Here is a 43,845-nt window from a genome sequence, read left to right on the forward strand (position 1 = left end):
TCCGCACGCCGCAGAACATCACCGAGGCGGCGCGCATCGCCGCCGGCTCCGACAAGCCGTCGCTGCAGAAGCTGATGCCGGAAGCCTTCCAGGCTTTCGTCGACATTTCCGACAGCCTGGAAAAGCACTACCGCGACATGCAGGATCTCGAATTCACCATCGAGCGCGGCAAGCTTTGGATGCTGCAGACCAGGTCCGGCAAGCGCACCGCCAAGGCGGCGCTGAAGATCGCCGTCGAGATGGCGAGGGACGGGCTGATCACCAGGGAGGAAGCGGTCGCCCGCATCGATCCCGCCTCGCTCGTCCAGCTCTTGCACCCGACCATCGACCCCAAGGCCGCCCGCGACGTCATCGGCGTCGGCCTGCCTGCCTCGCCGGGCGCCGCCACCGGCGAGATCGTCTTTTCCTCGGGCGATGCCGAGGACGCCAAGGCGCAAGGCCGCAAGGTGATCCTGGTGCGCATCGAGACCAGCCCCGAGGACATCCACGGCATGCACGCCGCCGAAGGCATCCTCACCACGCGCGGCGGCATGACCAGCCATGCCGCGGTGGTGGCGCGCGGCATGGGCAAGCCCTGCGTGTCCGGCGCCGGCTCGCTGCGCGTCGACTACAAGGCCGGGACGCTGATCTCGATGGGGCAGACCTTCCGCAAGGGCGACGTCATCACCATCGACGGCGCCAACGGCCAGGTGCTGAAGGGCGCGGTGGCCATGCTGCAGCCGGAATTGTCGGGCGATTTCGCCGCCATCATGGAATGGGCCGACGCCGCTCGCCGCATGAAGGTGCGCACCAATGCCGAAACGCCGCTCGATGCGCGCATGGCGCGCTCCTTCGGCGCCGAGGGCATCGGGCTTTGCCGCACTGAGCACATGTTCTTCGATGGCGACCGCATCGTCGCCATGCGCGAGATGATCCTGGCCGATACCGAAAAGGACCGGCGCGCCGCGCTTGCCAAGCTCCTGCCGATGCAGCGTTCGGATTTTCTCGAACTGTTCGAGATCATGGCCGGCCTGCCAGTGACGATCCGGCTGCTCGATCCGCCGCTGCACGAATTCCTGCCCAAGACCGAGGCGGAGATCGCCGAGGTCGCCGCCGCCATGAATGTGTCGCCCGACAAGCTCCGGCAGCGCACCGAGGCCCTGCACGAATTCAATCCGATGCTCGGCCATCGCGGCTGCCGTCTTGCGGTTTCCTATCCCGAGATCGCCGAGATGCAGGCGCGCGCCATTTTCGAGGCGGCCGTCGAGGCCGGCCACAAGGCCGGCGCGCTGGTGGTGCCGGAGATCATGGTGCCGCTGGTCGGCATCGTGAAGGAGCTCGACTACGTCAAGGCGCGCATCGACGCGGTCGCCGCCAGCGTCATGCAGGAAACCGGCACGAAGATCGACTACCTGACGGGTACGATGATCGAGCTCCCCCGCGCGGCCATCCGCGCCCATGTCATCGCCGAGGCGGCCGAGTTCTTCTCCTTCGGCACCAACGATCTTACCCAGACCACTTTCGGCATTTCGCGCGACGATGCGGCCTCCTTTCTGGAGACCTACCGGCAGAAGGGCATCATCGAGCAGGATCCGTTCGTGTCGCTCGACATAGAGGGCGTCGGCGAATTGGTGCGCATCGCGGCCGAAAAGGGCAGGGCGACGCGGCCCGGGATCAAGCTCGGCATTTGCGGTGAGCATGGCGGCGATCCGTCGTCGATCCGCTTCTGCGAGGAGGTCGGCCTCGACTATGTGTCGTGCTCGCCCTACCGCGTGCCGATCGCCAGACTGGCCGCGGCGCAGGCCGCGGTGAAGGTGGCAAAGACATCAGCAAAACGCGACTGATCTTTTCGGTCGCGGTGTCGCACGGATTTCCGACCGGAATCCGCGACAAAACCACAATCCCGGGCGGAGCATTCCCTGGCTTGCCAGGGAATGCTCCGGCTAGCCGATCGGCATGCCGGTGGGCTCGCCGCCTTACGGTTTTGTAAGCAAAGTCACGCGAACGTGCGCGTGGCGGCCCCCATTCTCGACATCGTTTCCGCCCAGTCTCCAGGGTCTCCGATCCCCCCGGCGCCCGAGACAGATGTTGCAGATTTCCCCCGCTCCCTTCCGCTCGATCCTCATTTTACAGACGAAGTTCATCGGCGATCTCGTTCTCGCCTCGGCGCTGGCCAGGAACCTCCAGCTCGGCTATCCCGGCGTCGGGATCGTGTTCCTTTGCGAGGCACGTTTCGCCAGCTTCCTCACCGCCCACGGCATCGCTTCCGATGTCGTCACGTTCCGCCGCGCCATGATGCGCGGATCGCCGCTGCAGCGAGGGCGCGAGCTGTATTCGATGGTGCGCAGGCTGCGCCGGCACCGCTTCGACATGACGATCGACCTGACCGATTCGAAGACCTCACGCATCATCAGCAGCCTCGTCAACGCCCCGGCCAGGGTCGGCTACCATCCGTCCGAAAGGCCCTTGCGCTGGCACGAGCGTCAGCCGGCCAACGTCCGGGCCAGGCCGTTCGGCTTCGGTGAGCGGCACTATCTCTACCGATACCTTTCGCCGCTCGAGGCGCTTGGCGTCGACCTGCGCGCGAGAGCGCCGTCGATCCGCCCATTGGCTGTGGAAATGGCGCGGGCGCTCGCCTTGCTGGACAAATACCATCTCAGGCGAAGCGGTTTTGTCGCGGTGCATGCCGGGGCGAGTTTTCTCGGTCGGCGCTGGCAGCCGGAGCGCTTCGCCGCCGTCATCGACGAGATTGCGCGCGAGACCGGGCTGGATTTCGTGCTCGTCGGTGGCCCGGACGAGCACAAAGCGGCCGACGAGATTGCCGCGAGGACAGCCTCGCCGGTCGTCAACTTTGTCGGTGCGCTTTCGCTCGAAACGCTGTTGGCGCTGCTGAAGGAGGCGCGGCTTTTCCTCGGCAATGAGAGCGGTCCGATGCATATGGCGGCGGCAGCGGGCACCCCTGTCGTCGGCCTCTACGGGCTGACCAATCCGATCCGCTGGGGGCCGGTCGGCGTGGCGAGCATCGCGCTGCAGCCCTCCATGCCTTGCGAATGCGTGGCAAGCGACTTCTGCAAGCCGACCGACCCGAGCAAGGCGTGCTGCGTCTGGCGCCTGGAAGTCGGACCTGTAACCGACGCCGTGCGCGAGATCCTTGCGCGCACCGAAAAGCAAACGGCAAACGCGCTCTCGCGCTACGCCTGAAGCAAATTCTCGTGACTGCGTTCTTCGCACGGGCGCCGTCCCGATTTTCGCCTTGATGCGGGTCTTTTGGCTGGATATTGCAACCATCCTGCTTCGACCACCGGCCCGGAAATCGATCATGCGTCTCTTGCGGAAACATCTTTGCGCGATTGCGCTGTCGGTTTGCGCCGTGTCCACGGCCGGCGCCGCGCCGCTTGTCGAGCCGACGCTGCATCTGAAACCGCAGGCAGGCGGCAGCGGCCGCGTCGCGCTGACGCTCGACGCCTGCGGCGGCCAGACCGACACCCGCATCCTCTCGGCGCTCGTCGACAACCGCATCCCGGCCACCATTTTCGTCACCGGCATCTGGCTGAAGCGCAACGCCGCCGCCGTCGAGATCATGCGCGCCCATCCGGATCTATTCGAGCTGGAGAATCATGGCGGCCGCCATATCCCGGCGGTCGACACGCCGCGCAAGATCTATGGCATCCGCAGTGCCGGCAGCCCGGAAGCGGTGCTGACCGAGGTCGAATCGGGTGCCGCGGCACTCACAGGCACCGGCGAGCCGGCGCCGAGATGGTTTCGTGGCGCCACCGCCGAATACAGCCCGTCGGCCATCGCCACGATCCGCAAGCTCGGCTTCAAGGTCGCGGGCTTCTCGATCAACGGCGATGGCGGCTCGCTTCTGGGGGCCAGGGAAACCGCCCGCCGCATCGCCGCCGCCAAGGATGGCGACGTCATCATCGCCCACATCAACCAGCCGACCCATGCCGCCGGCGAAGGCGTGGTCCAGGGCCTGCTGGCGCTGAAGGCAAAAGGTCTGACCTTGGTGCGGCTCGACGATGCCGACGGCGTTGGCAACGACGGCACCACCGACTGATCGGTCAGGCCACGCTTTGGCCTCGTCCCGTCCGGCAAGGCAGCATGTCAGTCCGGCGTGGCCTCGATCGTCACCTTGCTCGGATAGAAGGCGCCGTGATTGCGGATCTCCGTCATCTCGTCGAAGGGCCGCTCATAGGCCCACATCGCATCCTTGCCGGTCTCGCCGGCCGGCAGCGCGCTCCAATAGCTGGCATCGCCCTTATAAGGGCAGTGCGTCGAGTGACCGGTCTTGGCCAACTGGCTGAAATCGATGTCGTCGAAAGGAATGTAGAAGACCGCAGGATAGGGCGGCTCCGACAGGAGCTTTGCCCTTGTCGAGGAAGCGATGACCGTTTCGCCGGCGCGCACGGTGACGGTGCCGCTAAAGGACTCGACAGTGATGACTTTGCCGGGATTGCGCTGGAAGCCGGGGGCGGGGTTGGCGATCTGGTCCATTGGCGGGCTGTCCTTGTCCGATTGAGAGGTCGCCCGCAATAGGTGTGTCGTGCAGGCAGCCGGCGCAAGCCCAAACGAAATCACGCCGGGGCGGCGTTCAGGGCGAGCCGTCGAGAAAATCGTCAGGCAGCCGTCTGGAACACGTCCATCAGCCCGGCATAGGCGGCGGCGATGCCGGCCACCGGATTGGTGCTCCTCGATGCGGTCTCGACCTTCAGCGCGCCGCCGACGGCCGGCAGGGTGAGCAGCAGGAATTGTCGATTGCCGCCGTCTCCGACACAGGCAGCCGCAACGTGCTGGTCTTCGCCGTCGTTCTGGACGCACATCTTGAACAGCAGCGTGCCGCCGACCGCCTCCAGGGCGCCGCCCACAACCTCGACGAATTCATCTTCGGAGACCGTCCTGGTGTCCGGCGCCAGATTGGCCAGACTTTCGGCAAGCGAGTTTTCGAGTTCCAGGTCTTCCGGCGCCTTGTCGTCGAGCTGCGTGTCCATGCGAACCTCTTTCATTCGCCAATCGCGCACCCAGCCCATTAACGAAACTTAACGCGGACGATGGCCGGATTGTGGCGGTTTGCGCAGGGTCTTCAAGGAATGCAACGCTTTCAGCGCTTACGGCTGGACAATCCGCCGGTTCGTCCCACAATGCCGCAAAAAGGATCGCCAAAGCGCAGGGGAGGAACAAATGCTTGGACTGATGCAGGAATGGCCGCTGCTTTGCCACAAGCTGATCGACAATGCCGAGCGGCAGCATGGCGGACGCGAGATCGTATCGCGCTCGATCGAGGGACCGATCGTGCGCACCACCTATGCCGAGGTCCATCATCGGGCGTTGAAGGTCGCGCAGCGGCTGGAGCGCGACGGCTTCAGGCTCGGCGACCGCATCGCCACGCTTGCCTGGAACACGGCGCGCCACATCGAGGCCTGGTACGGCATCATGGGCATCGGCGCGGTCTATCACACGCTCAATCCGCGCCTCTTTCCCGAACAGATCGCCTGGATCATGAGCAACGCCGAGGACAAGGCGATCTTCGTCGACCTGACCTTCGTGCCGGTCCTGGAAAAGATCGCCGGCGCGGTCAAATCGCTGAACAAGATCATCGTGCTGACCGACCAGGCGCATATGCCTCAGACGGCGCTGCCGAACGCGGTTGCCTACGAGGAGTGGCTCGCCGAAGCCGATGGCGCCTTCGCCTGGAAGACGTTCGACGAGAACACTGCCGCCGGCATGTGCTACACCTCGGGCACGACGGGCGATCCCAAGGGCGTGCTCTACAGCCACCGTTCCAACGTGCTGCACGCCATGATCGCGGCCATGCCCGACGCCATGGGCATTTCGGCCCGCGACGTCATCCTTCCGGTCGTGCCGATGTTCCATGCCAATGCCTGGGGCCTTGGCCAGAGCGCGCCGATGATCGGCGCCAAGCTGGTGATGCCGGGCTGCAAGATGGACGGCGCCTCGATCTATGAGCTGCTCGATACCGAGAAGGTCACCTTCAGCGCCGCCGTGCCGACGGTGTGGATGATGCTGCTGCAATATCTGGAGGAGACCGGCAGCAAACTTCCCCATCTGCAGAAGGTGGTCATCGGCGGCTCGTCCTGTCCGCGCGCCATAACCCAGAAATTCCAGGACAACTACGACGTCCATGTCATCCATGCCTGGGGCATGACCGAAATGTCGCCGCTCGGCACGCTTTGCACCATGAAGCCGGAATATGCCGTGCTGGAGGGCGAGGCGCGGCTCGATATCCAGGGCAAGCAGGGCTATCCGCCCTTCGGCGTCGAGATGAAGGTGACCGACGACGAGAACAATGCGATGCCCTGGGACGGCAAGACCTTCGGGCGGCTGAAGGTGCGCGGCCCGGCCATCGCGCGCGCCTATTATGGCGGTGTTGGTTCCGAACAGTTCGACGCCGAGGGCTGGTTCGACACCGGCGACGTCGCCCATATCGATCCCGGTGGCTACATGCAGATCACCGACCGCGCCAAGGACGTCATCAAGTCGGGCGGCGAATGGATCTCGACCATCGACCTTGAGAACCTCGCCGTCGGGCACCCCGATGTCGCCGAGGCGGCGGCAATAGGCGTTCCGCATTCGAAATGGGGCGAGCGGCCGCTGCTGGTCGTCGTGCGCAAGCCGGGCAAGGAGCCGAGCAAGGCCGACATCCTGACCTTCATGAGCGGCAAGGTGGCCAAATGGTGGATGCCCGACGACGTCGCCTTCGTCGGCGAAATTCCCCACACCGCCACCGGCAAGATCCAGAAAATCACCTTGCGTGAGCAGTTCAGGGATTATCGCTTGCCAACGGATTGACGGGATGGGCGTTTTTGAGGCTTCTGGCAGCCGTCAGAGGCTCTGAAGATCGTTCGGGTTGGTGCGGCGGATATGGTTGTTGTTGCTGAACGGCAGACGTCGAGCGCCGCCGGCTGGTCGCGGCGGACAGCGGCCTTTTCGCTGGTCCTGCTCTTGACAGTGCTTGTCGGCCATCAGCTCGACCTCGTCGAAACGCCTGTATTCCTCTGGGTGCTGGCGATCGTCGCGCTGCTTGCCGCCTTCGCCCTGCTGTTTGCCGGCTTCGCCCTGTCGAGGCTGTGGAATTTCGGCGATCGCGGTGGACGCGACCTGTCGGTCGGCGCGCTGCTGGCGCTTCTGGTGCTTGCCCCCTTCGGCGTCGCCGCCTACTGGGCGACGACCTCGCCGCCGCTGAGGGACATTTCGACCGATCTCGACGATCCGCCGGTGCTCGACACATCGGACCGGACGGCGGACATGAACGTGCTGTCGCCACCCACGCCCGGCGAGCAGCGGCTGCAGGGCGATGCCTATCCGCTGGTCACCGGCCGCAGCTACAACCTGCCGTTCGAGACCGTCGTCGACGCGGTCGAAACCGTGCTCGACCGCCGCGACTGGCAGCTTCAGGGGCCGTATCCCGAAACCGACGGGCAAAGCGAGGTGACGATCAACGCGCTGGCCAGGAGTTTCGTGCTCGGCTTGCCCGCCGATGTCGCGATCCGCATCGCCGATGACGGCGATACGGTCGTGGTCGACATGCGCTCGGCCTCTCGCTATGGCCGCTACGACCTCGGCGACAATGCCGGCCGCATCGTCGATTTCCTTGGCGAACTCGACCAGGAGGTCGCCGGCCAGGTCGGGCCCGCGCCGGCCGAATGATGGTCATGCCGCCGGCGTGAAAATGCCGTCGATGGCCGCGTCGCCGTCGGTGGCGACGAGGCCGCGCGCTACCAGGTCCTCCAGATGCGCAAGCACCGACAGGCCGGCGGCGCCGTGCAGGCGCGGGTCGGTGTCGCGATAGATCGTCGCCACCATCTCTTTGATTGTCCGGTCGCCGCCGCGGATGCGTTCCAGGATCGCCCGTTCGCGCATCTTGCGATGCGTCTTCAGCCCGCGCATGAAGCTGCGCGGCTTGGTCACCGGCCCGCCATGGCCGGGCAACAGCAGCCGGTCGTCGCGCTCGATCAGCCTGTCGAGCGAACTCATGTAGTCGGCCATGGCGCCGTCCGGCGGCGCGACGATCGAGGTCGCCCAGGCCATGACATGGTCGGCGGAAAAAAGGATGCCCGTCCCTTCGAGCGCGAACGCGGCGTGGTTGGCGGCATGGCCGGGCGTCAGCACCGTCCTGATCGTCCATCCGTCGCCATGGACCAGCGCGCCGTCGGCGAGCGCGACGTCCGGGATGAAAGCCATGTCCGCGCTGGCGTCGAGCGGATTGACCTCGCCGATTCGCAGCGGCCGGGCCGGGCGGTGCGGGCCTTCGGCAAGCACGGTCGCGCCGGTGCGCTCCTTCAGCCGCGCCGCCAGCGGGGAATGGTCGCGATGGGTATGGCTGACGAGGATATGGCTGACCGGCCTGCCGCCGATAGTTTCGATCAGGGCCTGCAGATGCGCGTCATCGTCCGGACCCGGATCGATCACCGCCAGCGTTTCGCGGCCTATCACGTAGCTGTTGGTCCCGTGGAAGGTGAAAGGACCGGGATTCCCGGCGGTGACGCGTTGCACGTCCGGGGCGACCGTCACCGCCTGGCCGTAGGCGGGATCGAAGCGTGTGTCGAATTTGAGGGCCATGAGGCGACGCGAAGCTCCGTTCAGTGAGACGGCAAAAGCGATTGCCGCATAACACGGAAGCCAATATAGGAAAAAGCGAAGCCGCATTTCGGCGGCCGTCCGGAATGAGGAATACCATGGCACTTGCAGCAACGATGCGTCCGCTTGTTTCTCTGGCACTGCCCGAAAAGGGCGCGGCGCGGCTGGCGACGCAGCTTTTTCTGGCGATCGTCGGGACGCTGCTGCTCATCTTGTCGGCCAAGACCAAGGTTGTGCTCGGCCCGGTCGACATCTCGCTGCAGACGCTGGCCGTGCTGCTGATCGCGTCGGCGTTCGGCCTGCGCCTCGGCGTCGCCACGCTGCTTCTCTACATGGCCGAGGGCGCCATGGGCTTTCCGGTCTTCCAGGGCACGCCGGAAAAGGGCATCGGCGTCGCCTATATGCTCGGCTCCACCGGCGGCTATCTGGCCGGCTTCGTCGTCATGGCTGCGATCGTCGGCTGGGCCGCCGACCGTGGTTGGGAGCGTCATCCGGTCAAGCTCTTCAATGCCATGCTGGTCGGCGAAGTCGTCATGATGGCCATGGGCTTTGCCTGGCTGGCAATGCTGATCGGCGCCGAAAAATCCTGGCAGTTCGGTGTCGTGCCCTTCATCGTCGGCGACCTGATAAAGGTGGCATTGGCCGCGGCCCTGGTGCCGGCCGTCTGGTCGCTGCTGCCGAAGCGACCCTGACATATCCAGCCTCGACCCTACCGACATGATAGCTAGCCGGCGGAGATCCCGCCGGCTTTTTTCCACCGAAATTTATGTGATTTAAAGAGTGTTAAACCGGGGTGCGGCTGTTTACGGAGACTATGGCTATCATATTGAAAATAAAAGGACAATATGACTTATGCGCGCTTTTTTGAAGTGACCACCGACAAGTTTTTAGTCTGGTGTCGGACTAGGGCCAAAAGCGATTGCTGTGAGCTGAAAAACGTCTCTCGATCGACAGCGTCGGCTCGCCTATGCAAGATCAAGATCATCACTGAATCAGACTATATGGCGAGAGAGATATCGCGCCAAAGTTTTCCGACTTCGACATCGACGCGCCCTTGCGACTAGACTCTGCTGCCAAGCTTGCTTTTCCGGATGACGGTCAAAGGGCTCCGCAAAGAGCGCGGCCGTGGTCGCCTTACCACAGAAATAATCGCCAACAAGGAATATACGACCGTGGCGGCGATCGAGGAAATGCGACGCCTATGTCGCGCCCTAGCAAAGGAGCTCGCCTTGTCTGGCGGGACGAATACCGGAAAAAAAGACGGGTCGCTCATGCAGCGGGCCGCTGGTACATCGAAGATGGCGGAAGGCGATATAGCACTGGCTGCGCTCGATCTGACTTTGCAGAGGCTGAAAAGCAACTCGCGGCCCATATTGCTGCGAAGCACGCGCCAACGCGCCAGCGCCACCGTGACCCGGATCAAGTGATGGCTGTGCTTCCGGGAAGCAGAAATGTCCGGCCCAAGGTGTCGGCGTTCGATCGCGAAATCCTACGAGCCACCTTCCACAAATCGGTCATTGAAGACGGAATGCCCTGAAGTTCGATGGCGGAAATTGCGGCGCAAATGGTCAGCGACTTCACCGGCGCACAGACGATCGGTCCAGACTTGCTGGATTGGATCGTGCGGAAGTAGGCGCACTCAGCGCCACGAGAACAGCGTGTCAGCTCGGTTCCTGTGCGACAGCGCGGATACGCGGACCATCGCCATCGGCAATTTGAGGATGACTGAGCTGAAGACGCGTCGGCGACCATTGTAAAAGCCAGCGCCGAAACCAAGCGTTGGCCCAAACTTCGAAGCCGTAGTGGACGACTAGTCCGCAGGAGGCAGCGAACGAGACCATGAGCACAAGCCCGAGATGCGGCTCGATGATTTCGTCCCAACGCCAGTACCAGATCGGCCATTTTAACAAGCTCCCCTGGAGGACGAGATGCACAAGGTAGATCGCATAGCTCGCGGTACCTAGCATTTGAAACGCGCGGCCACGCATGAAGACCCGACCTTCGACCTCTGCGGCGGCAAGCCCAAACACGAGGCAGAAGGCCCCGGCTCCCCACATGGAAAAAATGACGTTTCGCGACTCACCGACGAAGGCTGTAGTCGAAAGGAATAGTATCGCCAGGGCGACAACGAGATAGGGCAGCCATAGCCGCGTCACGGCGCGGTTCTGGATGGTCGATGCGATGATTAAGCCGCCACAGAACTCCAAGATAACCGGAGCTCCGGAAAAGCCGAAGACCGCCGCATCGGTCGATAAGTTCACGTAAACCATCAGCGCGAAGACAGAGATCAGAATGGCCGCGCCCCTTGCCCTGGTACCAACTATGCCGGAAACCACCGCGACCGCGAATGCCATGTAAAAGAACATTTCGTATTCAAGAGTCCAGCCGACCCCCAGCGCAGGAAGCTCGCCTGTGACAGGCCTCTCGACGAACAGCAGTGAGCGGCCTAATTGCGGCCATGTCCACAATTGTGAAGCCCAACAAACATAGGCGAGGGTCATCACCCAGTAGAGGGGAGCAATGCGTGCCAACCGCTTAGCCATGAAGTCATATATGCCCGCAGCTCCCGTTTCAAACCGCTGCAAACCAATGACCAATCCAGAGATCACAAAGAAAATCGGCACGCCAACGGCGCCGAAAACCGCCAAGTTTCCATATGAGAGAAGCCACGGCAGATCGCCGCCGGCCAGTTTGTGGATCGAACCATAGGTGGCGTAGTAGTGATGCACGACGACGAGCAGCGCAGCAATTCCGCGCAGCCCCTGTATCGACAAAAATACTTTCGGCACAACTCCCCCCGAGAAGCTTCTTTTCGTCTTTTGAGAAGTTTTTCGCATCCTTTGTGGGCAACAGCAATCGAGAGCCAACTCCTATGCACTGTTTCGTGCAAGCGCGCCCGCCAGGACGCGCGGCGCGTTTCTCCGCTCTGAGAGACAGCGGTCAACTGAAATGCGCGTTGGCGGGCTGCATGCTTCTCTTGACAATACATTTCTTCGAATGTGTGCTGGCCTTCACGGCCGGCTGTGGCATCAAGTCCTTCGCCAATCGATGCCGGCGTCATGGTGTCGGGCCGTTCCCGATCCGGGCGAGAAAAGGCCCGATATTTTTGCCGATCCGCGCTTGGCCGAGCGGGTCCTGCCGCCGCCGACGCCGGAGGGCACTGAGAAGTTTGAGGGCCGACGACTGGACCCGGCGCAACAATCCTTGCGGTGTCATCCTCTCCAACGCGAGGCCGCCAAGGATGCACAGGCCGAGGATCCAGCAATAGTGGTATCCATCGCCAGCCCGAACTTCCAGAACACGAGGACATCGCGCCTGAACCGAGCAGTCACTGGCGAACCAGTCTCCGTTTGATATTCCAGACAACAGGCAAAAAAGCGGGAATTCCCGCGAGGTGCCTGATGCGTGGAACGAGGCAGCGATATTATCGTGCAATTTTAGATAATTTAGGGGAAATTTCCCTGCTTCAGATCAGGGAAATTCGACCAAGTATCCGGCAAAGTCAGAGGTCGGCGGCGATCTAACAGGGAAATCCGTTGTGCATTGCGCGGGATCCGATTGTCGTTTCGCGGGATCGAATTGTCCAGGAATGCGCTGCCGTTTGATGGGAATCCGATGCCCTATTGCGGTTGCGCAGTGAAGAAAGGTAGGAGCGGTTTGCTCCTTCCCGAAACGGAATGTGATGAGCCAGGATGTGATTGTCGGATGCGGAGGCTGCGACAGAAACAGCAAGGCGTGGAGGCGCCATAAGGGGCCGTTTTGCCTGTTTCCGAACGCGCTGTTCCTGAGACTTGCGATCGCGACGGGGACCGCTATGAGCGCGCGTTGCACTTCAGGTGAGAGAGTGATAGCGCCTTGGCATGGCCGCTGTGAGTCTTTAGACCGTTATTCCGGCCAAGTTCATTGCGCCCTATCAGTTGATCGGCCAGAATGACATCCGGAAGCATACGACAAAGGATTGAGGGATTTGGTCGATCTCAACACTCACATTGCGAATGCTGCGCGTGATAGGAATTCCCCGCGAGTCGTCGCGGTCCTTACAACACGGAACGAAGAACGGTTCATCGCCGAATGTCTTGAGAACCTCTTTCGTCAAGGCGTGCAGGTCTACGTCTGCGACAATCAGTCGACGGACCGAACGCTTGAGATTGCCCAGCGCTACTGCGGGGCTGGATTGATAGGATTCGAAAGTATCCCGCATAACGGCTGGTATTGCTGGGAGCACCTTCTTCGTCGCAAAGAGGAACTATTTCAGTCGCTCGAAGCAGACTGGTTCATGCATGTTGACGCTGACGAGATCCACCTTCCGCCGACTTCGTACTCATCGTTGGTCTCCGCCATTGCGGCAGCCGACGCACTCGGCTGCAACGCGATCGAGTCTTCCGAGTTCACGTTCATTCCTACCAGGGAAGCCCCCAATCACGACAATCCCAATTATCAATACACGCTGCGGACCTACTACCCGTTCCGGCCGACCTCCCCACACTGCGTCCGTGCGTACAAGAAACAGGACGGCCCCATGGAGATTGCGTGGTCAGGCGGCCATCGCGTACGCTTCGGGGGGCCGGTGACGCTCTACCCCGAGCGTTTTCGCATGAAGCATTATCTGTTCCTGAGTGCAGAGCACGCCGCGCGCAAGTATGCTGGCCGCCGGTACCTGAGCGAGGAGGTCAATGGTCTTGGTTGGCACGGATGGCGACCTCGCTTGCGATCAGAGGATATCCGGCTGCCGGACGCCAGCCAGATGCGCGCCACTGCGACGGACGACGATCTGAACGAGGCCAATCCATGGTCGGCGCACTGGCTTGAGCGGTACGCCCCGTGAGCGATGTACACCTCCCCCGCATCCTGGCGATCGCGGACCGACCCGGCTGGGCGATCGATCGCAAGACCCAAAATCTCCGGCGCGTGCTGGAAAGAAGGTTCGAGATCGTCGAACGATTTCAGCATGATGTGACTGAGTCCGACGTGAACGCGGCGGACATCGTGCTCATCTTCTATTGGCTCCAAATCTCGAAACTGCCCCTGCCGGAATCGGCCCTCGCCCGGCGGTCTGACAGGCTGCTCATCGGGATCTGCAGCCACAGAGAGCTCGAGGGCGAATTCCGCGAGCCGGGGCTCGCCACCCTGCACCGGCTGGCGCGCGCTGTGTTTGTCAATAATCGGCAGCTCGAGCACGAATACGGTCCTCTACTGCGTGTTCCGGTCCACTACACGCCCAATGGGGTCGACACGACATTCTTTTGTCCCCCACAAGAGCAACCCCGGGCTGGCGAGCTCCGCGTTGGATGGGCGGGAAGTCTGAGCAACCATGGTCCGGCGCATCGGGGCTTCCACGACGTCATCGAGCCCGCGGTCGCTGCCGTGCCGGGCGTGCGACTACTGACTGCGGTTCGGGAGCAACGCTGGCGCAGCCATGACGAAATGCTCGACTTCTATCGGGGTCTCGACGTTTATGTCTGCGCCAGTCGCAGCGAAGGCACTCCCAATCCTTGCTTGGAGGCGGCGGCGTGCGGTGTCCCCTTGGTAACGACCCGTGTGGGAAACATGCCCGAGCTGATTCGGGATGGCGACAACGGGCTGTTCTTCGATGGAACTGCGGAGGGGCTCGCGAACAAGCTCGCCCTGTTGCGGGACACGCCGTCGCTGGGGTCGCAGATGGCCGCCCGCATGATCGAGACGATCCGAGAGTGGGATTGGGGAGAGCTGGCCGAAAACTATGCGCACATGTTTGCCTCGTTGCTTGCTGCAAGCGAGCGGTCGGGCCGGTGAGATGTTGCTTCAGATGTGCTCTGCCAAACCTGACCTTTGTAGCGCCATTCGAGATTTCCCGGATCTTCCATACCTCGCTCAGCAGAGATGACGCTGTGCAAGGCAATCGAGGCCTGGTATGGGCGCCCTTCGCTATTCGATGGCGGCGACTATCATTGTTCCCGCGCAGACGCTCGTCCTTCAGAGGTGTTGCCGGGCGGCGGGTTTGGAGGCACGGTTTTCGCCCCCCAGCTCAATAGACATCGTTCGCAGCGAATGGCCGCTTTGGGGCGGCGGGTTCAACCGATCGCTGCAACACACTCAGCGAACTTCTCCGCTGGGGTCTAATAGAGCAAGGTCTTTCTGGGGCGTCCGTTGAGCTGCCGCGCGATGGCGCTGAGCTTTGCCTGGCTGTGCAGGGATAGGTCGGTGCCACGTGGCAGATATTGGCGCAGCAGTCGGTCGGTGTTTTCATTCGAGCCGCGCTGCCAAGGCGATCGAGGATCGCAGAAGTAGACCTCGACGTCCGTGGCCATTGTCAGCCGCTGGTGGTCGGCAAGCTCTTTGCCTCGGTCCCATGTCAGCGATTGATAGAGCTCTCCGGCAATTTCTGCGACTGCTTGATTAGGACTGAGACGACGCTTTCGGTATCTTTATTGGCGACCTTGATCAGCGTCACACAGCGCGAGTGACGCTCGACCAGCGTCGCCACGTTGCTGTTCTTGGACCCGGAGATGAGGTCGTCCTCCCAGTGGCCGGGAACTGCTCGATCTTCGACGGTGGCGGGCCGTTCGCTGATGGAGATTGCATCCTTGATCTGGCCCAGCCGACTCCGCTTCATGCTGGCGTGCGGGGAACGGCGGATCGTGCGCCTGGCTCTAAGATGCTCCAGCGGTTCCTTTTTCAGCACTCCACGTGCCCGAATGGACAGGCTGCGATAGATCGTTTCGTGCGACACCTGATTATGCGGCTCCCCTGGGTAGGTGCGCTTGAGCCAGCCGGCAATCTGCTCTGGCGACCATTTCCGCTGCAGCTTGACCGATACTGTCCACTAACCGATCAGGACAAACGGGGATGATCCTGGACGCTGCCCGAGCGGGAAGATTGACAAGCCATTGCTTGAAACCTAAGCACGGGCAACTTGTTGTCAGGGCGGGGGCCTCGGTTTTCAAGGGAGAGCTTGTTGAAAGGAATTATCCTTGCAGGAGGCAGCGGCACTCGTCTCTATCCGCTAACATTAGCCGTCTCTAAGCAAATACTCCCGATTTACGACAAGCCGATGATCTATTACCCGCTGAGCGTGCTGATGCTTTCGGGAATTCGCCAGATTCTGATCATTTCAACTCCGCGCGACTTGCCGGTGTTCCGGGAGTTGCTGGGCGACGGCTCGGAATTCGGGCTGGAGCTGTCCTACGCCGAACAGCCCCACCCCAATGGTCTTGCCGAGGCGTTCATCATCGGCCGCGAGTTCATCGGCAAGGACAGCGTGTCGATGATCCTCGGCGACAACATCTATTTCGGCGAAGGCTTGTCGCAGCTTTGCCGCACGGCGGCGGCGCGCGAAAGCGGTGCGTCCGTGTTCGCCTATCATGTCGACGATCCTGAGCGCTACGGCGTGGTATCCTTTGACAGGGTCAGCGGCACTGCCTTGACGATCGAAGAGAAGCCGCAGAAGCCGAAGTCCAACTGGGCCGTCACCGGCCTTTATTTCTATGATAACGAGGTCATCGACATCGCCTCGACGATCAGGCCCTCCGCGCGCGGCGAGCTCGAGATCACGGCGGTCAACAATGTCTATCTTGGGCGCGGGCAACTGCAGGTCCATCAGCTCGGCCGCGGCTATGCCTGGCTCGATACCGGCACGCATGACAGCCTGCATGAAGCCGCATCCTTCGTGCGTACCATCGAACACCGCCAGGGCATAAAGGTCGCCTGCCCGGAAGAGATCGCCTTCGAGCAGGGCTGGCTTGCCGCCGACAAGGTTCTGGAGCGCGCCATGCGCCTCGGAAAGAACGAATATGCCGCCTATCTTCGCAAGCGGGTCATGGATCTGACGGAGGACCAGGGTGCTTGAAATCAGGCCGCTCGGCCTCGACGACGTTGTGGAGATCGTGCCGAAGCGGCACGGCGACGCACGCGGCTTCTTCATCGAAACCTACAATGCCGAGCGCTTTGCGGAGGCCGGCATCGACCTGCGCTTCGTGCAGGATAATCACTCCTATTCCGCCGCAGCGGGCGTGGTGAGGGGGCTGCACTACCAGCTACCGCCGCGTGCCCAGGACAAGCTGCTGCGCGTGGTCCGCGGCAGCATCCTCGACGTTGCGGTCGATATCCGTCGCGGCTCCAAGAGCTTCGGGCAATGGGTCGCCCTCGAAATATCGGCCGAGAAGGGCAACCAGATCCTGGTGCCGAAAGGCTTCGCGCACGGCTTCGTCACGCTCGAGCCCGACACCGAGGTTCTGTACAAGGTCACCGACACCTATTCGCCCGAGCACGACCGGTCGATCCGTTACGACGACCCGGCCATCGGCATCGAATGGCCTGCGATATCAGGCGGGTTCCAGCTTTCGGAAAAGGATCTCAGCGCGCCGGTCCTTGGCATGGCGGAGGTGTTCGCATGAGAGGGTTTCGTGAGGAGGGCCGCGTGAATTTCCTGGTGACTGGCGGTGCCGGCTTCATCGGCTCGGCCGTATGCCGGCATTTGTGCGCCAATCCGGCCTATCGCGTGACCAATCTCGACAAGCTGACCTATGCCGGCAACCTCGCCTCGCTGCGGCCGATCGAGAATGCACACAACTACAGGTTCGAGCAGGCTGACATTTGCGACGAGAAGGCGGTGCTCGACATATTGCGTCGCGACGACATCGACATCGTCATGAACCTGGCAGCCGAGAGCCATGTCGACCGCTCGATCGACGGGCCGGGCACCTTCATCGAGACCAACATCGTCGGCACCTACCGAATGCTGAATACGACCTTGGAATACTGGCGCGGCCTGCCGGAGGACCGCAAGACCCGCTTCCGCTTCCATCATGTCTCGACCGACGAGGTGTTCGGTGATCTTCCCTTCGACGGTGGCATGTTCATTGAGGAGACGCCCTATGCGCCGTCCTCGCCATACTCCGCCTCCAAGGCGGCCTCGGACCATCTGGTGCGCGCCTGGCACGAGACCTATGGCCTGCCGGTCGTGCTTTCCAACTGCTCGAACAATTACGGGCCCTATCACTTTCCCGAAAAGCTCATTCCGCTGGTCATCCTGAACGCGCTCGACGAAAAGCCGCTGCCGGTCTACGGCGCCGGCGCCAATGTGCGCGACTGGCTGTTCGTCGAGGATCACGCACGCGCGCTCGAGCTTGTCGCGACAAAGGGGCAACCGGGCCAGAGCTACAATGTTGGTGGCAATTCCGAGCGCACCAATCTGAGCGTCGTCGAGACCATTTGCGATCTTCTCGACCTGCGAAGGCCGCGCGCTGGCGGCAAGCGCTACCGCGACCTGATCTCCTTCGTCACCGACCGCCCCGGCCACGACCGCCGCTATGCCATCGACGCCTCCAAGATCGGCCGCGATCTTGGCTGGTCGCCAAAGGAGAATTTCGACAGCGGCCTGGCAAGGACTGTCGACTGGTTCCTCGACAACAAATGGTGGTGGGGGCCGATTCGCGAGCAGCGCTATGCCGGTGAGCGGCTGGGCCAGGCCGCGGTGGAAGACAGGAAGGGCGCGTCGTGAGGATCGCTGTCACCGGACGCGAGGGCCAGATCGCCGCGAGCCTGCTGGAGGCGGCGCAAGGACGGAGCGACATGGAAGTCGTTGCCGTTGGCCGGCCGCAACTCGACCTTGCGCGGCCCGACACGGTGTTCAAGGCGCTCGAAGCATCGCGGCCCGATATCATCGTTTCTGCAGCTGCCTACACCGCCGTCGACCAGGCCGAGGACGAGCCCGACCTGGCTTTTGCTGTGAATGCCGAAGGCGCCGGCACGGTCGCAGAGGCGGCAGCGCGGCTTGGCGTTCCGGTTATCCACCTTTCGACCGACTATGTCTTCGACGGCACCAAGGACGGCGCCTATGTGGAGACCGATGCGCCAGCGCCGCTCGGCGTCTACGGCGCCTCCAAGCTCGCCGGAGAAGTAGCGGTGGCGGCAGCCAATCCACGCCACCTGATCCTGCGCACGGCCTGGGTCTACAGCCCCTTCGGCAGGAACTTCGTCAAGACGATGCTGAGGCTGGCTGGCGACCGCGACGAGATCGCGGTGGTGGCCGACCAGTGGGGAACCCCGACGTCTGCGCTCGATATCGCTGATGCGATCTTGCATGTGGCGGCAGTTCTGCACGGCGACAAGGACTTTGTTTCGTTCGGCATCTACCATCTGGCGGGAACCGGCGAGACCACCTGGAGCGGCTTCGCCCGTCATATCCTGGAAATAAGCAAGGCGTTGGGTGGCCCGCATGCTGGGGTGCGCGAAATCGCGACCAGAGACTATCCGACAAAGGCGCGCCGCCCAGCCAATTCGCGGCTATCGACGGCAAAATTCGCGGTCGCGTTCGGGTGGACGGCGCCGAAGTGGAGGGCGTCGGCGGAGATAGTGGTTGCCCACCTCGTAGGGAATAGTCGGAACTTAGGGCGTCGATCGAGAGACAGTGCTACGGATCGCTTGTCGGGGCTACCTCGAAGCGGTTCGGCGCCAATCAAGGACAGCCTTCAACGATGAACGAACCAACGACCCCAGCGAAGAACAGCGTTCCGAAAGCGGAAGCTACCAATACCCGTACACGGTCGCTTCGCCGGCTCTATGATACCCATGACGGCAAGGTGTCGGACAAATGGTCGATCTACCTGAGTGAATATGACCGTTTTTTTTCGAAATATCGAAGCAAGCCGGTTCGGATCCTCGAAATCGGTATCCAGAATGGCGGCTCACTTGAGATATGGGGAAAGTATTTTCCAAAGGCGGAAATTATTCTCGGCTGCGATATCAACCAGAATTGCGGTCTGCTGCGTTTCGACGACAAGAGGATAGACGTTGTCGTCGGGGATGCTAACTCGGAAGAGATCCAGAGTAGTATTGTTGCACGATCCGAGACATTCGACGTGATCATAGACGATGGGTCGCATATATCTTCCGACGTCATACGGACATTCGCGCGTTATTTTCCTCACCTCTTAGACGGTGGGATATTCGTTATCGAGGATTTGCATACCAGCTACTGGCAGGATTTCGAAGGTGGCCTCTACGATCCGCTTTCCTCGATATCGTTTTTCAAGCGATTGCTGGACTTGGTAAATCACGAGCATTGGGGACTGGATCACCGTCGAACGGATGCACTTGCAGCATTCGCCAATCGGTACGGGATCGCATTCGATGAGCCTTCGCTTGCGTCCATCCATTCCATAGAGTTCCTGAACTCTCTTTGCATCATAACTAAACGGCCGTCCCAGGAGAACGTCCTGGGGCGGCGCCATGTAGCCGGGGAGGTCGCGGCCGTCGAGCAAAGCATCCTTCGACTTGATGGTACGGTGCTGAACGCTGCCAGCCAAGCTGGAAATCCGTGGTCGTTACAGTCGATGACGATGGAAGAGGAGATCGCGGGCCACAGGGAACAGGGCGAGCATCGCGAAATGCAGACGCAGGCGCTCCTCGAAGAAGTCGCCAAGTCGCGCAGAGAGGTCGAGAGCCGCTCCGGCGAAATCGCACGCGCAAGAGCCCAACTCGCTGCGAGGGCAGAAGAGATACACGCTTTGCAAGCGGAACTGTCGACGGTGCATGTGGACGCCAGCACGCTCCTTGCCGATCGCGACAATGCGCGCTCCGAGGAAATCCGGTTGCATGGTATTCTTGATGCCGTCTACGCCAGCACGTCATGGCGACTGACCAGGCCTTTGCGCGCAATTGGGAGCCGTGTTCGCGCGATCGGCAATTCACCCATCAAGTTTTGCCGTTTCGCGGCTCGCGCCGCTTACGCCTGTTGGCACAATCTGCCGCTGCCGATCAACGCCAAGCGGAAGCTGAAGAGAGCGGCGTTTTCAACCTTCCCTTCGCTGTTTGGCGTTACGAATGCCTACCGTGCCTGGAGAAGCTTGGAGGCGCCCAACGCACCCTTGGGCGACAACGGAGCGGCATCGTATAGGTCGGCCACCTCTGGCCCGGGCTTTGCTCCTGAACCTGTCTATGTGCCGCGTCTCGAAGCGCCGCCGCTGCTTCAGAAGCCGGTGCGCGTCGTCGCGTTCTACCTGCCGCAGTTCCACCCGATCCCCGAAAACGATGAATGGTGGGGGCATGGCTTCACAGAATGGACCAATGTCAGGTCCGCCCAGCCGCAATTTGTCGGCCACCACCAGCCGCATGTACCGGATGCGCTTGGCTACTATGATCTGCGCGACACCGCCGTGCAGCGCCGCCAAATCGAGCTGGCAAAACTCTATGGAGTGGAGGCCTTCTGCTTCTATTTTTATTGGTTCGGCGGCAAGAGGCTATTGGAAAAGCCGCTCGAAAACTGGCTCGAGGACAAGAGCCTCGACATGCCGTTCTGCCTCTGCTGGGCCAACGAGAACTGGTCGCGTCGCTGGGATGGGATGGACCAGGAGATACTCATTGCCCAGGACCACTCACCCCGGGACGACCTAGCCTTCATAGCCGAGGTTGCGCCTTATCTTCGCGACCCTCGCTACATCCGAATCGACGGCAAGCCGCTGCTGCTTGTCTACCGCCCAAGCCTGCTTCCGGCGGCAGCCAAGACAGCGCGCCGTTGGCGGACATGGTGCCGGGCGAACGGTATTGGCGAGATTTTTCTCGCCTACACCCAATCCTTCGAATCGGTGCCACCCAAACGTTACGGGTTCGATGCCGCCGTGGAATTTCCGCCAAACAATTCCGCGCCGCCAAACGTCACGCACACTGTGGCGCCGCTGCGCCAGGATTTTGCCACGACTGTCTATGATTGGTCGGTTTTTCTGCAGCGCAGCGAGAACTATCCGCCCCGCAAGTACAAGCTCTTCCGCTCGGTTTGCCCCGGCTGGGACAACTCGGCACGCCGTAAGGGCGGCGGCACTGTGTTCATCAACAACACCCCCGCGCTCTACCGCAGATGGCTGGATAACGCCATTGAGGACGCGCTGACCCATGTCGACGAACCATCCGAGCGGCTGGTCTTCGTCAATGCCTGGAACGAGTGGGCGGAAGGCGCTCATCTGGAGCCCGATAGCGCAAACGGCCATGCTTACCTGCAAGCGACCCGCGACTCCTTGGAGGCGGCGAACGGAAAGCCCAAGCCCCGGATAGCAATCGTGTCCCACGATGCCCATCCCCATGGTGCACAATTGCTCGCTCTGGCGATGGCCCGGGAATTTGGGGAGCTGCAATATGATGTAGATATGATCGTCCTCGGCGATGGCCCTATGCTTTCGCGCTTTGCCGAGGTTGCGTCGCTGCACCGCGTGGCTCTCGACAGCGAGCCAGTGGAATTGGTGCGCCGAAAATTGGAGGCGATACGGAATGCTGGTGCCGAGGTCGCTATTGTAAACACCACGGTATCTGGCTTGATGGTTCCGGTCTTAAAGGAAGCTGGCTTCCGCACGGTTTCTCTAGTTCACGAACTGCCTGGAGTCTTGGAGTCCTACAGTCTGAACAGGCACGCCCTCGCCATCGCCGAACACGCCGACAAAATCGTTTTTGCAGCGTCTATCGTTCAATCCGGATTCGAGAGCTTCCTCGGCGAACCGCTCAGGCAAGCATTGATCCGTCCTCAGGGCCTCGTGCGGAGAAACCCGTTCAAAGGCCAGTCCGAGGAAGCACGTCGTCTTATTTGTGATCAGCATGGCTTTGCGCCGGGCACCCGCTATGTTCTTGCCGTAGCCTTCGTGGATCACCGAAAGGGGCCGGACCTTTTCATCGAAGTGGCAGAAAAAGTTCTTAGCTCGCATCCCGGTACAGCGTTCATTTGGATTGGTCATTTCGACCAGGGGATGAAGGAAACGATTGAAACGCTTCTTGCTCAGAAGAAGCTGAAGGATAGCGTCAAGTTCGTCGGATTTGTCCAAGACCCAATGGCATACTACGCCGGAGCGTCTGCATACGCATTGACGTCACGCGAGGATCCGTTTCCGAATGTCGTTCTAGAAGCCGCGGAAGTCGGCGTTCCGGTCGTGGCCTTTCAGGATGCAACCGGCGCAGCCGATTTCATCCTTGATAGTGGAGGTAGGCTCGCGAAGAAGCTCGACGTTGAAGATTTTGCCATTCAGCTAAGCGGGATTTTGGACGGTCCTGTCCAACACGACCTCGTTACGGTTGGATCAATGCGGCAATATCTGATGGACCTTCTTCATCACGCTACAGGGTTCCAGCGCATATCGGTGGTCGTTCCGAACTACAACTACGCGAACCACCTGTTGCAACGGCTAAGGAGTATCGCGACCCAAAGTTATCCGATCTATGAACTTATCGTGCTGGACGACGCCTCGACGGATAGAAGTGTTGAAATTATCAACAGCTTCCGCGCTGAGCACAGTGAATTGGATGTGGAACTGTCCATCAGCAGCCGGAATTCGGGATCGGTCTTTCGTCAATGGGCGAAGGGCGTCGGTCGTAGCCGTGGCGATCTGGTCTGGATCGCGGAAGCCGATGATTTCGCCGAGCCTGGCTTTCTCGAAGAGCTGGTGCCCGCCTTCGCTGATCCGTCCCTTGTGCTTGCGTATAGCCAATCTGGGCAGTTGGACGGTAAAGGCCGCGTGCTCGCAGAAAGCTATATCGACTACACCCGTGACATCTCTGACGATTGGTTGTCCGATTATACCAAGAATGGCCAAGCCGAGATCAGCGAGGCGATGAGCATAAAAAACACGATTCCGAACGTCAGTGCAGCTGTTTTCCGTCGAGTTGCGATCAGCAAAGCGATTGCCGAAATCGGCGACGAGTTGTTCAGCTTTCGCGTAGCAGGAGATTGGCTCGTTTATCTCAGAGTATTGATACAGGGAAAGATGCGATTCAGCGCGAAGCAGCTCAACTGGCACCGACGACACGCGCAGAGCGTCACACAGTCCGAAATGGCGGAGACGCATCTGAGCGAGGTACGGCGGGCGCAGGAAGTGGCACGCTCACTTGCGTTAGTTTCCGCCGAAACGCGCAGGAAGGCTGATGCCTGGCTAGAGCACGTTCGCACCTATCTCGGCGTCAAAGGTTCGGATGCGGCATGACACAGGAGCGCCCGCAGCACGCCAGCGTGCGTAGGAAGGCGGTTATCCTAGGAGCTTCAGGCTTTATCGGGATCAACCTCGCACGCACCATGGCGGAGCAAGGCTTTGAGCTTGTTTGCTTTGCCCGTTATGCGTCCGAGCATTGGCCTAGGGGGAGCATCATTATTCTTGGCGATCTAGCCACCCCGCCCCGCCAACTTCTCGCCGCGATGGAGGGCTCCATAGTCTTTCACTTGGCCAGTTCCGCACGCCCGACGGCAGCAACCGACATGGCCGTCGCTGAGATCGAGGCCAATCTGATGGCCACCGTAGGTTTGTTGGAGGCGACCAAGGGCGTGGACTGTCGATGGGTTTTTTCCTCGTCAGGAGGCACCGTCTATGGTCAGACCGACGCGGCACAAATATCTGAGGAGCACGCGAATGTGCCAATCTCATCCTACGGAACGGTCAAACTCGCAATCGAGCGATATTTCAATCTCTATCGATCCCTGCACGGGGTCGACAGTGTAATCGCGCGGATTTCGAACCCATTTGGCCCATATCAGTCGGCGGCGAAAGGCCAAGGGCTGATTGCGGCCCTGTTCGACAGGATAGCCAGCCGAACGCCGGTGGAGATCTGGGGCGATGGCCAAAATATCCGCGACTACGTCTATATCGACGACGTCACGCAGGCATTGATCTTGCTCGGCCTTCGTGGAAGCGCTGGGGAAGTCTACAATGTTGGCTCCGGCGTGGGCACAAGCGTAATCGAACTGGCGACCAAAATATCCGCCATTCTTCGCATTCCGGCGGAACTTGTCTACGCGCCGGCCCGTGGAGTCGATGTCCGCCGAAACGTTCTCGATATACAGAAGATCCAACGCGATCTCGGCTGGCGCCCGGTTCATACGCTTGATGAGGGCGTCGCCCTCACGTATCGCTGGCGGCAGAGCCAAAGCCCAATTCCGGGGCAGTTCGCGACAGCGGGCAATGGCTGAGCCACACGCCTCCGCGCGGCTTCCTATGTCGGGCCTGAGCACCCAAGGGATATCACTTGCGATAAGTCAAGGTTTAATTGGGCGACTTGGGTCCCGCGTCTAGCAGCGAACTCATCAAGGCTGTGCCCGCGCCGCCACAGGGGCTTCTTATGTAGGGGTTAAGCGGCTAAGAGGGGCCCGTAGGCGTCGTACTGAACCTGGTTGAACTCGATGGCGATCCGCGCTTCCTCTGAAAGACACATGAACATGAAATTAGTGATCCATGCCGGCTTTGGAAAGACTGGAAGTAGCGCCATTCAAGAAGCATTGCATGTTTATTCGGCGGCGCTTGAACAGGATGGAATTCGCAAGATTGGCGGTGATCTGACGTTCGATCAGCCTGGGATCCCGCAATGGTTGGTCGAAGAGGCCTGCGAGAGAGACGAGGTATTGACCGAGCGGCTCGGTCGGGAAATCAAAAGAGTTGCGCCGTCTGTCGCAGTACTTTCTGCAGAAAATCTTGAATCTCCGAAGAAACCGCGACTCTTATCGGGAATTGATTGCGAGATCGATACGATCGTCGTCATTTACATGCGCCCGCAATTCCAATGGATACCAAGCGCGTGGAAGCAGTGGTACATGAAGGATGCCACCAGCCTTCGAGCTTTCGTTGAGCGTTGCTTGACAACCGGAATGCCGAATTGTCTGGAATCGCTAAACGCGTGGCGCGCAGCACTACCACGAGCTCGGGTCATTGTGAGGCCGCTCGGCCCGACTCTTGTCGGAGGTGGTGTCGTCCCGGACTTCTTTGGTTTGATCGGGAGCAGCATCTCCCCTCTAGATTTGAGGGCGAACGAAGGGATCGATTATTCTCTCCTCCACCTGATGGCCAAGCGCGCGCGGGATCTCTTCTCGGGGTATCACGACGTCGAACTTGAAAGATGGTTGCTGACAGTGCTACCCGACGAGTACAAACGCGCCAACGTTCCCATGCTCGACCTCCTGACGGCCCGGAGTATCGCAAAACGGTTTCGGGAAGAGAATGTACAGATTCTCTCCGACTTCTCTGATATCCCTGAGCCGGCACAGTTTTTGGATCGACATTGGTGCCCGGAAGTAAACCAGATATCATATCTTGAGATGACGGATGCCGAGCTGACCTCACGCGGATTGGCTATTCTTAGCCAGATAGGGCCTGATGTTTTGGAACGTTTCGCTAGATGGTCTGAAAAATGACTCCATCTGGAATGCCCCGGCGGTCCAAGTCTCCCGCATTTCGCCGCTGGCCACCGCCGGCAGGAGATGCGACAAGCCGGGATAGTCCTTGTTCGGCAAGGAAATCATATAGAGGCCGAAGTCGTCCGAGCCGAGCCGGCGTAGGAAAACGAGCGCCTCTTCAAGGGCATCCGTCGGCAGCCCCGCGCCCTGCGGCCCTCAAGTGTGGGGCGGCTACGGAAAACATGCGGTTCTAGCTCTTCCTGGGCTTTCTGACCCACGCGTTCGTTGGTTTAGTTTCCCCAAGGCACCGCACTTTGGGCATGCGAATCGTCATTTGGCCCTTCGATCGTCACGAGGGGAATTAATGGCCTTCTCTCCGGATGATGACTTGATGATGCCGGATCATCTTGCCCTCATGCGCGACCAATTCGTCGATCCGTCGGTGGCTCTTGTTTGTGGCCAAGTCGGTGGACCGGCCAAGGGCAGACAGGTGCCTCTGCCGACCATTTACGGGGCGAGGAAGACTTGCGCCATGCCTCGCTGCAGGATTTTCGCGAGGTGAACTAATCGCTCATCTCGGCCATAGCGTCGAAGTGGCCGATCTGAATCCCGTCTTTGTCTTTTGTTTCGCCCATCTCTTCGCCTCGCTCGGGTCTGACTCTCTAAGCGAGAGCACAGCGATCCTTAAGCGGCGACGTCCGGCAAATGGGCAACGCTCGTTTCCGATGGCAACTAGGCGGCCTGCAGTATCACGGACGTCTGGAAAACATCGAATATCGACCGCTCATAGCCGAGCATCTTCCACCCATCCTTCCTGAAAAAATCGAAGGTGAGGGACGTGTCGCCGTATGTCTCGCCTTCAATGCCGTTGTGAGGCAGGTAGGCGATCCCGGTGGTTTGGTGCTCCTTCACCAGTTTTGCTTGGACGTTTGTTTTCCGAACTTGATCAATGAACGGCCAGAATTCGACTGGGCGAATCGTCAGAATAAACAAAGCTCCGTCCCGCAGATGACCTCTCATGGCCAGCAGGCAGGCGTCGGCGGCGCTCGGGGCAAGATGGGTGAACACAGAGAAAGCAAAGGCGAGATCAAATTTAGTATCGCCGACCGGCAGCCTTTCGGGCACTCGCTCGGACTGCACAAAATGACCAAGCATGCCGGCCTCTTTGCAGGTCATGAGCGAATTTTCCCATGCGTCGACGCCCCAGAGGCGATCCGGATCTGAGAAGAAGTACATCATCCGCATGATGCGCCCGTAGCCGCATCCGAAGTCGAGGATCGTGGAGCCGTGAAGCGGCTTTTGAGTATGGCGAACGGCGCAGCTCTCAACGATCCGCGTGAAGGCAAGGGTCTGCTTCAGGAGTTCAACGCCACTTGCACCCGTCCAGGTGGTCTGTATTTCTGGGCTGGCCATGCGCGGCAGTATCTTCGAGAGCGCTGGGTATTCTTTGTTCGGCAAGGAAATTACGAACAGCCCGAAGTCGTCGAGGCTTAGCTTTCTGAGCGCGGCGAGGGCCTGTTCAGGGCTCCCAGTTTTGGCCGCGATATGCTCCGCCTCTGCCAGGTACGGCAATGTGTGTTGCATACTTCCTCCGGATCGCCGAGGCCTTGTTAGCAACGGTCGATCAACTAGACTAGGTATGGGCCGGTGTCACCAGGCCCGCCAGTGTTTTTTCACAGTGGCCAAGTCGCCTTCAGTCAGTAGCGCGTGCGATCTGACGTTGCCCCCAGTTTTTATCCAGTTTTGAGTTCGTTTCCGGCGTGGGTTTTGCCCTGCTGGGCGGGTGAAGCGACGGGCGCTGGCGCGGAGCCTTTGGCATAGCGCAGCGCGAGCGACCGTCGCGGATTGAAGGTGCTGGCGAACTCGGCCGGTGTCTGCCAGGCGATTTGGGAGTGCGTCCGCGCGGTGTTGTAGTCGGCGCGCCACAGGGCGATGGCTACGCGCGCCTGAGCCTGCGAGGTAAACAGCGTCTCGTTGAGTAGTTCATCGCGCAGTCGGCCATTGAAGCTCTCGATGAAGCCGTTCTGCATCGGCTTGCCGGGCGCAATGTAATGCCATTCGACGCGGTTCTGATCCGCCCAGGCGAGGATGGCGTTCGAGGTGAACTCGCTGCCATTGTCGCTGACGATCATCCTCGGCCGGCCACGCTCGGTGATGAGCCGGTCCAGTTCGCGGGCAACCCGCATGCCCGAGAGAGATGTATCAACGATGAGTACCAGGCACTCTCTCGTGCAATCGTCGACGACGGCCAGGATGCGCAAGCGACGGCCGTCGGTGAGCTGGTCCGATACGAAGTCGAGCGACCAGCGCTCGTCGGGCCTCAGCGGCACAAGCATCGGCGCCCTGGTCCCGATCGCCCGCTTGCGGCCGCCACGTCGGCGAACGGCGAGCTTCTCCTCCCGATAGAGGCGGAACAGCTTCTTGTGGTTCACGACCAGGCCCTCCCGCCTCAGCATCACGAGCAGGCGCCGGTAGCCGAACCGGCGACGCTCCTGCGCGATCGCCTTCATCCGTGCGCGAAGCTCGCGGTCGTCGGGCCTGCTGGTCTCGTAGCGAACCGTCATGCGGCAACCGCCGATGGCTTTACACGCCCGCCGTTCGCTCATCCCGAAGCCTTCCTTCAGGCGAGCGACAGCTTTCCGCTTGGCCGCGGGCGTCACCATTTCTTTCCCACGAGATCCTTCAACGCGGCATTGTCGAGCATGGCGTCGGCCAGAAGCCGCTTCAACCGCGTGTTCTCGTCCTCCAGCGCCTTCAGTCGCCGAGCCTCGGAAACATCCATCCCGCCGAAGCGGGCCTTCCAGTTGTAGATCGAAGCATCACTGACGCCGTGCTTCCGACACAGATCGACGACCGAGACCCCGGCCTCATGCTCCTTCAGAATTCCGATGATCTGCTCTTCAGAAAAGCGGCTGCGCTTCATGTCCTGGTCCTCTTCGATGGGCCAGAACGAACTTCAAACCGGATTAGACTACAGGGGCAAGGTCAGATCAGCCAAGGGTAGCCAACCGATCATTCTTGTTGATCACCAAGACATCGTGATTGTTTGCCCATCCGCGCTCGATGTACGAGGCGCGCACGCCGGGAATTGTGTCGGCGATGTCGAGAACAGCGGACGGCTTCGACAGCGATAGGCCATAGTCCTCCACGCCGGCAAGGGTGGTGTATCGCGAATAGCCGAAGCCGGTTGTCTCGAACTCTCGGCGAACTCGCGCCTCATCCACGCCGCCGTGAAACTTGGTATTTTTCCCAGTGAAATAGCCATGGAAGGTGGCGACAAGAACGCCGTGATCGCTCAGATGGTCGGCAAGGTAGTGCAGCCATGCATCCGTTCGCCGCTTGTCGACGTGAGTGAAGAGCGACCCGACCCAGATCATGTCGAGTTTTTTTGGCAGATCAACCTGCAGCAGGTCAGCCTTTGAGTGTATGGCTTTCCCGCCAAACGCTCGGGCGCAAAAGTCAGCCCCTTCGGCATCAATGTCGCAATAGAAAAGCTCGGCATTGGGAAAGAGCTGCCTAAGGTGCCGGCCAACGCGGCCGTGGCCGCAAGGCAAGTCGAGAACCGTCATCACCTGGCTGCGCCACGAAAGCGAGAGGCCTGTGAGAATGGCCTGCACGCCCGACTTCCCGACGTTGAAGTAATGTGACGGACCAGTGTTGTACATTACATCGTTTGGGTGAAGTTCGGTGCTGACCGCTCTATTAGCGTAGTCTGAATAAAGGGTTGCAATTTGCTCGAAAGTCATTTTGGTTGCCACCTGCTGCTGTTCACAGAGCGCCTTGTAAACATAAATTGCATGCCTTGCATTCAACATGTCGTGCTCGACGTGGCGGCGCTTCCGGCGCCTGGGCGTAGACGATGGCTGCATGCACTGGGATCTGATCAAGGTGCTCTATTGCCAGCCATGCCGGGATGCCGGCCGCCCTGATCGCAACCTTCAGTTCACAAACCGCGCCGTGACGCCGGACAAGCGCTGCTAGATGTTTGATCCCGGGCTTTGATGGAGCATCATTGTCTTCCGAATCAAAAGATGCGCTATGGGCAAGTTCTGCATGGGAGCGCCACAACGACAGAGGCGGTCCGTCGAGCGATACAGCATAGTCAAGAGAGGCTGAGGACGCTGGCCAAGCGCCATCGGGATCAACTAGAAGACGGTTGCGAAGTGGAAGAGGCCAGCTTCGGTCGCCGATCTACCGACGGTCCGAAGGAACCGAGTTCGACGGTGCTCTCGATTGAGGAAGAGGCGGTCATTGTTGCTTTCCGCCGCTACACGCTGCTGCCGCTCGACGACTGCCTCTATGCGCTTCAAGCGCCCATCCCGCACCTGACGCGATCTTCATTGCATCGCTGCCTGCAGCGCCATGGCATCGGCCGGCTCCCGGATGTCGAGGGCGACAAACCGGCGAAGAGGAAATTCAAGAGCTACCCGATCGGCTACTTCCACATCGACATTGCCTAGGTCAGGACCGAGCAGGGCAAGCCGCAGATGTTCGTCGCTATCGACCGCACCCTCGAGTTCGCCTTCGTCGAGTTGCACGAGAAGGCCCCCACAGCCGTATCAAGAGACTTTCTAGTGCGGTTAATCGCGGCCGTGCCCTACAAGATCCATACCGTGCTTACCGACAATGGCATCCAGTTCACCACCCCCTATGCCGGTGGCTCGGCGGTGCCGCTGATCAAAGAGGCAATCGCAAGTGGCGAGATATTCCGCGCTCACGCCTTCGAATACGCCTGCGCCAGGAACGACATCGAGCACCGCACGACCAAGGCCAGGCATCCGTGGACTAACGGCCAGGTCGAGAGAATGAACCGGACTATCAAGGACGCCACCGTCAAGCGCTTCTACTACGAAGCCACGACCAACTCCGCACCCATCTCGCCGACTTCGTCGCCGCCTACAACTTCGCCCGCAGGCTCAAGACCCTCAAGGGTCTCACGCCCTACGAGTTCATTGCAAGGCGTGGGCGTCACAACCGGAACCTTCAAACTCAATCCGCTTCAGCAAATGCCGGGACTAAACATCTGGCGAAAGCTAAAGCTAATGAAATGCGTTAGTTCTTTGAACCGGCGAGGCGAGGAGAAGCTGCGCCATCCCTCGCTGAAGGACTTCCGTGAGGGAACCAGTTGCGGTGGCTTCAACGGTTAGCCGCCCTTTCGAGGGCTTGCTGATTTGGGTAGCTAGGTGTCTCGCCGAGCCTTATCAGCGCGATGTCGTCCTTGATTTCCACACTGCCGGGAGCAGGCCAAACCGGCATCGTTGAAAGACGGATAATTGTTCGGTCGACTTGATCCGGCGTTGCGCCGTTCAAATTGGAATAACCCAGCAGTTTCATGTAGTAGGCAATCCGCCAGGAATTGCCGCCGTCCCATTCGAAGAAGGAGTATCCCACCGTTGAGCCGGGCGTTCTTGGATATGTGGTCGCAAATGGCTGCGAGCCGAAAACGCTGATGGCATATGTGCGTTTTGCGTCATACCCCGGTGTCGTCGACAATCGGTTGTAGATCGAGACGGCAAGAAGAGTATCGTGCTTGTCGAGTAGGTAGTTGGATGCCTGGCGAGAATTCTGGATGACCTGGATCTGGAAAAGCGCCACCGCCAGCAATATCGCCGACGGGACCTGAATCCTGGGATTTTTGCTCGTCACAGCTACATAGGCAAAAAGCCACACCGCGATCGGCGCTCCAGCCAGACTTCGGGTGGGCATGTTTCCGGCGGCGAGGAAATGAAAACCGAAGGGAACGAGTAACGAAGCGAAGGCTGCTGCCGTCAACAGCAGTCTTGGACGGGCGGTGTCCTTAAAAACGGCCAAGCCACCCAGCGCGAGCAGTGGCGGAATCGCCCATAGCGCAGCACCATAGGTGGCAAAGTCGAGGCCGTACACGCCTTTTACAGCGTTCAACACGCGCCCAATGACAGTCGCCGGATGTTGAAACAGAAAGCTCAGTTGGAAAAGAGATTCGAAATACTCGTTTCTCCCGGTGACAAATGACCTAAAGATAACGTCGCCGAGTTTGTAGAGCAGCGTAGCGCCGACCAGGAGGACTCCCATCCGAAACAGGTCCGTAGGAAATGATTTGCTGGCGTCAGATCGCGCCCGAAGAACGGAAACCGCGATGCCCAGTACAAGTATTCCAGGCGCAAAACTCTGATAAGTCGAAACCGCGAAGCTGCCGGCGACTATTGCGCATAAGAAACGCAGGCTGAGGACCGAATTGTCCCCTTTGCTAACGAGCCAAACCGAAAGAGCCATCGCGAAAAGACCGATCCCGATCGTGGCAATATTCGAGTAAAACTCGACCATGAAGAACCATGTCGGGAAGCCGCAGAAAAGCGCAAAACATGCGTACTCCGCCGCGGAGAGCTCGTGCTTGTCGATGATGTCCATGACAAGGAGGTAGGCACCAACACAGCCCAGGCCAAAGATGCCTGGTGTGAGGAAAGGTATGATGGGATTAGGAAGGATAAATGTCTCGATGAGGTAGGCGCCCCAGCGCCCTTGGATAATCCAGATCGAGGCCTCCGTTCTGAAGGCTGCGACCTCCTCATCAATCGATAGTTGGAAGGAAGTCAGTTCAGAGAAATACATCACGGCAAAGATCGCGAAGAGATTAATTGCCGGTCGGATGGTGCTTGTTCGCGTCAGCATGGTCTGCGGAGTATCCATCGAGAAATCAGGAAGTTGAGGACGGTCGTCGTGGCAAGGGTCATGAAGAACGCGACAACGGTGTTTTGCAGAATGCCTTCGAGAAACTGAAGGGTAGTCAATCCGATCACAAACACGACAGCGATCGAGCCGCCGATGGCCAGCCTGTCGGCAATGCCGGTACGACCGCCGGGAAATACGCGGTCGGGATAGAACACCATCGCAAACGCTAGGCCCGCCAGCCAGGCAATCGCGTAGGAAAGGGCCGATGGGAGTACGGTGAGGCCGGCGAAATAGACAAGGCTGGTCAGCGCGGTGTTCAGGCCGCCGGCGACAAGAAAGCGGATGGCATCCGCGCCGATGCGATCAGCTGCCATCCCGCCCGACCACAGCGAGGAAATCCGAATAGTCTCTGATGTAGTCGGCTGCATCATACGGATGTGAAGCCATGACCAACAGGACAGTATCGGGCTGGAACTTGTACTGAATGCCCCAAATTCCCGGGGGTAGATGAAGGCCGATCGACGGATCAGACAACGACACCTCTTTTCTGTCATGACCGTCATCGACGACCACCGAAAGCCGGCCATGGGCCGCGATCAAGAACTGATGACACTGGCGATGCGCATGTTCCCCCCTGACCTTGTCGGAAGGGACCCCATAGACCAGGAACGTGCGCGCCGGCCTGAAGGGCAGGTTCGAGCCGAACTCGAGCGGAGCAAGCTCGCCGCGCAGGTCGCTGAAATGCGGCAGCCGCCAGAGCTCGCAATCGCCAACGCCAAGTGGCATTCTGTCGCCAGCTGCATTGGGGATCGCTTGTGTCACCACCGGTTCCACTTGCGGGCCGGTCTGATAGCCGATGATGATGGCTGGATTTCCAACCACCACGGCATTGGCGGGGACGTTCTTGGTCACCACCGCGCCGGCGCCGATCATAGCCTGACGGCCGATGGTTATGCCCGGCAGAATCGTCGCGTTGGCGCCGATCGACGCGCCATCCTCGACGGTCGTCAGCAGAAACGTTTCGGGGTATTCCTTCGAACGGGGGAAGCGATCGTTGGTGAACGTCGCATTCGGGCCGACAAAGACGCGATTGCCCAAGCGAAGGCCGTCCCACAATTGGACACCGCACTTTATGGTCACTTCATCGCCGATGATCACATCATTCTCGATGAAAACATGGTCGCAAATGTTGCAATTCGAGCCGACCACGGCGCCGGGTAGGACGTGGGCAAACGCCCAGATGCGGGTTCCTTCGCCGACGTGCGAAGTCTCGCAAATGCCACGGTCATGAACAAAGAACGGTCTGTCCGTCATTTGGATGTTCCATCGACGACGCGGCTTATGATTCTGAGCGGGCGCGATTTGGTGTTTTCAACAGCGCGCCAAAGGTAGCAGCCAAGAATGCCCTGCACCGCAAGGCTGGCCGATCCGAAACCGGTGATCAGCAGCACCAGCGTCGTGTAGCCGGCAGGGTCGATCTTGCCAAGCAATCGGGCAACCACGGTGACGAATGCGAATATCAAGCTTAGTGCGCAACCGACAATGCCCGCCCAGAGCGTCAGAACGATCGGAAAGTCGGAAAACGAGAATATGCTGTCCATCATGTAGCGGAACCTGCGTGCCATGCTCCAGGCGCTCTTTCCATGTTCTCGCTCGCGGCGGCGATAGGCTACGAATTCTCGCCTGAATCCCACCCAGAACAGCTGCACAACAAGCGAACTGTTCGGCTCTTCAATCGACAGGATCGATTCCAGCACCTGGCGATTGCAGGCGAAAATATCGACCCCGCCACTCGGCATGCTGGGCAGGACCAGCTTGCGGTAGGCAGCCCAGAAGGCCTTGGACAGAAAACGGGTCAGGGGCGGATCATCGCGCCCGACCCTGCGGCCAAAGACGACATCCGCCCCGTCTTTCTCCAGTATCGAAAAGAACTCGACGATGAGTTCCGGCGGTTCCTGCAGATCGGCGGCCATCGCGGCAACCTGATTGCCTGAAGCATGTTCGAGGCCGGTTCTAATGGCGGTGAAGGAGCCGAAATTGCGGCTGTGGAAGATGATCTTGTAGACATAGGCGGAGTTCTTCAACTCGGTGACCAGCAGGGCGCCCGATTCATCCGGCGACCCGTCGACGACGAAGACAAACTCGATGTCGCCTTGATACATGGAATGGAAATTAGCGATCGCTTGCAGAAGGGAGGGGATGTTCGCCTGATTTCGATAAATCGGGAAAACGATCGAGCGTGTTGTCACATTGCCTCCCATTCGCCGAGGGCCAGGCACACCTGCTCTATCTCGTTATTCGTCATGTCGGGATAGCAAGGGACGGAACAGAGTCGGCCCACGCTGGCTCTTGATACAGGGAGGTTCTCAATTCCTTTCATCGGCAAGTCCGCCCAGCCGACCTGGTCGCAATCCAGCACAGGGTAGTGAATTTCGGTATCCACGCCACGCTCTTTCATGAACGCTCTGAATGCATCCCGATCGTCACAGAGGGCCACGGCGAGGTGGGCGACAGCGCCGTCGCCTCCGTTCAAGAATTTCACCCGGCGCCTGGCGACGGACTTGTATCGGTCCAGGATGGCGCGGCGTTGTTCATTGCGATTGTCCACATCAGGGAGCAATACATCCAGTATCGCGGCCTGGACCTCGTCCATGCGGGAATTTCGCCCTCCCGGGATGCCGACATGATACTTTGAAGTCCAGCCATACTGTTGCAACTGTCGCACTTGTCCGGCGAGTGCAGGATCAGAGGTGAGGACCGCGCCGCCGTCACCCATCGCGCCGAGATTCTTGGTCGGGTAAAAGCTGAAAGTAGCGATATCTCCAAGTGACCCGGCCATATTGCCGCCGATACGGGCCCCGTGCGCCTGAGCGCAATCCTCGACGATCGGAATGTGTGAGAGGCCAGCCAGTGCAAGTCCAGCTCTGATGGCCCGGACATCGACGACACCGCCATAAAGGTGTGTAACGACGATTGCAGCGGTATCTGCGCAGACTGCTTCCTGCACTGACTGAACACTTACGAGCTGGCTGGCCGGTTCGATGTCAACATAATGCGGAATGAGATCGTTGTGCCAGCAGGCGCAGCTGGCATATCCCCCAGCGTTGGCCGTCATGATCACTTCGCGGCCGCGTGTATCGCCGAGTCTGGCGACTGAGGCCAGGGCGAGCTCAAGGGCGTCCGTTCCGTTGGCCACAAGGACACAGTCCGACACCCCTACAAACTCCGCAAAGTTCGCGGCGAATCTTCTTCCCGTGCTTCCGTTGAGCCACCACCCGGAACGCAGCGTGCTGGCTACTTCGCGGTCGATTTTGACCTCGTAGCGCTGATATAGGCGCTTCAGATCATTCATCGGAACGGCATTTGGCTTCGTCATCAACAACTCAAGAGTCTAGCGTAATTCATCTGGCACGTTCGCGAGTCTGTAAGTTCAGCAGCCGCTAACGTAGCGAAAATCTTGCATTGTGGGCGTAACAGAGTACTGGAAAGAAGTGGCACAAATATTGGGATTCTACCGTCACCGCAACAGGCCCTGCGCGCCGTTGCTCACGAAGAGCGCCATGAGCCTAGGGTCTTGCGACTGTCCCAGCACGCTTGGCCGGCTCCATCGTTAGGGATTCCACCCGACCACTTCTTAGCGTCAGTCTCTTGGTGCATACGCTTTGGATAAGGCCTTCGCTATGACTCGCCAGAACGATAATGCCGGCCCTTTCCGCAAGTTCGTCCATGCGCCTCTTGGCCTTCTCCTGGAAAGAGGCATCGCCGGCGCCTATCCACTCGTCCATCAACAGAATCTCGGGATCGAGCGCGGTCGCCGCCGAAAAGGCCAGTCGCGCGGCCATCCCTTGGCTGTAAGCCTTGAATGGCAAATCGATGAAATCCCCGAGCTCGCTGAAAGCAATGATGTCCTCCATCTTCTCTTCGATCTCGGCTTCCGTCCACCCGCTGATCAGTCCACGCAAAACGATGTTCCTGCGACCGGTGGCCTCGCGACGAAAGCCTATGTTGATGTTGAACAGAGCGTCGACTTTTCCTTCTATCGCCACGTTTCCGGCGGATGGCTCGTAGATGCCGTAGAGCACCTTGAGAAGGGTAGTCTTGCCGGCACCGTTCGGGCCAACCAGCCCCAGCCGGTCGCCGGCCTTCAATTCGAAACTGACGCCGTCGAGCGCCTGCACGAACTGCTTTCTGCCCGAGCCTTCGATTCTACCGCCTGGCCTGCCCACACGCCGATCCGGCGCGGAAAGCGTCAGCTTTTCGTGCAGTTTGTAAACAAGGCCTACGTTGTCCAGCTTGATAGAAACCATCGAAAACTCAGATGATGAAGATGATTTGCCTGCGATAACGACCAAGCAGCAACAATGCAATCATCCATGTAGCCAAAGACATGACGATCGTTACAGTGAACGCATGAGCTGGAAATTCTCCCTTCATGATCGGCAAACGGACGATCTCCAGAAAATAAGTGAACGGATTCCAGTGGTAGGCGTATTTCTGGACACCCTCTTGGCCGTTATACACCCAGAAAACGGGTGTGAAGAACATGCCGACCCGCAATAAATTGCCAACAATGAACTGGCTGTCGGGAAAGAAAGCTCCGAGAAACGCGAATACGGTGATCATTGCGGGCGTGACCAGCAGTATCAGGAGCAGTCCTGCAACTGACCATAGCCACGGAGAGGCGATCGAAGGGCCGCTCAAAAGCAAAATGGCAACGCATCCCGCGATCGCATAGCCCGCCCTTATCGAGGATTGCAATGCCAATCGCATCACATACACAAACAAAGGCAGCGTCGTGCCTTCGATGAAGCTCTCTTCGCGCTGAAAGAGCGACACGCTCAAGGACATGACTTCCATCAGGTAGAACCATACCAGGAGGCCTATGGCGACATAGGCAGCATAACCCGCTGCATCCTTGCCGGCGGGCTGGAACACGAAAACGAATGTGCCTACGAACGCGACGTAGTTGACCAGGAGCCAAAGAGGGCCGAGCGTCGTGCGTCTGTGCTGGTCGCCGATGTCCTCGTGGGCAAGCGCGATCCACACCCGGTGCAATCTCATAGCCTTGCTGATGTCGTCGACGGCGCCGTTAAATACTGCAATCATCGCTGATGGTGTCGCATTTTGTTTCTGGGATTCATAGCTGTGATGGAGCCGCCGGAGACCTCTTCACATCGATTGCGACACGCATATGGCAAGGCGCTGCGTCGTAGTGAAGCTGCCAGCGATTCGCAAAGCGCACATCGGGATATGCAGTACGATCTCCCGTTCCTTGCCAACCAGACGAAGTTCGCCGCCGATCCAAAGCACATCACGACGTCGGATCTGCGGTCGGTCATCCGACGAGACGCGCAGACCGCGGCGGCAGGGCGACGAGCTGGTTGATGACACATGCTTGAGGCCCACCGTTGCCGAAAACCAGGCGCTGGTCAGAGCACTGCGCGTGCCTGTCAGGTGTTTTTGGCGTGCAATGATGGATGACAGGCGCGATGCTGTTCGCCTCATGCGACCGGCGTTTCCTGGCTGCCGTTCCAGCAGTGTGCAAGGGGCCCGACTGCATCCACACCAGCGGCGGCGGTATACCTGACATGTCGGGCGCCCGGGAGCTGGGGTAGGGGCGGAAGGGCTGCTTGTGACCTGTCCTGACTTTTCCGGCTTGGCGATCCATCGTCCGCAGTGGGCTGGATCGGAGCGGTACGTGCGGCGTTTCAATAAATTTCGTCCATGACACACCCCGGCAACTTGCTTCATCGTCGGCTCCAACTGCGCTCATCGCGACTTTAACTTGCGAAGCGACGTTTGATGCGATCGACCATCGCTCGTACTGGGGCGGATGCGCGCCAGGTCGTGCTGGAGGTCATGGCGGCCACGCGGGCCTCCGCGTCCAGGCTTGCCTTCCGCATGCGTTCAATCTCGTCGACCAACTGCGAATTGTCAGAGCGCAGGCGCTCCAGTTCGGCATGGATTTTGGGCGAGTGCACGCTGGCTATATGAGACCATAGCTGTCGTTGTGATCGGTCCAGGTAAGTCTCCCGGTCCAATGCGTGGGGCTGGAGCTGATCCCGGACTGCAGACGCAAGCCTGCCGAGGCCCATCACGGCTACGGTGTCTGGAAGGAATACAGTCGCGTGAGTGGTGCCGAGATGATCAAGAAAGCGCTCCGCATTGACAATCGCGTCGGCGATCAGGTTGGCGTCGTGCAAGCAAACGATGCAATTCGGTTCCATGAGTGGCAAAACGCCGACAAAGTCCGAAAAACAGGCCTTATCGGTATGCTCTCCGTCAATTAGCGCAAGCGTGGCCTTGGGGTCGATCGCCTCGGGACGCACATCGGAGACGTCACTATCTATCGTGGTCAGTTTGGCCATTGCAGCGGGCGGAAGCAAATCCGAGAGCATGGCGACCATTCGGGCCGCCGAGTTTTCTGGGTAGTGAAAGACCTGGGCGCGCTCGTCTGGCTGGGCCGCAGGCCGCGGATCGACTGATACCGCGACTTCGCAGGCCGGATCGATCAGGTGCGGGAACAGGCTGCCGCCGAGATGTGAGCCAACCTCAAGGTAAACATAACGGCCGAACACCGATCGAGCGAAGTTCTGCACCCGCAGGAAACTCGTGCGGTCACTGAGGGTGGTCTCAGTCTTGACCTGGAAAACGGCAATGTCGAGCGTTTCGATCATGCCCATCGCTTGATCGGCGGTTGGCATTGGGGTGGCTCCGTTTAGCAATGGGTTGCGGCTGGCTTGCACAGCGCTGTTGGTTGGCCGTCGCAAAGTGATTGTTCAGTTGCACTTCGGCTGGATATCCGCAACAGCATATTCCGATTCGAAACCGAAGTGGCTTGAAAGGTCGATTGTGAACCGTCTCTATACAGATCTCCTCATCAAGATCATTGCCAATACCATCTACAGCTCCGGTTCGCAGGTGATTGACCCCTCGAAGGTGGGAGAGTCGACCCCCTTTAATCGCGAGGATCGCCTCCTGGGTCGCGATTGGCCGACAATTGCTCATTCTATGGCGGGTGTGAAACGTTTGACGAACGTGCGTGACCTCGTCCAGCGAGCCATTAATGAGAACGTGCCTGGGGATTTCATTGAGACCGGCGTTTGGCGCGGTGGCTGCAGCATCCTCATGAGGGGAGTACTGGCCGCCAATGAGGTAAAAGACAGGAAGGTTTATGTCGCCGACTCATTCGACGGTCTGCCGCCGCCGGACGCCGAGAATTTTCCTGCCGACCAGGGAGACAGACTACACGAATATCGCCAGTTGGCGATTGATCAGGCTCAGGTTGAATCCAACTTTGCTGCCTATGACCTTTTGGACGATCAGGTGATCTTCGTCAAAGGCTTGTTCGGGGATACCTTGCCTGACTTGAAAGCCGGTCCATTCGCCCTCATCCGGCTGGACGGCGATATGTATGAGTCGACGATGGACAGCCTTGAAGCGCTTTATCCAAGGCTGTCGCCCGGCGGCTTTGCGATCATCGACGATCTTGCGCATCTGCCATGCCTGCAGGCGGTCGAGGATTACCGCGCACGTAACCGCATCAAAGCTAAGATACACGAGATAGACTGGACCGGCGGTTGGTGGCAAAAGCCGATTGCCCACAGCTGACCCATGGAATCGCGATGAAACCGAATCACGTGTCCATCGTTGTTGTCGCTTACAACATCGCCCGAGAACTGCCCCGGACCCTGCTTTCGCTGGCAACGCCCTATCAGCAAGGCGTGACGACGGACGACTACGAGATCATTGTCGTCGACAACGGATCATCACCAGCCGTTCGCGGGAGTCTGGTCGCGGAATATGGGCCGAATTTTCGCCTGCTGCGCATCGATGACGCATCACCCTCGCCTGTGGCTGCCGTCAACCGCGGGATACAGGAGGCCAAAGGCGACAAGATCGGGGTGATGATCGACGGCGCGCGGATCGTGACGCCCGGTTTGGTGCATTTCGCGCGCATCGGCCTGGACATGGCACCGATGGCAGTAGTGGCTGCGCCTGGCTGGTATCTTGGAAGCGATATCCAAGCCAATGCGCCTGCGAATGGTTATACAAAGGCCATCGAGGATTCGCTTTTGCAATCCATCCTATGGCCGGAAGATGGGTATCGGTTGTTCGAGATCGGGACGATGGATGAGTCGTCGGTCGATCCGTGGTTCTCACCGATACACGAAGCGAATGTCCTCTTCATGAGCCGGGAGGGTTGGCAGGCGATCGACGGCATGGACGAGCGCTTCAGCTGTCCGGGCGGCGGCCTGGTCAACCTCGACACGCTCGAACGTGCGATGAAGCTGTCGCAAGCACAGCTCATCCTCACTCTGGGAGAGGCTACATTTCACCAACTGCATGGCGGGGTGTCCACCAACGCAAGCGTCGAGCGGCAGCGCAAGAACTGGATCGTCTGGAAGGCTGAAAGGGATGCATTGAGGGGGACAGGCGAGTTTACTTTTCACACCCCCTCGGCATTCGTGGGCTCGCTGCCTTCATCGCTTCTGCCGCACCTTGCCCGGGCGACAATTGCAAACCCATTCAGGGTCGCTCCAGCCACCGCCGCGGGCTTTAGGGCGCAGTTGAAGCCCCCAGAAGAACGCGTGCCGACGAACCGGACAGCGGCGACGCTGGTTGAGTTGGCCAAGGGTCAGTTTCAGTCGGGGCATTACCAGACGGCGGCAGACATCCTTCGCATGGCAAGCACGCATGCACCAGCCGAGCTTGCGGCGTCGCGACTTCTTTCTTCTGCCGGCATTCTTGCCCGACACAATCCAGTTCGAAACGCCGCCTATTTTACTGGGATCGGTGATGCGTACTTTGCCATCGGCGACAACGAAACGGCAGAAGTCCAATACCGCAAAGCATTAGACCTCAACCCTGATACTGTGGGGGCCCATGTCGGCCTGGCCAACACACGGATGTCCGGGCCTTTCTACTACGACTGGCTGGAGCGTCTTTACTCGGAGCTAGAACCCGCGGTCGTGGTGGAGATAGGCGTCTGTGACGGCGTATCGCTCTCCAAGATCAAGGCTCCGGCTCTTGCAATCGGGATCGATCCCAATCCACGCGCCACGGTAGCACTCAGCACAGAAACGCACATTTTTCCTGAGACGAGTGACGCCTTTTTTGATCGCGGCGGAGCGGATGTCTTGCTAGCCGGCCGCCCGGTGGGTGTAGGGTTCATTGACGGTCTTCACACTTTCGACCAGGCATTGCGCGATTTTGCGAACCTCGAACACTACTGCGACATTGGCTCGGTTTTGCTCGTGCACGACACTGTTCCCCTGGACGACACGACGCAAAAGGTTCCGCCGACAACGCAATTCCACACCGGCGATGTCTGGAAAATGGTTCCGGCACTCAAGGCGCTTCGCACTGATCTCGACGTGTTTACCATTGCAACGCCTTGGACTGGGCTCACCGTCGTATCCGGCTTTGGCAAGCGTAGATACGATCCTTCGTGGATTGTCCAAGCGGAAGAACGCTTTGCAAACATGGAATTTACCGAGATCGCGGCAAATCTTGGGGAAGCGCTTTGCCTGGTTGCAAACGAATGGGAGCCGGTTTTTGCGCGGCTCAGGACCAACCTCGTTGATAAGGGGAGGAGACAGCCACAATCAGAGCAACTGGCGGTGGCAAAGTCCGACGCCAAGGAGGCTACGATGGGCGGGTTCTTGCATCAGTACTTTTTGAACAACAACGGCAAAGAGATCTACAAATGGCTGCACTATTTCGAGGTTTATGAACGTCACTTCGAAAGGTTCAGAGATCGAAGGCCGGTCGTCGTTGAAGTCGGCGTCTACAAGGGAGGATCGCTTGAGATGTGGCGAGCCTATTTCGGCGAGGGCGCGCGAATTATTGGAATCGATATCGATCCTGCATGCAAGGCGCACGAGTCGCAAGGGGTGGAGGTCTTCGTTGGAAGCCAGGATGACACTCAACTCCTCGATCGGATCGTCGAGAAGTATGGTCCCATCGACATCGTCATCGATGACGGCAGTCACATGATGGACCATGTCATCGCGACATTTGAGCATCTCTACCATCATGTGCAGCCGAACGGCGTTTACTTCGTCGAGGACACGCATACGAGCTATTGGGAGGACTATGGCGGCGGGCTCCGCAAGCCGGGGTCGTTCATGGAATTTGCCAAGGGAAAGCTCGACGAAATCAACGCTCATCACGCTCGTGGCGCGTTGCCGGCGAACGCCTTCACCCATGCAACAGACTCAATCTGTGTCTATGACAGTATTGTCGTCTTTGAAAAGCGGCCGCAGGGCAAACGTCAGTCTCTCATGACAGGACAGGGGTAGATCGAGTTCCGGCCATGCTGGTGTTCCCTCGGTTCTCACACCGCCAAGCCAATTTATCGGTTCTGGCTTCGGGTTTTCGAGAGTCACTTCCCGAGAGCGCGAGGTTAGGACTTCTCATACCGCCGCCGAAGCCGCCCGTCCTCTGCCGATCGCCCAGATGAAGCCGACGATTCGCGCGCGACCAATTTCAATCTCTCCTGCGAGCCCAAAGAAGGATCTTTCGGTTGAGGTCACAAAAGTTGCAAGGACTGAAACTTCTTTGTCAATTGCGCGCAGCATGGTTTGGCTGCTTTCAGCAGCGGCAGCGTGCGAATTGGATTCACCGAGCGCGATCTGGCGACTCTTGGCAATTTCAAGTTCGATCGAGCCGACCTGCTCGCCCAGTTTCGTCAAAGAGGCGGCATTGCCCCCTAGAATTTCGGTATTTGATTGCAACATCATCAGAAGCGCCGTTGGTTCTGGCGAATCTGCCGTCCATGCAGCTCCTTTACGATGTGAAACCATCTCCGGCGCGAATGCGAGAGACCAATCTCTAGGAGGCGCTCGCGGGCCGTGCGGGCAGTTGCGGGCGTTGTTTGAAGCGAATGAGATCAACCGCGTTGTAGATGAGGCTTAGTTGATCTTCCGGTATCCCCCTCGAAGGCACTTAAGCCTACACGCTTCGCCTAAAGTACCTTTGCTCCGCAGCGGTTCCAAACGTGGCGGGACCTATTGAACTGGAAATTCAACTCGACCACGCCGCCCGAGCGAGAAAAATGGCCGCCGTCGAAAGCTATTCCCCGCTCGCCGATGAGGCCCATCGGACACTCGATCGGGACCCGCAATGTCTCGACAGAGAACGCCTCATTGCCAGCATTTTGATTGGGAGGGCTTATGGGGACCAGAATGGGAACTGATTGGACAATGCACAGCCCATTGCCAGGCGCCTGAAGTTGGAAGGTACTCGCGTCTTGCGCGCGGGACGATCAAGCCGGAAGTGGCGCCTTAACCACACGCACATCTAAAAAACCTCTGGCGATGCCCCCGACTCCGCGCTATGCGATAGGGGGCGGCGGGATTGAAGATTTGGCACTCTAACAGTAAGCGATGTCCCGACGGCACCTTTCGGTGATCGGCGTGAAGGACGATGTTCGGAGCCTTTGAGGGCTTCGACACATGACGATTTCAGAGCTTACGCTTAAATCCAGCGATCACGAGCCCGCGCGC

Annotated in this window: 35 protein-coding genes and 2 pseudogenes (1 of these 37 only partly in view); 19 read left to right on the forward strand and 18 right to left on the reverse strand. The window is 59.6% G+C overall.

Annotated features, from left to right (window positions below):
* The 3 genes from ppdK to EN846_RS06580 all read left to right on the forward strand — a co-directional run.
* Window positions 1-1,823: the 3' portion of a pyruvate, phosphate dikinase gene (ppdK, locus tag EN846_RS06570; RefSeq protein WP_128346061.1), read on the forward strand. The gene continues 862 nt to the left of window position 1, outside the view; the window shows 1,823 of its 2,685 coding nt (coding positions 863-2,685); its start codon lies off the left edge, out of view; its stop codon occupies window positions 1,821-1,823.
* A 241-nt stretch (window positions 1,824-2,064) separates the two neighbouring features.
* Entirely contained in the window at window positions 2,065-3,180 is a 1,116-nt protein-coding gene (locus tag EN846_RS06575; RefSeq protein WP_128346062.1) for a glycosyltransferase family 9 protein, read from the forward strand.
* Window positions 3,181-3,298: 118 nt separating this feature from the next.
* Window positions 3,299-4,039: a polysaccharide deacetylase family protein gene (locus EN846_RS06580; RefSeq protein ID WP_127393252.1), complete on the forward strand. Its 741-nt coding sequence runs from the start codon at window positions 3,299-3,301 to the stop codon at window positions 4,037-4,039.
* A 47-nt stretch (window positions 4,040-4,086) separates the two neighbouring features.
* Here the strand turns inward: EN846_RS06580 and EN846_RS06585 are convergent, their stop codons facing one another.
* Together EN846_RS06585 and EN846_RS06590 are read right to left on the reverse strand one after the other, a co-directional pair.
* Window positions 4,087-4,476: a DUF427 domain-containing protein gene (locus EN846_RS06585; protein WP_127393253.1), complete on the reverse strand. Its 390-nt coding sequence runs from the start codon at window positions 4,474-4,476 to the stop codon at window positions 4,087-4,089.
* A 122-nt stretch (window positions 4,477-4,598) separates the two neighbouring features.
* On the reverse strand, window positions 4,599-4,970 hold the full coding sequence (locus EN846_RS06590) for a hypothetical protein (protein ID WP_127393254.1): 372 nt from the start codon (window positions 4,968-4,970) through the stop codon (window positions 4,599-4,601).
* Between the two features lie 190 nt (window positions 4,971-5,160).
* Here EN846_RS06590 and EN846_RS06595 point away from each other — a divergent pair, with 190 nt between their 5' ends.
* Both EN846_RS06595 and EN846_RS06600 read left to right on the forward strand, forming a co-directional pair.
* Window positions 5,161-6,789 carry a fatty-acid--CoA ligase gene (locus EN846_RS06595; protein ID WP_128346981.1) on the forward strand — a complete coding sequence of 543 codons (1,629 nt, stop codon included), beginning with the start codon at window positions 5,161-5,163 and terminating at the stop codon, window positions 6,787-6,789.
* A 72-nt stretch (window positions 6,790-6,861) separates the two neighbouring features.
* Complete coding sequence (locus tag EN846_RS06600; protein ID WP_135858113.1) at window positions 6,862-7,647, forward strand: DUF1499 domain-containing protein; 786 nt, start codon at window positions 6,862-6,864, stop codon at window positions 7,645-7,647.
* 3 nt (window positions 7,648-7,650) lie between these two features.
* Here the strand turns inward: EN846_RS06600 and EN846_RS06605 are convergent, their stop codons facing one another.
* On the reverse strand, window positions 7,651-8,559 hold the full coding sequence (locus EN846_RS06605; protein ID WP_127393295.1) for an MBL fold metallo-hydrolase: 909 nt from the start codon (window positions 8,557-8,559) through the stop codon (window positions 7,651-7,653).
* 116 nt (window positions 8,560-8,675) lie between these two features.
* Here EN846_RS06605 and EN846_RS06610 point away from each other — a divergent pair, with 116 nt between their 5' ends.
* Both EN846_RS06610 and EN846_RS06615 read left to right on the forward strand, forming a co-directional pair.
* Complete coding sequence (locus EN846_RS06610) at window positions 8,676-9,269, forward strand: biotin transporter BioY (RefSeq protein ID WP_127393296.1); 594 nt, start codon at window positions 8,676-8,678, stop codon at window positions 9,267-9,269.
* A 399-nt stretch (window positions 9,270-9,668) separates the two neighbouring features.
* Window positions 9,669-10,004 carry an excisionase gene (locus EN846_RS06615; protein WP_127310387.1) on the forward strand — a complete coding sequence of 112 codons (336 nt, stop codon included), beginning with the start codon at window positions 9,669-9,671 and terminating at the stop codon, window positions 10,002-10,004.
* Window positions 10,005-10,238: 234 nt separating this feature from the next.
* Here the strand turns inward: EN846_RS06615 and EN846_RS06620 are convergent, their stop codons facing one another.
* A complete protein-coding gene (locus EN846_RS06620; RefSeq protein ID WP_187331204.1) occupies window positions 10,239-11,366 on the reverse strand; it encodes an acyltransferase in 1,128 nt (375 codons plus the stop codon).
* A 1,178-nt stretch (window positions 11,367-12,544) separates the two neighbouring features.
* Here EN846_RS06620 and EN846_RS06625 point away from each other — a divergent pair.
* Window positions 12,545-13,402: a glycosyltransferase gene (locus EN846_RS06625; protein ID WP_245493352.1), complete on the forward strand. Its 858-nt coding sequence runs from the start codon at window positions 12,545-12,547 to the stop codon at window positions 13,400-13,402.
* The gene (locus tag EN846_RS06630) at window positions 13,399-14,349 is read left to right on the forward strand and encodes a glycosyltransferase family 4 protein (protein WP_128346306.1); all 951 of its coding nucleotides are present in this window, start codon (window positions 13,399-13,401) and stop codon (window positions 14,347-14,349) included. The genes EN846_RS06625 and EN846_RS06630 overlap by 4 nt, the downstream gene beginning before the upstream one ends.
* A gap of 323 nt (window positions 14,350-14,672) precedes the next feature.
* On the opposite strand, the pseudogene EN846_RS35790 reads toward EN846_RS06630, so the two are convergent.
* Window positions 14,673-15,373, reverse strand: a pseudogene (locus EN846_RS35790) (IS30 family transposase); the annotation flags it as partial.
* Between the two features lie 138 nt (window positions 15,374-15,511).
* On the opposite strand from EN846_RS35790, the gene rfbA reads away from it, so the two are divergent.
* From rfbA to EN846_RS06670, 7 genes are all read left to right on the forward strand, one after another.
* Complete coding sequence (gene rfbA / locus EN846_RS06640; protein WP_127391631.1) at window positions 15,512-16,402, forward strand: glucose-1-phosphate thymidylyltransferase RfbA; 891 nt, start codon at window positions 15,512-15,514, stop codon at window positions 16,400-16,402.
* Entirely contained in the window at window positions 16,395-16,949 is a 555-nt protein-coding gene (gene rfbC, locus EN846_RS06645; RefSeq protein ID WP_127309983.1) for a dTDP-4-dehydrorhamnose 3,5-epimerase, read from the forward strand. The genes rfbA and rfbC overlap by 8 nt, the downstream gene beginning before the upstream one ends.
* Before the next feature lie 23 nt (window positions 16,950-16,972).
* Window positions 16,973-18,055: a dTDP-glucose 4,6-dehydratase gene (gene rfbB, locus EN846_RS06650; RefSeq protein ID WP_127391633.1), complete on the forward strand. Its 1,083-nt coding sequence runs from the start codon at window positions 16,973-16,975 to the stop codon at window positions 18,053-18,055.
* Window positions 18,052-19,035 (forward strand): dTDP-4-dehydrorhamnose reductase, encoded by a 984-nt coding sequence (gene rfbD / locus EN846_RS06655; RefSeq protein WP_127391630.1) that lies wholly within the window; start codon window positions 18,052-18,054, stop codon window positions 19,033-19,035. Before rfbB ends, rfbD begins: the two co-directional genes overlap by 4 nt.
* Entirely contained in the window at window positions 19,032-23,513 is a 4,482-nt protein-coding gene (locus EN846_RS06660; protein WP_127309981.1) for a glycoside hydrolase family 99-like domain-containing protein, read from the forward strand. The genes rfbD and EN846_RS06660 overlap by 4 nt, the downstream gene beginning before the upstream one ends.
* Complete coding sequence (locus tag EN846_RS06665) at window positions 23,510-24,490, forward strand: NAD-dependent epimerase/dehydratase family protein (protein ID WP_127309980.1); 981 nt, start codon at window positions 23,510-23,512, stop codon at window positions 24,488-24,490. The genes EN846_RS06660 and EN846_RS06665 overlap by 4 nt, the downstream gene beginning before the upstream one ends.
* Window positions 24,491-24,730: 240 nt before the next feature.
* Window positions 24,731-25,705: a hypothetical protein gene (locus tag EN846_RS06670; RefSeq protein WP_127309979.1), complete on the forward strand. Its 975-nt coding sequence runs from the start codon at window positions 24,731-24,733 to the stop codon at window positions 25,703-25,705.
* Between the two features lie 714 nt (window positions 25,706-26,419).
* Here the strand turns inward: EN846_RS06670 and EN846_RS06680 are convergent.
* The 3 genes from EN846_RS06680 to EN846_RS06690 all read right to left on the reverse strand — a co-directional run bounded on the left by EN846_RS06680 (window position 26,420) and on the right by EN846_RS06690 (window position 29,502).
* The gene (locus EN846_RS06680) at window positions 26,420-27,271 is read right to left on the reverse strand and encodes a class I SAM-dependent methyltransferase (protein ID WP_127309977.1); all 852 of its coding nucleotides are present in this window, start codon (window positions 27,269-27,271) and stop codon (window positions 26,420-26,422) included.
* 149 nt (window positions 27,272-27,420) lie between these two features.
* A protein-coding gene (locus tag EN846_RS06685; RefSeq protein ID WP_127391629.1) for an IS3 family transposase occupies window positions 27,421-28,610 on the reverse strand; the annotation gives its coding sequence in 2 pieces (ribosomal slippage) (window positions 27,421-28,361 and window positions 28,361-28,610; 1,191 coding nt in all).
* A gap of 67 nt (window positions 28,611-28,677) precedes the next feature.
* Entirely contained in the window at window positions 28,678-29,502 is an 825-nt protein-coding gene (locus EN846_RS06690) for a class I SAM-dependent methyltransferase (RefSeq protein ID WP_187331203.1), read from the reverse strand.
* A 216-nt stretch (window positions 29,503-29,718) separates the two neighbouring features.
* Here EN846_RS06690 and EN846_RS06695 point away from each other — a divergent pair.
* A pseudogene (locus tag EN846_RS06695) lies at window positions 29,719-30,743 on the forward strand (IS481 family transposase).
* 80 nt (window positions 30,744-30,823) lie between these two features.
* Here EN846_RS06695 and EN846_RS06700 read toward each other — a convergent pair.
* The 9 genes from EN846_RS06700 to EN846_RS06740 form a co-directional block, all read right to left on the reverse strand.
* On the reverse strand, window positions 30,824-32,353 hold the full coding sequence (locus tag EN846_RS06700; RefSeq protein WP_128346380.1) for a glucosyltransferase domain-containing protein: 1,530 nt from the start codon (window positions 32,351-32,353) through the stop codon (window positions 30,824-30,826).
* Entirely contained in the window at window positions 32,329-32,709 is a 381-nt protein-coding gene (locus EN846_RS06705) for a GtrA family protein (RefSeq protein WP_127391634.1), read from the reverse strand. The genes EN846_RS06700 and EN846_RS06705 overlap by 25 nt, the downstream gene beginning before the upstream one ends.
* Window positions 32,699-33,649: a WxcM-like domain-containing protein gene (locus tag EN846_RS06710; RefSeq protein WP_127310548.1), complete on the reverse strand. Its 951-nt coding sequence runs from the start codon at window positions 33,647-33,649 to the stop codon at window positions 32,699-32,701. Before EN846_RS06710 ends, EN846_RS06705 begins: the two co-directional genes overlap by 11 nt.
* Window positions 33,646-34,584 (reverse strand): glycosyltransferase family 2 protein, encoded by a 939-nt coding sequence (locus EN846_RS06715; RefSeq protein WP_210212306.1) that lies wholly within the window; start codon window positions 34,582-34,584, stop codon window positions 33,646-33,648. The genes EN846_RS06710 and EN846_RS06715 overlap by 4 nt, the downstream gene beginning before the upstream one ends.
* Window positions 34,581-35,711, reverse strand: a complete 1,131-nt coding sequence (locus EN846_RS06720) for a DegT/DnrJ/EryC1/StrS family aminotransferase (RefSeq protein WP_127310550.1) — start codon at window positions 35,709-35,711, stop codon at window positions 34,581-34,583. The genes EN846_RS06715 and EN846_RS06720 overlap by 4 nt, the downstream gene beginning before the upstream one ends.
* Window positions 35,712-35,901: 190 nt before the next feature.
* The gene (locus EN846_RS06725) at window positions 35,902-36,642 is read right to left on the reverse strand and encodes an ABC transporter ATP-binding protein (RefSeq protein ID WP_127310551.1); all 741 of its coding nucleotides are present in this window, start codon (window positions 36,640-36,642) and stop codon (window positions 35,902-35,904) included.
* A 7-nt stretch (window positions 36,643-36,649) separates the two neighbouring features.
* Window positions 36,650-37,441: an ABC transporter permease gene (locus EN846_RS06730; protein WP_127310552.1), complete on the reverse strand. Its 792-nt coding sequence runs from the start codon at window positions 37,439-37,441 to the stop codon at window positions 36,650-36,652.
* A 63-nt stretch (window positions 37,442-37,504) separates the two neighbouring features.
* A complete protein-coding gene (locus EN846_RS06735) occupies window positions 37,505-37,840 on the reverse strand; it encodes a hypothetical protein (RefSeq protein ID WP_127310553.1) in 336 nt (111 codons plus the stop codon).
* Between the two features lie 275 nt (window positions 37,841-38,115).
* Window positions 38,116-39,039, reverse strand: a complete 924-nt coding sequence (locus EN846_RS06740) for a class I SAM-dependent methyltransferase (RefSeq protein ID WP_127310554.1) — start codon at window positions 39,037-39,039, stop codon at window positions 38,116-38,118.
* 148 nt (window positions 39,040-39,187) lie between these two features.
* Here EN846_RS06740 and EN846_RS06745 point away from each other — a divergent pair, with 148 nt between their 5' ends.
* Both EN846_RS06745 and EN846_RS06750 read left to right on the forward strand, forming a co-directional pair.
* Window positions 39,188-39,946: a TylF/MycF/NovP-related O-methyltransferase gene (locus EN846_RS06745; RefSeq protein ID WP_127310558.1), complete on the forward strand. Its 759-nt coding sequence runs from the start codon at window positions 39,188-39,190 to the stop codon at window positions 39,944-39,946.
* Complete coding sequence (locus EN846_RS06750) at window positions 39,919-42,639, forward strand: class I SAM-dependent methyltransferase (RefSeq protein ID WP_127310555.1); 2,721 nt, start codon at window positions 39,919-39,921, stop codon at window positions 42,637-42,639. The genes EN846_RS06745 and EN846_RS06750 overlap by 28 nt, the downstream gene beginning before the upstream one ends.
* A 114-nt stretch (window positions 42,640-42,753) precedes the next feature.
* On the opposite strand, the gene EN846_RS06755 is transcribed toward EN846_RS06750, so the two are convergent.
* Entirely contained in the window at window positions 42,754-43,080 is a 327-nt protein-coding gene (locus tag EN846_RS06755; RefSeq protein WP_127391635.1) for a hypothetical protein, read from the reverse strand.
* Window positions 43,081-43,845: the final 765 nt, after the last annotated feature.

Origin of the sequence: Mesorhizobium sp. M4B.F.Ca.ET.203.01.1.1 (assembly GCF_004791025.1) — a bacterium.
Taxonomy (GTDB): domain Bacteria; phylum Pseudomonadota; class Alphaproteobacteria; order Rhizobiales; family Rhizobiaceae; genus Mesorhizobium; species Mesorhizobium abyssinicae.

Bases quoted from the DNA above. Each gene is read 5' to 3' on its own strand.
- EN846_RS06615 (WP_127310387.1), top strand. From the start codon at position 9,669: ATGACGGTCAAAGGGCTCCGCAAAGAGCGCGGCCGTGGTCGCCTTACC.
- EN846_RS06690 (WP_187331203.1), bottom strand. From the start codon at position 29,502: ATGTTGAATGCAAGGCATGCAATTTATGTTTACAAGGCGCTCTGTGAA.
- EN846_RS06585 (WP_127393253.1), bottom strand. From the start codon at position 4,476: ATGGACCAGATCGCCAACCCCGCCCCCGGCTTCCAGCGCAATCCCGGC.
- EN846_RS06700 (WP_128346380.1), bottom strand. From the start codon at position 32,353: ATGGATACTCCGCAGACCATGCTGACGCGAACAAGCACCATCCGACCG.
- EN846_RS06605 (WP_127393295.1), bottom strand. From the start codon at position 8,559: ATGGCCCTCAAATTCGACACACGCTTCGATCCCGCCTACGGCCAGGCG.
- EN846_RS06740 (WP_127310554.1), bottom strand. From the start codon at position 39,039: ATGCCAACCGCCGATCAAGCGATGGGCATGATCGAAACGCTCGACATT.
- EN846_RS06670 (WP_127309979.1), top strand. From the start codon at position 24,731: ATGAACATGAAATTAGTGATCCATGCCGGCTTTGGAAAGACTGGAAGT.
- EN846_RS06730 (WP_127310552.1), bottom strand. From the start codon at position 37,441: ATGATTGCAGTATTTAACGGCGCCGTCGACGACATCAGCAAGGCTATG.
- EN846_RS06580 (WP_127393252.1), top strand. From the start codon at position 3,299: ATGCGTCTCTTGCGGAAACATCTTTGCGCGATTGCGCTGTCGGTTTGC.
- EN846_RS06600 (WP_135858113.1), top strand. From the start codon at position 6,862: ATGGTTGTTGTTGCTGAACGGCAGACGTCGAGCGCCGCCGGCTGGTCG.
- EN846_RS06755 (WP_127391635.1), bottom strand. From the start codon at position 43,080: ATGATGTTGCAATCAAATACCGAAATTCTAGGGGGCAATGCCGCCTCT.
- EN846_RS06575 (WP_128346062.1), top strand. From the start codon at position 2,065: ATGTTGCAGATTTCCCCCGCTCCCTTCCGCTCGATCCTCATTTTACAG.
- EN846_RS06710 (WP_127310548.1), bottom strand. From the start codon at position 33,649: ATGACGGACAGACCGTTCTTTGTTCATGACCGTGGCATTTGCGAGACT.
- EN846_RS06735 (WP_127310553.1), bottom strand. From the start codon at position 37,840: ATGAGGCGAACAGCATCGCGCCTGTCATCCATCATTGCACGCCAAAAA.
- EN846_RS06595 (WP_128346981.1), top strand. From the start codon at position 5,161: ATGCTTGGACTGATGCAGGAATGGCCGCTGCTTTGCCACAAGCTGATC.
- EN846_RS06705 (WP_127391634.1), bottom strand. From the start codon at position 32,709: ATGGCAGCTGATCGCATCGGCGCGGATGCCATCCGCTTTCTTGTCGCC.
- EN846_RS06660 (WP_127309981.1), top strand. From the start codon at position 19,032: ATGAACGAACCAACGACCCCAGCGAAGAACAGCGTTCCGAAAGCGGAA.
- EN846_RS06590 (WP_127393254.1), bottom strand. From the start codon at position 4,970: ATGGACACGCAGCTCGACGACAAGGCGCCGGAAGACCTGGAACTCGAA.
- EN846_RS06610 (WP_127393296.1), top strand. From the start codon at position 8,676: ATGGCACTTGCAGCAACGATGCGTCCGCTTGTTTCTCTGGCACTGCCC.
- EN846_RS06725 (WP_127310551.1), bottom strand. From the start codon at position 36,642: ATGGTTTCTATCAAGCTGGACAACGTAGGCCTTGTTTACAAACTGCAC.
- EN846_RS06680 (WP_127309977.1), bottom strand. From the start codon at position 27,271: ATGCAACACACATTGCCGTACCTGGCAGAGGCGGAGCATATCGCGGCC.
- EN846_RS06665 (WP_127309980.1), top strand. From the start codon at position 23,510: ATGACACAGGAGCGCCCGCAGCACGCCAGCGTGCGTAGGAAGGCGGTT.
- EN846_RS06720 (WP_127310550.1), bottom strand. From the start codon at position 35,711: ATGACGAAGCCAAATGCCGTTCCGATGAATGATCTGAAGCGCCTATAT.